General features: G+C 39.9%; 39 protein-coding genes and 1 pseudogene (2 of these 40 only partly in view). 5 read left to right on the top strand and 35 right to left on the bottom strand.

The genetic code is table 11. The annotated features are described in order from the left end of the window. Nucleotides 1-733, top strand: the 3' portion of a protein-coding gene (treF, locus tag DHW03_RS03220; protein ID WP_109924287.1) for an alpha,alpha-trehalase TreF. 854 nt of this gene lie to the left of the window's left edge; the window shows 733 of its 1587 coding nt (coding positions 855-1587); the start codon falls outside the window, past its left edge; it ends in the stop codon at nucleotides 731-733. A 1682-nt stretch (nucleotides 734-2415) separates the two neighbouring features. Here the strand turns inward: treF and DHW03_RS19665 are convergent. The 8 genes and pseudogenes from DHW03_RS19665 to DHW03_RS03180 form a co-directional block, all read right to left on the bottom strand. Beyond that, nucleotides 2416-2934 (bottom strand): hypothetical protein, encoded by a 519-nt coding sequence (locus DHW03_RS19665; protein WP_394340901.1) that lies wholly within the window; start codon nucleotides 2932-2934, stop codon nucleotides 2416-2418. A gap of 30 nt (nucleotides 2935-2964) precedes the next feature. Next, a pseudogene (locus DHW03_RS03210) lies at nucleotides 2965-4452 on the bottom strand (glycoside hydrolase family 65 protein); the annotation flags it as partial. Nucleotides 4453-4561: 109 nt separating this feature from the next. Next, nucleotides 4562-6070, bottom strand: a complete 1509-nt coding sequence (locus tag DHW03_RS03205) for a RagB/SusD family nutrient uptake outer membrane protein (RefSeq protein WP_109924284.1) — start codon at nucleotides 6068-6070, stop codon at nucleotides 4562-4564. Nucleotides 6071-6087: 17 nt separating this feature from the next. Then, nucleotides 6088-9105 (bottom strand): SusC/RagA family TonB-linked outer membrane protein, encoded by a 3018-nt coding sequence (locus DHW03_RS03200; RefSeq protein ID WP_240618459.1) that lies wholly within the window; start codon nucleotides 9103-9105, stop codon nucleotides 6088-6090. Between the two features lie 99 nt (nucleotides 9106-9204). Further along, complete coding sequence (locus tag DHW03_RS03195) at nucleotides 9205-10134, bottom strand: carbohydrate kinase family protein (RefSeq protein ID WP_165825348.1); 930 nt, start codon at nucleotides 10132-10134, stop codon at nucleotides 9205-9207. A 1-nt stretch (nucleotide 10135) separates the two neighbouring features. Further along, complete coding sequence (locus DHW03_RS03190) at nucleotides 10136-11329, bottom strand: glycoside hydrolase 100 family protein (protein WP_109924282.1); 1194 nt, start codon at nucleotides 11327-11329, stop codon at nucleotides 10136-10138. After that, nucleotides 11329-12678, bottom strand: coding sequence for an MFS transporter (locus DHW03_RS03185; protein WP_109924281.1), 1350 nt, complete (start codon nucleotides 12676-12678; stop codon nucleotides 11329-11331). The genes DHW03_RS03190 and DHW03_RS03185 overlap by 1 nt, the downstream gene beginning before the upstream one ends. Before the next feature lie 7 nt (nucleotides 12679-12685). Next, a complete protein-coding gene (locus DHW03_RS03180) occupies nucleotides 12686-14434 on the bottom strand; it encodes a glycoside hydrolase family 13 protein (RefSeq protein ID WP_109924280.1) in 1749 nt (582 codons plus the stop codon). 254 nt (nucleotides 14435-14688) lie between these two features. On the opposite strand from DHW03_RS03180, the gene DHW03_RS03175 reads away from it, so the two are divergent. After that, nucleotides 14689-15687, top strand: coding sequence for a LacI family DNA-binding transcriptional regulator (locus DHW03_RS03175; protein ID WP_109924279.1), 999 nt, complete (start codon nucleotides 14689-14691; stop codon nucleotides 15685-15687). A 53-nt stretch (nucleotides 15688-15740) separates the two neighbouring features. Here DHW03_RS03175 and DHW03_RS03170 read toward each other — a convergent pair whose 3' ends face one another. The 17 genes from DHW03_RS03170 to DHW03_RS03090 all read right to left on the bottom strand — a co-directional run bounded on the left by DHW03_RS03170 (nucleotide 15741) and on the right by DHW03_RS03090 (nucleotide 38306). Continuing rightward, a complete protein-coding gene (locus DHW03_RS03170; protein WP_109924278.1) occupies nucleotides 15741-17225 on the bottom strand; it encodes an ArnT family glycosyltransferase in 1485 nt (494 codons plus the stop codon). 199 nt (nucleotides 17226-17424) lie between these two features. Further along, nucleotides 17425-18636 (bottom strand): DUF3570 domain-containing protein, encoded by a 1212-nt coding sequence (locus tag DHW03_RS03165; protein WP_109924277.1) that lies wholly within the window; start codon nucleotides 18634-18636, stop codon nucleotides 17425-17427. Between the two features lie 13 nt (nucleotides 18637-18649). Further along, a complete protein-coding gene (locus DHW03_RS03160; protein WP_109924276.1) occupies nucleotides 18650-18880 on the bottom strand; it encodes a DUF4266 domain-containing protein in 231 nt (76 codons plus the stop codon). Between the two features lies 1 nt (nucleotide 18881). After that, complete coding sequence (locus DHW03_RS03155) at nucleotides 18882-19814, bottom strand: FAD:protein FMN transferase (RefSeq protein WP_109924275.1); 933 nt, start codon at nucleotides 19812-19814, stop codon at nucleotides 18882-18884. Between the two features lie 7 nt (nucleotides 19815-19821). Next, nucleotides 19822-20250 (bottom strand): thioredoxin family protein, encoded by a 429-nt coding sequence (locus DHW03_RS03150; RefSeq protein ID WP_109924274.1) that lies wholly within the window; start codon nucleotides 20248-20250, stop codon nucleotides 19822-19824. 6 nt (nucleotides 20251-20256) lie between these two features. Further along, nucleotides 20257-20682 (bottom strand): QcrA and Rieske domain-containing protein, encoded by a 426-nt coding sequence (locus DHW03_RS03145; RefSeq protein ID WP_109924273.1) that lies wholly within the window; start codon nucleotides 20680-20682, stop codon nucleotides 20257-20259. A 1060-nt stretch (nucleotides 20683-21742) separates the two neighbouring features. Beyond that, nucleotides 21743-22873, bottom strand: a complete 1131-nt coding sequence (locus tag DHW03_RS03140) for an efflux RND transporter periplasmic adaptor subunit (RefSeq protein ID WP_109924994.1) — start codon at nucleotides 22871-22873, stop codon at nucleotides 21743-21745. A 71-nt stretch (nucleotides 22874-22944) separates the two neighbouring features. Continuing rightward, nucleotides 22945-27297, bottom strand: coding sequence for a CusA/CzcA family heavy metal efflux RND transporter (locus tag DHW03_RS03135; protein WP_109924272.1), 4353 nt, complete (start codon nucleotides 27295-27297; stop codon nucleotides 22945-22947). A 72-nt stretch (nucleotides 27298-27369) separates the two neighbouring features. Then, nucleotides 27370-27756, bottom strand: a complete 387-nt coding sequence (locus DHW03_RS03130) for a hypothetical protein (RefSeq protein ID WP_109924271.1) — start codon at nucleotides 27754-27756, stop codon at nucleotides 27370-27372. A 39-nt stretch (nucleotides 27757-27795) separates the two neighbouring features. Further along, nucleotides 27796-28464 carry a cytochrome b/b6 domain-containing protein gene (locus DHW03_RS03125; protein WP_109924270.1) on the bottom strand — a complete coding sequence of 223 codons (669 nt, stop codon included), beginning with the start codon at nucleotides 28462-28464 and terminating at the stop codon, nucleotides 27796-27798. A gap of 1 nt (nucleotide 28465) precedes the next feature. Next, nucleotides 28466-29728, bottom strand: a complete 1263-nt coding sequence (locus DHW03_RS03120) for a PorY family sensor histidine kinase (protein WP_240618458.1) — start codon at nucleotides 29726-29728, stop codon at nucleotides 28466-28468. Next, nucleotides 29725-30402: a response regulator transcription factor gene (locus DHW03_RS03115; protein WP_109924269.1), complete on the bottom strand. Its 678-nt coding sequence runs from the start codon at nucleotides 30400-30402 to the stop codon at nucleotides 29725-29727. The genes DHW03_RS03120 and DHW03_RS03115 overlap by 4 nt, the downstream gene beginning before the upstream one ends. 220 nt (nucleotides 30403-30622) lie before the next feature. Beyond that, a complete protein-coding gene (locus tag DHW03_RS03110; protein WP_109924268.1) occupies nucleotides 30623-31468 on the bottom strand; it encodes a PRC-barrel domain-containing protein in 846 nt (281 codons plus the stop codon). Between the two features lie 268 nt (nucleotides 31469-31736). Then, nucleotides 31737-32780, bottom strand: a complete 1044-nt coding sequence (locus tag DHW03_RS03105) for an NAD(P)-dependent alcohol dehydrogenase (RefSeq protein ID WP_109924267.1) — start codon at nucleotides 32778-32780, stop codon at nucleotides 31737-31739. A gap of 149 nt (nucleotides 32781-32929) precedes the next feature. Further along, nucleotides 32930-35083: a GH92 family glycosyl hydrolase gene (locus tag DHW03_RS03100; protein WP_109924266.1), complete on the bottom strand. Its 2154-nt coding sequence runs from the start codon at nucleotides 35081-35083 to the stop codon at nucleotides 32930-32932. A gap of 444 nt (nucleotides 35084-35527) precedes the next feature. Beyond that, complete coding sequence (locus DHW03_RS03095; RefSeq protein ID WP_109924265.1) at nucleotides 35528-35884, bottom strand: response regulator; 357 nt, start codon at nucleotides 35882-35884, stop codon at nucleotides 35528-35530. A gap of 61 nt (nucleotides 35885-35945) precedes the next feature. Further along, nucleotides 35946-38306: a hybrid sensor histidine kinase/response regulator gene (locus DHW03_RS03090; protein WP_109924264.1), complete on the bottom strand. Its 2361-nt coding sequence runs from the start codon at nucleotides 38304-38306 to the stop codon at nucleotides 35946-35948. 285 nt (nucleotides 38307-38591) lie between these two features. Here DHW03_RS03090 and DHW03_RS03085 point away from each other — a divergent pair, with 285 nt between their 5' ends. The 3 genes from DHW03_RS03085 (at nucleotide 38592) to araA (ending at nucleotide 43143) form a co-directional block, all read left to right on the top strand. Continuing rightward, the gene (locus DHW03_RS03085) at nucleotides 38592-40292 is read left to right on the top strand and encodes a ribulokinase (protein ID WP_109924263.1); all 1701 of its coding nucleotides are present in this window, start codon (nucleotides 38592-38594) and stop codon (nucleotides 40290-40292) included. Then, nucleotides 40289-40990 carry an L-ribulose-5-phosphate 4-epimerase gene (locus DHW03_RS03080; RefSeq protein ID WP_109924262.1) on the top strand — a complete coding sequence of 234 codons (702 nt, stop codon included), beginning with the start codon at nucleotides 40289-40291 and terminating at the stop codon, nucleotides 40988-40990. The genes DHW03_RS03085 and DHW03_RS03080 overlap by 4 nt, the downstream gene beginning before the upstream one ends. A 662-nt stretch (nucleotides 40991-41652) precedes the next feature. Beyond that, nucleotides 41653-43143 (top strand): L-arabinose isomerase, encoded by a 1491-nt coding sequence (gene araA, locus DHW03_RS03075; RefSeq protein WP_109924261.1) that lies wholly within the window; start codon nucleotides 41653-41655, stop codon nucleotides 43141-43143. Between the two features lie 89 nt (nucleotides 43144-43232). On the opposite strand, the gene DHW03_RS03070 is transcribed toward araA, so the two are convergent. From DHW03_RS03070 to DHW03_RS03025, 10 genes are all read right to left on the bottom strand, one after another. Further along, nucleotides 43233-44249 (bottom strand): zinc-binding alcohol dehydrogenase family protein, encoded by a 1017-nt coding sequence (locus DHW03_RS03070; RefSeq protein ID WP_109924260.1) that lies wholly within the window; start codon nucleotides 44247-44249, stop codon nucleotides 43233-43235. 128 nt (nucleotides 44250-44377) lie between these two features. Continuing rightward, nucleotides 44378-45166: an SDR family oxidoreductase gene (locus DHW03_RS03065; RefSeq protein ID WP_109924259.1), complete on the bottom strand. Its 789-nt coding sequence runs from the start codon at nucleotides 45164-45166 to the stop codon at nucleotides 44378-44380. A 33-nt stretch (nucleotides 45167-45199) separates the two neighbouring features. Beyond that, nucleotides 45200-47602 carry a DUF5703 domain-containing protein gene (locus DHW03_RS03060; RefSeq protein ID WP_240618457.1) on the bottom strand — a complete coding sequence of 801 codons (2403 nt, stop codon included), beginning with the start codon at nucleotides 47600-47602 and terminating at the stop codon, nucleotides 45200-45202. A gap of 22 nt (nucleotides 47603-47624) precedes the next feature. Then, complete coding sequence (locus DHW03_RS03055) at nucleotides 47625-49652, bottom strand: aceric acid hydrolase (protein ID WP_109924991.1); 2028 nt, start codon at nucleotides 49650-49652, stop codon at nucleotides 47625-47627. Nucleotides 49653-49666: 14 nt separating this feature from the next. Further along, complete coding sequence (locus tag DHW03_RS03050) at nucleotides 49667-53077, bottom strand: glycosyl hydrolase (RefSeq protein ID WP_109924258.1); 3411 nt, start codon at nucleotides 53075-53077, stop codon at nucleotides 49667-49669. A 37-nt stretch (nucleotides 53078-53114) separates the two neighbouring features. Further along, nucleotides 53115-54404: an L-fucose:H+ symporter permease gene (gene fucP, locus DHW03_RS03045; protein WP_109924257.1), complete on the bottom strand. Its 1290-nt coding sequence runs from the start codon at nucleotides 54402-54404 to the stop codon at nucleotides 53115-53117. Between the two features lie 82 nt (nucleotides 54405-54486). Beyond that, on the bottom strand, nucleotides 54487-54930 hold the full coding sequence (locus tag DHW03_RS03040; RefSeq protein WP_109924256.1) for a MaoC/PaaZ C-terminal domain-containing protein: 444 nt from the start codon (nucleotides 54928-54930) through the stop codon (nucleotides 54487-54489). 20 nt (nucleotides 54931-54950) lie between these two features. After that, the gene (locus DHW03_RS03035; protein WP_109924255.1) at nucleotides 54951-56018 is read right to left on the bottom strand and encodes a Gfo/Idh/MocA family protein; all 1068 of its coding nucleotides are present in this window, start codon (nucleotides 56016-56018) and stop codon (nucleotides 54951-54953) included. Nucleotides 56019-56080: 62 nt separating this feature from the next. After that, on the bottom strand, nucleotides 56081-57313 hold the full coding sequence (locus tag DHW03_RS03030) for an extracellular solute-binding protein (protein WP_109924254.1): 1233 nt from the start codon (nucleotides 57311-57313) through the stop codon (nucleotides 56081-56083). Beyond that, nucleotides 57306-57671: the 3' portion of a CaiB/BaiF CoA transferase family protein gene (locus DHW03_RS03025; RefSeq protein WP_109924253.1), read on the bottom strand. Its footprint extends 798 nt past the window's final position; only the last 366 of its 1164 coding nucleotides appear in the window; its start codon lies off the right edge, out of view — the gene reads right to left on this strand; it ends in the stop codon at nucleotides 57306-57308. The genes DHW03_RS03030 and DHW03_RS03025 overlap by 8 nt, the downstream gene beginning before the upstream one ends.

The raw sequence follows: 57671 nt of genomic DNA, 5'->3' as shown, positions 1-57671 counted from the left end.
GGCGAAATTAACAAAGCAACAACCATCTGTTTTTCTTCGTAATGTACGCTCGGCGGCCGAATCTGGCTGGGATTTTAGCAGCAGATGGTTTGCTGATGGAAAAAGCTTTAACCAGATTATCACAACCGACCTATTGCCTGTTGATTTGAATACCCTACTTTATAATTTGGAACTCGCTATTGCTGAAGCCAATACACAAAAGGGCGATGCAGCAAAAGCACAGCTATTTACCGCAAAGGCCAATAAAAGAAAGGCCGCCATTTTGAAATACTTTTGGAATCAACAAGAGATTTTTTTTACCGACTACAATTGGAAAACCAAACGTCAATCTGCACAACTTACCTTAGCTTCATCTTTCCCGTTATATTTTAATATCGCTACAGAAAAACAGGCAAAGGCCGTATCAGATAAAATCAAGAAAGATTTCTTGAAAAAAGGAGGCTTAATCTCGACATTAACCACCACCAAAGAACAATGGGATGCACCAAATGCTTGGGCGCCTTTGCAATATATAAGTATTCAAGGGCTATACAATTATCGTTATAAGGAATTGGCAGATGATATTTCCGATCGCTGGGTGAATCAAAACATTGCGGTGTTTAAAGAAACTGGAAAATTGATGGAGAAATATAACGTGGTAGAAACCGATAGTAAAGGTGGCGGCGGCGAATATCCTTTGCAGGATGGATTTGGTTGGACAAACGGTGTACTTTTAAAGCTATTGAAAAAGTAATTTAAACGCAATTGAATTAGATGCACCGCCATTTCGAGCATAGCGCAGAAGTCTTTTAAAGATATTTTGGTTCATTTTTCAAATGATCCCATTATTTCGCTACGCTCAGTTGAGAGTACGGATTATCGACAGGTGAAATTGAAGGTAGTGGAGAAATCATTGAACTGTGGTGGATTAAAAATCCACAGCTCTAGGGTCGAGAAAAAATTTCTCGACCAACCCTAGGGTGATTTTACTGTTAATTTCAAAGATCCCATTATTTCGCTACGCTCCAGTTGAGCGTACGGATTATCGACAGGTGAAATCGAAGATAGTGGAGAAATCATTGAACTTAGGTGGATTAAAAATCCACAACTCTAGGGTCGAGAAAAAATTTCTCGACCAGCCCTAGTTTTGCGATGGAGGTTCTTGCACTTACCAACGTGTAATAAACCCGGGCGGTACGGAAATCCTTTTACCAAATCCCTTTTTCAGGGATTTAAGGTAAAAGATTGAAGAGAGCACGGGACTGCCGGAACCGATTAGTAGGCACCTGCTTTCCAATTAAAAAACAATAAAAAGTATTATTAGCTATTTTCGATACCAGTTAAGCAGAAGATTCAAGCAATTTTAATTGCTATCAAGGTGCTGAAATAAATTCAGCATGACGAACGAGTTTTAAAAGATTTTCAAAATGCATCGCTATTTCGACGATAGCGGATGCGCTCCAGTTGAGCGGACGGATTATCGACACGTCATATTGAAGGTAGTGGAGAAATCATTGAACTTTGTTTGGTGGATTAAAAATCCACAGCTCTAGGGTCGAGAAAAAATTTCTCGACCAACCCCAGGTTGATTTTACTCTTAATTTCAAAGATCACTTTATTTCGCCTCGCTCAGTTGAGCGGATGGATTATCGAAACGTCATATCGAAGGTAGTGGAGAAATCATTGGACTTAGGTGGAATAAAAATCCACAGATCGAGCTAGGGTCGAGAAAACATTTCTCGACCAACCGTAGTTTTGCGATGGCGGTTCTTGCACTTACCAAAGTGTAATAAACCCGGGCGGTACGGAAATCCTTTTACCAAATCCCTTTTTCAGGGATTTAAGGTAAAAGATTGAAGAGAGCACGGGACTGCCGGAACCGATTAGTAGGCACCTGCTTTCCAATTAAAAAACAATAAAAAGTATTATTACCTATTTTCGATACCAGTTAAGCAGAAGATTCAAGCAATTTTAATTGCTATCAAGGTGCTGAAATAAATTCAGCATGACGAACGAGTTTTAAAAGATTTTCAAAATGCATCGCTATTTCGACGATAGCGGATGCGCTCCAGTTGAGCGTACGGATTATCGGCACGTCATATTGAAGGTAGTTGAGAAATCATTGAACTTAGGTGGATTAAAAATCCACAGCTCTAGGGTCGAGAAAAAATTTCTCGACCAACCCCAGGTTGGTTTTGCTCCTAATTTCAAAGATCCCTTTATTTCGCTACGCTCAGCTGAGAGGATGAATTATCGACAGGTGATATCGAAGGTAGTAGAGAAATCATTGAGCTGTGGTGGATTAAAAATCCACAGCTATGGGGTCGAGAAAAAATTTCTCGACCAACCCTAGGTTGGTTTTAATCCAATTTTCATTTAAGCTTGTCGAAACATCTTTCCTAGGATTTCGACAAGCTTTTTTTTAATTACGAATTACTAATTTTTATTGGTGAGGAGGATCGTTTTATGCTCTACACCAACACCAGTAATTTTTAACGATTTCCACTTTGATGGCAAAACACTCGGAACTTGAACAATGCCTTTGGCTGTGATGTCAATTCCTCCAAATCCCATCAATACGCTTTGTAAAACTCCTCCGGCTCCGGTAGCGAAGTATGGATTCGTACCCCCCTTGGTTTCGGCAATTACCCTAAATGGTGGATTCAAATTTGGTTGATAAGCTTCGTTAAAATATTGGTAAGCCTTATTTGCATTTCCTGTTCTTGCATACAAAAGCGCAAAAATTGCATGCGTCATCGCTGGTGTTCCTTCATCCGGAATTCTGGTTTCGTAGTATGCTAAATCTTTAACAATCTGATTTTTATCGGTAGTAGATTTGAGTGGGTAAGCGAGTAAGTTCACATCCGCTTGTTTAATACCTTCACCTTTGTAAGTGGCATGCTCTTTGGTGACGCCGTCGGGAAAGCTTAAAATGGGGATATTTTTTTCTACCAATGCCCAATCTTTATTTTGCGGTAAGCCTAAAATGGCGGCTGCCGAATTTGCGTTTTTTAAATTCAATTTCGCAGCAGCATTGGTAAAGGCATTATTATCAACATTTTCTGCCCATTCGTCGGCCGCTACCACGTTCTTTATGTCATACTGATTGTTTCCATTTCTCTCTACCCTACTGGCCCAAAAATCTGCGGTTGCTGATAGCATTGGCCAACCTTTCTCTTTGAGCCAAACCTGATCTTGGGTTACACAATAGTAATTCCAAGCGGCTAAAGCTACATCGGCAGATATGTGATGCTCAAATGGTCCGCTCAACGCCCAAACTGGTGTTTCTTCTACTCCACTATCTGCACTTTCCCAAGGGTACATTGCACCTTTAAATCCATGAGAAAATGCATTTCTTTTAGCGGCTTCTAAGCGTTCAAATCTGTATTCAATTAAAGATTTTGCAATGTCAGGATGAAGAACAAGTAAAGCCGGGAACATCCAAATGTCGGTATCCCAAAATACATGTCCGTTATATCCCAAACCCGATAAGCCCATTGGCGAAAGTGAATAAGCAGTTCCTGCACGAGAGAAAGATGTGAGGTGATACAACATGCTGTGCACATCTTGTTGTGCTTGTGGATCTCCATCTATCAAAATATCCGATTTCCATAATTCATCCCAAGCGGCATTGTGGTATTTAAGCAAGCGATCGTGCCCTTCTAACTTGGCAAAAATAGTCATTCTTTCGGCTTCATTCAATGGATCAGCATGTTGAGCGGAACTGATTGTGCTGCCGATGATGGAATAAGTATAGCTTTCGCCAGCTTTTAAGTTTTTGCTAAACTTCATTAAATGACTATTGTTATCCCACATTTCGTGGATGATTTTTGGTTCGCTAGCATGTGGCTCTGTAAACAAAAAACTATTTGATGCACAAAGTTGTAATTTACCTGTCGGGCTTTTGGCTGTTGAGGTAAGCAAACTTAAAGTTACATGCGGTCGATCGATTTCATTGTAATAATTTTCTACGTCACGCAGCGCATCTGGGGTTTCCATCACACTGGCAGCACTCAACTTTAAATCCTCGTTCGCGGTAACTGTCACATCCATTAATACCGTGTAGGGCAAATGCCGAAGCGCATAATAGGTGTATTTAATATTGGCTTTTTTACCGAAAGTTAATTGCGAGGTAAAGGCGGCGTGCTTCATATCCAATTGTTGTTGCATATTGCTGGTGTTTTGCTCATCCAATCTTCGCCCATCAATTTCCATGTACATATTAAGTAGATTGAAGCCATTTAAAAAATTACTCACCCGCCCGCGACCATAAGTATCAAAAGTGCCTGCCAACACAACATTTTTTACTTTAAAGGGCTGTGGAGATGAAACAATACCAATCATCCCATTGGCGGTAGTGATCCCAAAATACTTGTTAGGGTCTATTTTTTGAGCGTTTAGTATCCAAGGATCCTGAGCATTTGAATGGAATGTAGAGAGTAATAGCAGTAGTACAAATATGTTTTTTTTCATAGATACATCATTTATGAAGGAAGTGTAGCAAACAAAAGGCTGAATTGCGATTAAATTATAGGATAAATAATCGCAATATCAGCCTTAAATAATCTGGCTTTATTAACTGTTAGTAGCCAGGGTTTTGTTGAAGATTAGGGTTACCCAGTTGATTGTCTGGAATTGGAAAAACTAAATATTTCGCTGTGCTTGCTGGTTTTTCTTGCCAAGCATCAAGGAATTTTCCAAAACGAATTAAATCTTGTCTTCTAAAGCTTTCCCAGTACAATTCACGTCCGCGTTCGTCTAATAAAATATCTAATGTTAAACTACCCAAAGCAGAAGCACCTCTAACGGTTCTCAATGAATTTACAATTGTTAATGCTGGAGCCGATTGGCTGGTTCTTAATTGGGCTTCGGCCTTCATTAACAACACATCCGAATAACGGAAATAAACCCAATCGTTATCTGGTTTCTTAGAACCGGTATTTGCATAATCAATAGGATATTTTATTACACGGATACCTGCAACTTCCAAGTGATTTGGATCGCGTTCAATGATGGCCACTTCTGGTGTAAAAGCTAATGGATTACCCTTTCTATCTTTCAATGCTACACCATTTTGATCAAATTGTTGGCCTACAAGGAAACCAACTCTTATGCCCGAGACATTTGTTTGACCGGTATAGGCACTACCTCTTCTTTTATCAGTCGCTTCGAATTTGTTATAAAAGTTAGACAATGAGGAGAAACCATTGTAGCCATTTGGATTTTGATTGTAATGTAAGGTACATTTCCATTGACCATCTAAATCACTTCCTGATGAACCAGCTATGTTTTGTGCTGTGAAGATATTTTCTTGAGAAAGCACATTATTTGTTGGCGCAAAATTATCGAAATAGTTGGCATTTAACACATATCCACCTGTAGCAATCTCATCAGCTAATGTAATTACTTTTGCCATATCTGCAGCATCGAAGGTTGGTGCAGCACGATTTAAAAAAGCACCTTTATTTAAATAAACCTTCATTAACAGCACTTTAGCTGCATTTTTGTTTGCCAAGTTTGCTGGTCCATTTGGTAAATCTGGGATTATGGCATTTAATTCAGCAATTAAATATGCAATCTCATCGGCTGCATTTCTAACTCTTGATGGTTTAGTAACATCTTCACCTGCATCTCTATAAGGAACCTGACCCCATCCATCTAGAATAGAAAACTGAGCAAAGGCACGTAAAAAACGGGCTTGTGCAGCCTGTGCTGGGGTTGGATTCGCGCCCAACACGCTGGTTGCTACATAGGAAATACTATTCAAGTCTCTAAAAACATCAGAGATTCTTGAATGATCAGGTGCCCATTTATGCAAGTGCAATGAGCGCCATGCACCATTATCGTCCCAATCGCCTGCACGGGTAGGCACAATAAGCTCATCAGATGTAACTTCTTGCAAAGCCGACCAATTCCATGGTGCTTGGTAGGGACCAATCATCGCCGCATAAGTTGCGCCCAATAAACTCGACACATTTCCACCACCAACACCTGAATTGCTTACCTGACCGTTTAAGTTTTCATCTAGCTTGGTACAAGCCGAAAAACTTAAGGCCACCACAGCTAATCCAATTATATATTTATTTTTCATGTCCGTATTTTTTAAAATTAAAGAGAAAAATTAACGCCAAAATTGAAGGTTCTTGCAGTAGGATACGCTGTATAGTCTATCCCTGCTGATGGCACCCCACTTACACTTTTGTTTACATTCACCTCTGGGTCAAAACCTGTGTAATTCGTGATTACGAATAAATTTTGACCATTCACATAAATGTTAAGTGATTTGATGGCCTTGCCAACGTTTCCAAAATTATAGTTCAACGTCGCATTTGCCAATTTCAAATAATCACCTTTCTCTATGTATCTTGATGAAGCTGCGATTGGATTTGCAAGCGATTCTGCAACTGGCAAACTTACCAATGCTGAAGAAATGTTTCTGGTACCTAAGTTAGAAATTGCCAAAACAGAGTTTGCAGTATTGTTGTAGATGCTTTGTCCGAAGGCACCATTAAAGTTCGCCGTGAACGATAGTTTTTTGTATCTGAAGTTAGTACTCAAACCCATAATTACTTTAGGATTTGGATTGCCCACATAATAGTTTGTGAAACCATCATCTGTATAAATTGAGAAACCATTTGCATCTAAGCCTTTATACTCTCTTGTCACCATCGCAAATAATGGAAGTCCATTTTGAATAACCTCAGTTGTTACACCACTTAAACCTTGTCCGTTTAAGGCACCTGTTTTAATTAAGCCCGAAATGTTTTGAACTTTGTTTTTAATAAAGGTAGCATTACCACCTAGTGACCAAGAAATGTCCTTAGTTTCTAAAATATTCCCGTTCAGGGTCAATTCTAAACCCTTATTGATGATTTGGCCTGGTAAGTTTACCCAAGTTGGCACATTTCCACCAACAGCTGGTACAAATGAAATTTGTGGGAACAACAAATCATTGGTTTTCTTGTAGAAATAATCAATTGATCCAGTAAGCTTGGTTTTTAAAAATCCGAAATCTACTCCAATATTCGATTGCTCGTCTGATTGCCATTTTAGATTTGGATTGGCGTTATTGATGGCAACTAAAGTTGGTGCACCGTTCGAGTTTCCAAAATCATAGCGTTGTTGCGCAGAGCCGGATGGGAAATCTTGATTACCCGTTTTTCCATAGCCTACGCGAAGTTTAAGTTGATCTACCCATTCTGTGTTGGCCATGAAACTTTCTTTTTTAATGTCCCAAGCAGCAGCAAATGAAGGGAAGTAACCATAACGATTAGATTTACCAAATTTGGTAGAACCATCCGCCCTAAATGTGGCTGTTAAAATGTACTTGCTGTCGTAATTAAAAATTGCCCTTGCAAAATAAGATTGCAGTTCGGTTGTTGGGTTGTTAAAAGCCGAGAAAGTACGGTTTGCAGGTGCTGTTGTTTGAAAGGCATCTGTATAATCTGCATCAATATTACCGAAACCAGTTGCTGTATTTACGGTTCCTTTATTCATAAAATTGGAATACTCGTAACCGATGATGGCATTTAAGTTAAGATTACCAACAATTTTTTTGTTGAAGTTTAAGGTATTGGTAAACTGTTGTGTTACCAACTCAGTATTGGAATAACTGGCATAGCCACCCAAGAAAGTACCATCTGGTTGAATCCCTTGCAGGTTTAAAGTGCTACGGGTTGATGCTCTTCTGATCCCTGTGCTATAATTTACGCTGGCCAACATACGATACTCCAACCAAGGTGTAATTTTATAATAAGGTGATACGCTTCCTAAAATGGTCGAAACTTTTGCTTTATCATTATTTGCAGCCAAAGCAGCAAGCGGATTAATGGTTGTTGAACCATAATCAATAAACAGGCTACCGTCTGAATTATAAAAAGATTGGGTTGGATTCCACGATAACGCCTGACTAATCAAACTACCTGTAAAACCCGCATCCGTTGTAATTGGTGCAATCTGTTCTAAGTATTGGTTGCTAATCATGTTCACATCCAGACCTAACTTTTTGCTTTCCAAAAATTTGAAGTTTCCATTAAAACCTGCACTGTATTTCTTAAAATCAGTTGTTTTGATGATACCTTGTTGATCTTGGTATCCAAGTGAAGCACGAAATGTGTTTCCATTTGTACCACCGCTTATGCCCACAGAATAGTTTTGGTTATAGGCTGTTCTAGTGATTGCGTCTAACGCATCTACACTGGAACCGAAATTTCCGTTTGTTAAGCCGTATTTCGCAAGTGCTGCACGGTACTCATCGCCAGAAAGTACATCTACTCTTCTTGCGATATTGCTCACTCCTGCCGATGCACTGAAATCGATCTTGGTATCTCCAGATTTACCCCTTTTAGTGGTGATTAAAACCACACCGTAAGCCGCACGCGATCCATAAATTGCGGTTGCAGATGCATCTTTTAAAATCTCCATTGCTTCAATGTCTGCTGGATTGATGAAATTCAGCGGGTTTCCATCGGGTGCGGTTCCAATACCTGCACTTGCTGACGGTCTTGCCGATCTTCCGTCTAAAGCAACTCCATCCACAACGTAAAGCGGTTGCCCTGTTCCTGTGATGGCAGAGTTACCCCTGATTCTCACTGTAGAAGCACCCCCTGGTTGTCCGCTATTATTAATCATTTGAACACCAGCAACTTTACCCTGAATTAACTGATCAGGTGCGTTAAGCGGTCCTTTGTTAAAATCCTTTGCCGATACTGTTGTTGCTGCTCCTGTTAAATCACTCTTTCTTACTGAAGCATAACCCACAACCACTACCGCATCTAAGTTATTGAGTGAGGCCAGTGTAATGTTTACCACAGTTTGGTTATTAACACTTACGGTTTGGGTTTCAAAACCTACAAAGCTTACAATTAGCTTTGAAGTTGTGGAAGGCACGCTAATTTGATATTTACCCTCAGCATCACTTTGGGTTTTGGCACTTGTTCCTGATACCTGTATCGTGGCACCAACTAAAGGCAATTTATCGTTATCTAAAATCACCCCTCTTACAACGCTTTGTGCAAAAGCCGCTGTGCTTAAAAAGATCATAAAGAAACTCAACAAGGCAAGTTTCTTAAATGCATACAATTTCTGTTTTCTAGGTAAAACAGACCAATTACTTGGTAGAGTCATATTCATAATGGTTTTATTTTAATTGGTTAGAAAAATTAATTTGTTTGTGTTTTTGTCCTCAATTTCAAGGTGGTTGATAGTTGTTGCTCATTTTCTTCGTTAATAATTCGTTAATAGTTTAATTTTATATAAGGGATTTGGTTTTTCAATTTTCATTTTGGCGACTTCAAGGGCTCTAACGACGCATTTGTCAATTGATTTTTCTTGGATGAAGGCAGATAAAAACCCCGACCAGAATGCATCGCCAGCTCCTGTAACGCCTACCGCTTTTTCTACGGCCAATGCTTGCTCATGTTTCCAGGCTTCGCTTTTGGTTTTGTACCACACGCCGTCTTTTCCGCAGGTTAGGCAGATTACCTCTGCCTGTAATGAATTTAGCCATTCAATAGATTGTTCAATGGATAATGGCGCTCCAACAAAGCGTTGCAAATCATCTACACTAATTTTCAGTAAAGGTGCTAGCGCCATCACTTCATTAAAAATCACTTTCCCATCATCGGTATGCCATATAGATGGAGCAAAATTCCAATCTATAGATATGAATTTGCCCATATCTCTAGCTTTCTGGAAGGCCGTTAAAATGCTGCCTCTAGCGGGTTCTTTGCTTAATGCAAATGCGGTTGAGTGAATAATTGTAGCACCTTCGATGGCTTGGTCATCCACTTGTTTTATGTCTAAATCGGCGCTTCTGTAGGGGATAAAATCTGGCGTGTGTTCATTTTTTGCCACTAAAACAATGCTGGTTTGTCGATCAGTGGAAAGATTGATATAAGTGTTTGCGATGCCTACCGTTTGCAGTTCGTTTATTAAAAAGGTACCTAAGTTATCATTTCCAACGGATGCAACCAATTCAGCATCAACGCCCAGCCATTTCAAATTGGCGCACAAATTTGCAGAGCTTCCACCTTGATTAGTCGAGAATTGTGCGGCAAAAGCAAGCGATTCGATATTTTGATCTGATATGATATCAACCAACAACTCTCCCACTACCAAAACCTTTTTCCCAGAAATCGTTCCTTTTGGATTCATTTTATCCTTCATTAAAATTGAAAAGTTTACTAAAGTTATTTCCCGCTAGTGCATGTTCAGCAATGATTGCCCCCGCGGCACTCCAAGTACAATTGGGTACGCCGCAAGGATTTAAAGTATTGCCTTGCAAGCATTCATTAAATAAATCGGCTTTGCCATTGGCCTCATGTAAAGCGGTTAATAGCTTCTTTGCAAAGTCCGTTTCATGGTTTAGGGCTAATGCCGCCACCAGCCAACCATTCCATACAGGCCACAAGCCGCCGTTGTGGAAATAGCCAGGCTTATTTCTAAATGTATAGGCATAATTGTTTCTTAGTTCATTCATGTCCGTATCATTTTTTTCAATCGTTGGATAAAACGACGGCAATATTGCTTTACTCACTTGATGCCTTTGCTTCATGTATTCAATCACCGAATAATTCTGCTCCGAATCGCCTATCCCCATTAAAAGACAAAAGGTATTGGCCTGTAAATCAAAGTAATTGTAAATACGAGATGGATTAAAGCCCATCAACCAAAAGGCTTTCGACGCGTTGCTCATTTGGTGAATTAAGTTTGGCGCATAGGCATTGGGTTGTCCTTCTGTTTTCCAATAATTTGCCTGTACAACGGAAGTAATTCTTGCCGCCTTATCAATCCATAAAGGGTTAGGCGATAATTTTGTTGCCAACTTTAAAGCCCAAATTCGAAGCAATTGATCAAACAAGACGTAACCATGCTGAAGGTATTCATCGGCCCAATCGCCACTTTGAGGGACATAAATCAAATGCTTCCCGTTAAACTCCCAAGTATCAAGAACCGCAAAACACCGCTCTATTTCATCTTGATATTTTACCCAAAGACTTCTATCCTCAGTTAATATAGAATAAGCACTTAAGCCGATAACCGCCCATGATGGATTATCTGCACGACCCGATGTACCGCCATAGCTCACTGTTCCATCTTGCGGCGAAACATTAGAAGGCATACAACCATCGCCTTTTTGATGATTGAACAGTGTTTCCAAGGTAGCCTTAGCCGTTTTGATCAGGTTTTCATCGCCACTGAGCAATGCCGCTATGCTGGTAATCACCCCGTCTCTGATCCAAACGCGTTTATAGTTATCGTGTTCTTGCACGGCTGCAACAAATCCTGAAGGAGTTGTGGCCTGATGCAAAAGACTTAGCGCTTGATTATAAGATTGTTTATTGACCATTATACTACTTCTGCGCTATCTTTTTTATTAATTAAAAGCACCATAAACCCTGCTATGGCGATTAAACTTCCTGCAAAAATGATTGCATTTTCAGGGTTATGACCCAAAAGGTATTTATATACATATTTAAATGTAATCGTTTCCAAAAGCATCGGAATTACGATAAACATGTTCAAAATCCCCATGAAAATTCCTGTCTTTGCTTTCGGGATACTGCCTGCGAGCATGGCATAGGGTGTTCCCATCATACTTGCCCAGGCAATGCCTAAGCCGATAATCGGAATAACCAATAAAGCAGGATTGTTAATGAATGGCAGCAGTGCCAAACATGCGCCACCGAAGATTAAGCTAACCAGATGTACTTTCTGTGCGGTTATTTTTCTTGCAAAAAAAGCAAGTGGAAAGGCCACCAAAAAGGTAACCACGTTATAACCCCCATTAACAGTTCCGGTGAGCAGTTGCGCTGAAGCAAAGCCATCAGATGTGCTATCCGTAGTATTGTACAAGGTTTTGGCTAAGCAAAGTGTGATAAATTGCCAATACACAAACATGGCATACCAGTTGAAAAGATAAACCACCCCAAGTTTCCTCATGGTAGATGGCATGACTTTAAAAGCCTCGAAAATATCTTTGAAAACAATTCCAATTCCGCCTTTTTCGGCTTTTATTTTTACAATTTCTTCTTTCGATAATGGAGCTTCTTTCGTTTTTAAACAACTGAACATAATTGAGCCAATAGAAACCACGCCACCTATAAAAAATGCGGCGTAGGTAGTATAAGGAATATTGTTCCCACTTCTGGAATGAATGCTGATTAGGCCAGCGGCAATTAAAATACCAGGGGTTAAATTGGCTAAGGTAATACCCAAACCCGTAAAAAAACTTTGTGTTAAAAAACCGAGCGAGTGCTGTTCTGAGGGCAATTTATCACTAACGAAAGCCCGATAAGGTTCCATGGTGATGTTATTACCAGCATCCAAAATCCACAGAATACCAGCTGCCATCCAAATGGAACTGCTATAAGGCATTAAGAAAAGACAAATGCTACAAATGATTGCGCCGATTAAGAAATAGGGTCTCCTTCTTCCAAATTTACTGGTTGTTTTATCGCTCATGGCACCAATAATTGGCTGAATAATTAAACCGGTCATAGGTCCGGCTAAGTTTAACAGTGGAATTTGATCGGCATTTGCGCCCAAATAAGAATAAATTGGCGTCATGTTGGTTTGTTGCAAACCAAAACTGTACTGAATACCGAAGAAACCCAGATTCATGGCAATGATTGAACCGAAATTCAACTTGATGGCTGATGATACTTGATCAACTTTGTTTGCGGGTGCAGCAATCATCTTCTAATTAATTAAGTTTAAAAATTAACGCTTGCCACGGTTTAAGCTGAACCGAATTTTTACTTGTAAAAGAATTGCCTGCATAATTATTAAGCATCATCTTCGCTTTTGAAACATTTATACTGCTATCAATTGGATAGGTTAAATTTTTTGTAGAGAAATTAAGCAACACCAAAACCTCCGCTTTTTCCTCTGTTCTGGTGTAGCAATACACATCTGGATTTTCGATATCGTAAACTTTGTAGTCGCCATAAATTAAAACGGGCGATGATTTTCTCAGTGTAACAATCTGTTTAAAATAAGAAAGCTCACTATTTGGGTCATTTTCTTCAATCGCAACATTTACCTTTTGATAATTCGGATTCACGCTGATCCAAGGCTGCCCTGTGGTAAAACCAGCGTTCGCGCTAGCATCCCATTGAAAAGGTGTGCGTGCATTGTCTCTTGAGAAGCGCTTTTGCTTTTCCATAAAGACCTGCATGTCTTCACCTTTTACCTCTGCGCTTTTATAAGCATTAATCGTTGCAATGTCTCGGTAACCTGATATATCATTAAATTTTACGTTGGACATGCCAAGTTCATCTCCATTGTAATAAAATGGCGTACCTCGCATGGTCATAATTAACGTGGTTAACAATTTCGAAGCATAAGATCTAAATTCAGGCTCATCATTTCCGAATTTACTTACCATTCTAGGTACATCGTGGTTGGCTAAAAAAATGGCCAACCAACCCTGATCAGCAAAAGCATCATCCCACTTGGTAAAGGTTTTTTTTAAGTCGGTAAGTTTGTAGCCTTTAATATCATTGCCAATATCCATAACTTCAAAATGATAGGCCATGTTTAATTCCTTACGGTCGGCATCTACAAGATCATGTGCATCGGCTAAAGTACTTCCCGCGCCTTCTGCAACCGTCATCACATCATATCTGCTGATCACCTTCTGGTTCATTTCCTTTAAATAGCTGTGCAAGTTTGGTCCCATCCCATAATACTTGATGATGTTCTTTTCATAGCCTTCAGGATATTTTTTCCAAGTGGTGTCTTTTGAAACGTATTGAAAAGCATCCATCCTCAAACCATCAATGCCTTTATCCAACCAAAATTTCATCATATCGTAAATCTCATTGCGCAATTTTTCATTCTCCCAATTCAAATCGGGTTGTTTTTGAGAAAAGTAGTGCAAGTAATAAGATTTTGTATTGGGTTCGTATTTCCAGGCATCGCTGTTTACATCGAAAAAGCTGTACCGAGGCGTCGGCGTGCCTTTTTCTTCTGGCCACCAATGGTAGTAATTCCTATACGGACTTGTACGCGATGTTTTCGCTTGCTTAAACCAGTTGTGTTCATCGCTACTGTGGTTTAATACCATATCCAATACCAGCTTAATTTTGCGCTTGTGCAAGCCTGCTAGCAGCTCATCAAAATCTTGCATGGTTCCAAACTCCTGCATAATGTTGCGGTAATCGCTAATGTCGTAACCATTGTCATCATTGGGAGAAGAAAAAATTGGATTTAACCATACTGCGCTGATACCCAAGCTTTCCAGATAGTCGAGTTTAGAAATTATGCCTTTCAAATCACCTACCCCATCGCCATCACTATCTTTAAAACTCCTTGGATAGAGCTGGTAAACCACCGCTTCCTTCCACCAGGTCGGCCGTTTCACTTCGCTATTTTTAACACCCTGCTGCGCCAGACTCGGCAAAGCCCAAAATAGCAGGCAGATAAAAACAAGACGAATACAATTTCTCATAAATTCGATTTTACTAATAGACGAGTCAATACGCTAAGACATCAATCTAAACAATAATTAATATTTGGTTAAACTGCAGAATGATCCTCATCAAAGTATTTGACTAAAACCTCATTCGTTGTTGTAAATTAAAGATAGGATTTTAATCAATTTAAAATTACAACATGTGTCGATTTAATACCGCAAACGTTTGCGGAAACATTTGCGGAAATGTTTGCTGTGGAAAACTTATATTTGATTAACCAAATGATGTTATGAGACAAAACGCAACCTTAAAAAAAATTGCTGAGCGACTGAGCCTAAGTATATCAACCGTTTCCAGGGCATTGAAAGATCACCCAGACATTTCAGCCGAAACAAAGAAAAAGGTAACCGAACTTGCAGATTTGTTAGAGTATGACCCCAATCCCTATGCGGTAAATCTCCGTACACATAGCAGTAAGGAATTTGCGGTGGTTGTGCCAAGCTTATCAAATTTTTTCTATCACTCTTTCATTCGATCTATTGAAGAGGAAGCTCAAACCTTAGGCTACTCTGTAATCATATATCGCTCGGCAAATGATCCAAAAATTGAGCAAAATATTTTAAAGAGTTGCAGACATAAACGGGTATCGGGTATTTTTATAGCCATTACAACCGAAACAATGGATATGGAACCTTTTTTAAAATTGGATGTACATGGCATCCCCGTTATTTTCTTCGACAAAGTCCCGCAATACGAATCTTGCAATAAAATTTGTGTGGGCGACGATCACGCGGCGAGCCTGGCTGCTGAAGAAATATTGAAAAGGGGAACTGAGAATGTATTGGGAATTTTTGGCCATTTGAATATGTCAATCACGAAAAGCCGCTTAGAAAAGTTTATTTCGGTGCTTAGCCAGGCTAACGATCACATCAACCTGAACGTTGTCCATGCCAGCAGTGCCGATGAAGCTGAACAACTTACACTTTCTTTGATACCAAACTATAAAAAAAAGAATTTCGTCATTTTTTGCATGAGCGACGAGATCTTGTCTGGTACAATGAAAGCCGTTCAAAGAAAGGGTTTAAGTGCTCCGAAAGATTTGGGTATAATTGCCATTAGCGACGGTATGATTCCGAAACTTTTTTATCCTGAAATTACCTATGCCGAAACCAGTGGTTACAATTTAGGTAAATTGGCTTACGATAGAATGATGAAATGTATTGCTGGAAGTTCTTTCGCACAAACCATCATCGATGAATCCAAACTTGTTACAGGCGGTTCAATGTAAAACTGCCATCAGCTTAAACTAACGGAAATACGACAGCTGATCATTATGCTTATTTATTTCCTGATTGGCGGACGATAATTCGAGCATAGGTAAACGTAAAACTTCCTGATAGGCTTGCCATTTCTTTTAATAATGATTAAGGGCAATTGTTGTACAGAACTAAAATAATTCTTTAATTTTTCGGCATCTGGATTGTTCATTGCCATATCTTTAAACCTCGGATCAGAATCAACATAAATCGCACTTTGGCCAGCCAAATGGCTTAAGTCAGTACCTAAAAAATCGAATTCTAAAGCGGGCTCTCCAATAACATTCTGTGCGTAAACAAAATCTTTGCTGTAGAGATTGAGCTCAGCGGAGGTTTTATAATTATCATCAGAGAACACAAAATTTGCTTGGTGTTGCTTTTGTACGCTGAGTACCTGTTTTGAAAGATCTTCCCAACCCACCCAAGTATCATCTGACTTTATGTGCACAGGGTAAAAAACAACTTCAATAATTAACGCTAAGTGTACAACAAGCGCCACTATCATTTGCCACTTAAACCACTTTTCACTCAAATAGGCATTAACCCACAGTATTCCAGTAATGTAAGCGGGCATCATCCAATTAATTTTTACCCAATAGATGGGAGAAATGATTAAGAACAAACCAAAAATGGGGAGAAAAAAACTTAAGAGAAATAAATCGTTGGCGGGGATTTCGGCAACTTTCTTTCCATATTTTCTAGCTAGCTTGTAAAGCCCGAAAAAGAGAGCAATAAAAAGTATGGGCATTAAAAGAGCGAGTTGGTGCCCCAACAAACCAAAAATGAATTTGGGTTTTATTGAAAATGCTGTGATTTGCCCCACACGCTGAGAACCTTGAAAGGCAAAGGAGGCAAAATTGTGTTGAATGTTCCAAATAATGACCGGAGCTGAAAATATAACCATAGTTAGGCAAGTAAGCCAAGGCCATACCGTCGCCAATTTTTTACGATGCGATGCGGATAGGATTAAAAATAAAAGGAGGCCAAATGGTAAGAAAACAGCGGTGTACTTGCTATCGAAAGCCAGCCCCATGGCCATGCCGGCAACAATCCACCACACTCTTTTATTAGTAGTAATTGCCTTATACGAGAACAAAAGCGATAATGTCCAAAAGAAAAGTAAAGGGGTATCGGGCGTAGAAACCAGCGATAAAATACTAACCATCAGGGTCGACAACAATAGCATGGTTGAACGAGCCGCCTGGGCTTTTGGATAGAAAGATAAAGCAAGCTTGTAAAAAAGGATAACCGTACCAATGGTTAAGATAGAATCTGCAAGTTTTATGGCGATGACATTTGAACCGAGCGCCCAGGTAAACAGGCGCAAAAGCATCGCAATTGCTGGAGGGTGATCAAAATAAGAAAGCGCAGGATGTTGGCTGTAGAGATAATAATAAGCATCTTGTGGCATTGGCCCCATCAAAAATATAGATGCAATTCTAACTAGAACGATGGTCACTAAAGCATAAAGCAAAAAGCGCTTTTGTGATACCCTTTTTTCAATTTCCATACGATGAGCTTAGTTTGATGTATTTCAAAAGGTTTAAGCAAATCTAGGATAACATTCTGAAGACATTTAGAAGATAAATCTTTCTGCGATAAAAAGGGAAAATCATCAGAAACCTCTTTTGCCAAACCAAGCCATTTTACGTGCTTGCAGGAACATATAAGAGGTTTCCGACAATTTTCTTTATGATTCTTTGAAGAAATTATTTAAACTTCAAGTTCAAGGAAACGATATTGGAAACTAAGCTGGTAGAGCGAGAATAGTGGCCATAACGCAATTCCAGCATATTTAATCGCTGCCAACCAAATACGCCTTTAGGTGGCGCAAACCGAATACCCGCGCCATAAAAATCGCTTGTTAGTGTAGATAAATCGTAATCGCTCGTAAAGTATTGTGCAGATGGCGCGTGTTGCCCATAAGCTGCAAAATACCTTGTGCCTATTTGGTTGTTGTAACGATAGAATGGGCTAATCGAAAAGAACGCATTCAATTTAACGGGTACCTCGAGTTCGGCGGTGTGCGCTCTGATTCCCCAATTATCCATATAATACCTGTAGAAAGTACGAATAACGAAACGATCGTTTAAAAAGTAATTCATTCTCAAACCTATCGGAAGTTTATATCGCTTATCTGGCAAAGTTTCCGAACGTAGGGATCCATCTGTAAAATAATCTCGCTGGTATTTGGTTGCAAGTAAACCTTTTTGGTAGGATGGCTCTACGATTAACGCCGCTTGGAACTTCTCATTAATTACTTGTGATATCGAAAAAGATGCACTAAATGAATTTCTTGGCGCTGTATCATATTGCCCATGTCCCCTGCCCTCATTTCCCGTTCGCAACTCTACGGGTAGAATAACGGTCCACTGATCTAAAAAAGCCTGAAGCTTAAAGTCGAATTGGGTGTTTTTATCTTTCGATAAACGCGTTAAATTAAATGCTGCTCCTAGCGATTGATAATCAAATTCTGTAGAATAAGAACCAGTGAAACCAAATGAATTTCCAGTTTCTTCATTAGAGTGTGTCCAATTTAAAGAAGGATAAATACGTGTGTCAGCAGATGATGCCGAAGAAATTGTACTAGGATCGATTTTGTCTGATGATGCTGATGTATAATGATCTACACCCAATTCAAATACAAATGTATTTTTTTTGCCTTTTTTATTAAACTTCGACATTTGCAGATCGATGGTGTTCGCGAAATCGCTCAGATTTTCTGTGCCAATACCACCCGTTACGGCAGAATTGTTCCCATTTTGGTGGTAATATGCCGAAACTAGGTTAACCTCATCAACTTTTAACTTTCTTGACTGATATTTGCTGCTATCTGTTTTTGCAGGTTCTGGTCTGCTCTGTGCATAAGTGCTTAATATACCGAAATATAAAAAGAGCACATGAAGATAAATTTTTCTCATTTTCTAATCTGAATTAATTACAGCCGCAACCACCGCCACTTTTTCCACCATTGGCTCCAGAAGCACCTTCACGGTATAGCTGAAAGCTCTGTTCAAATTTCTGTGACTTTCTGGCAGAAAGAATCATATCTGAATCGTTGATCTTATTTTTTTGATAAGCTTTGACACTGCTGCATGCTGTTAACATGCAACTTAAAATGCATGTGGTGAGCATAGCGCACAAAAATGTTTTTGAAATTTTCATATTATATCACATTAATATTGTTTGAGGTATGTACATGATCCTGATCGTCTATAACGATGCAGGCCACTTGTTTTATTTGATTAACCAGGTCTAAACCTACTTTTACACCCATCACTACAACGGGTGTGGCGAGTGCATCAGCAAGTTCTGCGCTCGGGCAGATGATACTTACACTTTTAATTCCACTTACGGGCAAGCCAGTTTTAGGATCTATGGTATGCGAATATCGCTTTCCATTAATGGTAACGTATTTTTCATAACTCCCAGAGGTGGCAATGGCCATATCGCCGATTTTCAGCGCAGAAAATGGTCTGTCGGTTTGATCAGGGTCGGCAATACCAACCGTCCACGCACGCCCATTGGCTTGCGTTCCCCAGGTGATGAGGTCTCCGGCAGCATTCACAATTCCGCTTTTAATGCCTAGCTTTTGGAGGGTGGCTTTTGCCCGATCTGCTGCATAGCCCTTTCCTATTCCACCAAAGCCTATCCTCATGCCCTTGTTTTTTAAAAAAACAGTCGATTTCTTCTTATTTAAAATTACATTTCGGTAATCGATTAAGCCAACAGACGCTAGCGCAGTTTCTTCATCGGGAAGGCTTGTCATGTTTTGATCAAAGTTCCAAAGGCGTTTATCTATAGAACCATAAGTAATGTCGAATGCGCCATCCGTAATTTCAGAGATCCTGATGGAACGTTCAATTAGGTTAATCACTTCTTCATCTACCTTGACCGCTCGCAAACCCGCATGCTCGTTAATCAGGCTGGTTTGGCTCAGTTCATTAAAGGTGGTGAGTAGATTTTCTATTCTGCTCACTTCTGCTATCGCCTGATCTATCGCCTCATTTCCATCTTGCTGATTTTCAGCAATTACTGTAAATTCAAAGCGATTCCCCATGAGTTTTAGTATTCGGTTTACAGAAAGGAGCTTCGGCATGGGGATCTTATTTTTTCAGTATCGCCACTTCATTAACAAAGGCTTGTGCCGTTTCATTTGGAAATCCATCCCAAGTTTTAAGCACTTTGCCATTCTCATCAACCAAAACGGTATATGGGAAATGTCCATCCTTATTGTACAGCTCTGCTAAAGATTCATTTAACTTAATCTGTTCTTTGCTCAGCTGATTTTTCTTTTGTCTCGGAAAGTCGGCTCTAACCAAAATAAGATTTGATGCGGCATATTTTTCAAAGCTTTCTGATTCTAGAATCTCTGAACGTAGGCGGATGCAGGGTCCGCACCAATCAGAACCTGAAAAATTAATTAAAATTTGTTTGTGTTTAGCTTTTGCTTCTTTTTGGGCTTCTGAAAAGTTTCCCATCCAAGTTAATGGAATTGCGAAAAAGCTTAATAGGGAGATAAGAAGTAATTTCATAGTATTTTAAGAGAAAACTTTTAAAGTTGTACCTGTAAGTTGTGTGTTGTACACGGTTAATGAACGTGAGGCTGGTCCGTTAGTTACTGCACCATTCTCTCCAAACGTAGCGCCATGATTTGGACAGAAAAAACGACTGTTGGCTGATTGGTAAGTTAAGGTATAACTCTCGTGTGTACAAGAACGCTGAACAGCAATATAGGTACCTGCATTTGTTCTTGCAACGATTACGCCGTTTGAAACCAACGACCCTCCATTGGTTAGCAATGCTGCGTTAGCCGCTAAGGATAAATCGAGCGTGAAATTTACACCTGTAGGTCCGGTTGTATCAGTTGTGTTGGTACTTTCGGTTTTCTTACAACCGATGCAGTTTATTAAGGCGAAAGCAGCGGCACTCATGCCAATGCTCTTTAGGAAATCTTTTCTGTCCATATTTTTTTATAGTTAAAATCAGCAATGCAATTAAATATACAAATCGATTCCTAATGGATAACCACCAAGTAACGAGAAGCTTAAATTTGAAAAAAAGAGTAAAAATTTTATCTATAAAAAGGCTTTATTTGTCCATCCGCTATTGATCATTCTATCCTGGGATGGTGGACAAAGAAATAATCTCATGTAACAAAAATATGGATAAAGTCTGAAGACATTCTGAAGATTTTATTTTTTTTTGTTAAATATTTGTTAATTATGGCTTAGTGCGTTCGTAAGCGAAATAGTTTTGGTTGAGTTTGGGGACTTAACTTGGGTGGATTAAAAATCCACAGATCTGCGGTCGAGAAAACATTTCTCGACCAACCGAACGATTTTATTCTTTTTTGTTAAATATTTGTTCATTATGGCTTTGTGCGTTCGTACGCGAAATAGTTTTGGTTGAGTTTGGGGGCGTAACTTGGGTGGATTACAAATCCACAGTTCTGCGGTCGAGAAAACATTTCTCGACCAACCGAAAGATTTTATTCTTTTTTGTTAAATATTTATTCATTATGGCTTTGTGCGTTCGTACGCGAAATAGTTTTGGTTGAGTTTGGGGGCGTAACTTGGGTGGATTACAAATCCACGGTTCTGCGGTCGAGAAAACATTTCTCGACCAACCGAAAGATTTTATTCTTTTTTGATAAATATTTGTTCATTATGGTTTTGTGCGTTCGTACGCGAAATAGTTTTGGTTGAGTTTGGGGACTTAACTTGGGTGGATTAAAAATCCACGGCTCTGCGGTCGAGAAAACATTTCTCGACCAACCGAAGAACTTTTCAAAGGATTTCTCCACTACGGTCGAAAGGACGATTATTGAATCTTTCCTTTGCCTTAGTTCGTGTCATCAGGAATCAATAAAATCGTTCCAACAAGGGTACGTGCGGACACGGACCTTGGCGGTGACCCTAGCGGTGATAATCTAACTGAGTTCAAGGATTTCTCCAATACGGCCGAAATGAAGGTAACTGAATCGGTTAGCTCGACTCGAACGTAGCGAGGCGGGATTAAAACCAGCTATTCATCTGCCTTATTTTTCAATTTCATCAATAAAGTGTAGGCACCTCTAATTACAATCGTCCTCTCTTTCAACACTTCTGGATTTTTTATTTCAATTCTTCCAGACTCAATTTTGCCGGTTTGAACCTCGGTCATCTTAAACTTTGATTGGCTAAGTGCAACAAAAACAAACTGTTTTCCTTCAAAATCAACGAGCGCTTCTTCAGGTAGCGTAGATGATCTGGTGTTAGATACTTCAATTTCTGCATTCATGTATAGACCAGGGATCAAAGCCTTATCGTAATTTTCGAAATGACAATGTACTTCGGCCAAATGATCGGCAGTTAGGTCTTTGCTGATTAAGATAATTTCGCAATCATACTTCTTATCCGGTGCATTATTGCTGTATGCTTTCAGTTTCTGGCCGATGGCTAGGCTCGGTAAATCCTTTTCGAAAACGCGTAAATTAAGATGAATGTCCGTAGGATTTACCAATTCAAAAAGCACATCAGATGGATTTACATATTTACCAATATTAACGTTAACCTTTGATACAAAACCCGTTATAGGGGAATATAAATTTATGCGTCGTGATATGTTTCGCTCGGTAAGTTTGGATGCAACAATATTAATTAAACTTAATTTTTCTGCTAAAGCTCCTAAACTGATGCGCAGGGTTTTGTATTCGGCTTCTGCCTGTTGGAAAACTTTATTACTGCTGGCTTGACTTTGATTAAGTTCCTTTTGACGAAGGTATTCGCGTTGAGCAAATTCGAGTTTAGCTTTTATGGTTAAATAATCTTGTTGCATTTGGATGTACTGCTGATCTTCCATTTCTGCTATGGCTTCGCCTTTGTTTACATGCATGCCCGGCAATAGCTTGGTTGAACGCAGATAACCACCTAGAGGCATACTAATCGATACCATATTTTGAGGTGGTACATCAATATTGCCGTTTACCCTGATTAAGCCCGATATGTTTTGGTCTTCGATGGTTCCGGTTTGTATAGCAGCATTTTTTAATTGTTTGCTGTTCAATAAAACCACATCAGCTTCTGTGCTGGTGTTTTCTGCGGCTTCGGGGGCGGGTTTTTGCTGTCCGCATGCCGTTAACAATAATATAGCGAGGATTGAAATGATATTTTTCATCTGTGTTGAGTTTTTTATAAATAAGGAAATCATCCTTTGTGTGTAGGTAATCTCTTTAAACCGCTTGAATATCATTGTTTACCTGCGGTTAAATAATTTAATTGTATTACCGACTGATTTAAGCTCTTAATTAAATCGAGGTAATTGCTTCTGATGGTAATCGCCTGACCAACAAGCATTCCCCATTCTAAGTAATTAATGGCTCCGTTAAAAAATTGCTTGTTCGCCGTACCGATAATCAAATCTGCGTTTTTAAGCACCGTTTTTTCATACTGATCCACATTTTCGAGTCCGTAACGGTATTGCTGTTTAGCAGTTTCCAACTGAAGTTCCAGCTGTTGTTTCTGCTGTTGAAAATTAGATACCACCACATCTTCATTAATTTTAGCTGCAGATACTCTGGCCCTTTGTGCTGAACTAAAAATCGGGATACCAATGCCGATCTGTCCGGCCTGAAACCGCTTATCTCCTGTGTAAAAACGATCATCGGCCCCAGTTCCCCTCATCGTGGTATTGAAATAGCCGAGGGTAAGTTCTGGAAGCAATTTTGATTGTTCAACTTTGGTAAGCGCCTTACTCACCAACTGCTGATTTTCATAGAGTTTCAAGGCCTCATTTCCATCTACATTAATGATATTTAAAGCTTGTGGCAATTGCTTTTTTTCTATTTTACCTTCTGGATATAATCTACTTGTGCTGTTTAATAGTACTTGAAACTGAAGCGATATTGTTTCCATTTCCTGACGAAGTTGACTAAGTTGAAAGGCTACGGTGGCTTTTTGTGTTTCTGCCGTTGCTTTTTCCATGATGTCGCTTTCGCCAACTTTGAAACGGATTTTTGCTTTTTCTAGAAATTGGTTGTAGAGGGAATCACTTTTCAGGATCAGTTTTTCTTTCTCTTTTAGGTATAAAAAATGATCAAACACTTCAGCTATTGCTTTTTTAAGCTCGGCGGCTTTTAGTGTTGCATTTAAACTTGCCTGTTGCGCTTCCAAGCTTAGTAAATCTTTTTGTTTGCGATAAACGGACGGAAAGCTGAAAGATTGAGAAATGCCCAATCGATTATCGGTATAGGCACTGTTGAGTTGCCCTACTTCGCCAGTAATGTTCGTCATTGGCAGTATGGCAGAGGTCTTAATCAATTGCTGCTGGTATTTAACTAATAACGCCTGATTTTTAATCAACAGGTTGTTTTTCATGGCTGTATCTATCGCCGCCGAAAGTGAGATGGGTTGTTGAGCGTTTACTTGATGCATTGAAAATAAAAGCATAAAACCAATTACAACGAATTTCTTTTTACCTAACGATAATGTAATGCCCTTTTCAAACAAGATATAAAGAACAGGCAATACAAAGAGCGTTAAAAATGTGGCCACCATAAGTCCCCCAATTACGACGGTAGCCAAAGGGCGTTGCACTTCTGCGCCAGCCCCATTGCTTAAAGCCATGGGTAGAAATCCGAGCGAGGCGACAAAGGCAGTCATCATAACCGGCCTTAATCTTAGGCTCGTTCCTTTAAGCACAATTTCTCTTAAATTGGTCATTCCTTCTTTTTTAAGTCTGTTAAATTCGGCAATAAGAACAATTCCGTTTAATACGGCTACGCCAAAAAGGGCAATAAAACCCACCCCCGCGCTAATGCTAAATGGCATGCCACGCAAGGCAAGAAAGAAAATACCGCCAATGGCAGAAAGCGGAATAGCCGAATAAATCAACAAACCTTGTTTAACTGAACCGAAAGCAAAAAACAACAGTATAAATATAAGCACCAATGAAACGGGTACGGCCACCATTAATCTTTTCTTTGCTGCGTTCAAATTCTCAAATGCCCCGCCGTAAGTAACATAATAGCCCGGTGGGAATTTAATCTTGGCATTTACCTTTTCTTGTAGCTCATTTACAATGGTTTGCACGTCGCGCCCCCTCACATTAAAACCAACCACCATTCGCCGCTTGGCATCTTCACGTTGGATTTGGTTGGGACCGTTTTTAATTTCGACACTAGCCAATTGAGACAAGGGAATTTGTGCCCCTGATGGTGTTGGTATCAGTAGGTTCTGAATGTCGGTAAGGTTTTTACGCTGTTCTCCATCAAGCCGCACCACCAGCTCGAATCTTTTTTCCCCTTCAAATATCAATCCTGCGCTTTGACCTGCAAAAGCCGTATTTACAATTCTATTCACATCGCTAATGTCCAGATTATATTGAGCAATTAATGCTCGGTTGTACGCAATAACTACTTGTGGCATTCCGGTTACGGGTTCAATAAATAGATCTTGTGCGCCATCAACGGTAGAAATTACGGCGCCCAGTTGTTTGGCAAATATGGCGAGGGTATCGAGGTTTTCGCCAAATATTTTGCATACTACATCTTGCCTTGCACCAGTCATTAACTCATTAAAACGCATTTGTACCGGATACTGAAAGCCTGCTGTAATTCCTGGAACGGCTTCCAATGCTTTGCCCATCTTTTCAGAAAGTTCGTTAAATGTTTTGGCTGAAGTCCATTCTTTTTTATCCTTCAAAATCACCATCATATCGCTGGCTTCCATCGGCATAGGGTCTGTAGGTACTTCGCCACTTCCAATTTTGGTCACTACTTTTTCTACCTCCGGAAATTGAGTTTTTAAAATATGGGCGGCTTTTTGTGTACTTTCTACAGTGGTTGAAATGCTGCTGCCTGTAAGCACTCTGGTATCTACTGCAAAATCTCCTTCTTCCAATGCAGGGATAAATTCGCCGCCAAGGAAGGTTAGCGTAATTACGGCAAGTACAAATAAGGACAATACGGTTAATAAAACCGTTTTCGGGAAAGCTATGACTTTCGATAGCGTTTTATGATAGGCATTTTCGAGTTTAGCCATCATCCGATCAGAAAGATTAGGCTGGTGTTTGATTTTTTTACTCAAAAAAAGCGCACTCATCATTGGGATGTAGGTTAATGAAAGAATAAATGCACCCAACAGTGCGAAGGCAACCGTTTGGGCCATAGGCTTAAACATTTTACCCTCAATACCCTGTAATGTAAAAATTGGAAGATAAACAATGAGTATAATAATTTGCCCAAATACTGCACTATTCATCATTTTGCCAGCAGATTGCTCTACCTGTCCGTCCATTTCGCTTTGAGAAATGTTGTTGATCGAAGCAAATTTCTTGTGATGAGCAAGCTGATGCATTACAGCTTCTACAATAATCACCGCACCATCTACAATGAGCCCAAAATCTAGTGCGCCTAGGCTCATCAGGTTTCCACTAACGCCAAATGCATTCATCATGATTACTGCAAATAGCATCGCTAGAGGGATGATTGATGTTACGATAAGTCCTGCTCTGAAATTCCCCAAAAAAAGCACTAAAACAAATACTACGATTAATGCACCCTCTAGGAGGTTTTTTTCTACTGTACCAATGGCATTATTTACCATTTTAGTCCTATCCAAAAAAGGCTCGATGATTACGCCCTTGGGTAGGGTTTTTTGAATTTGTGCAATCCTTTCTTTAACGTTTTTAATTACCTCGCTGCTATTGGCGCCTTTTAGCATCATCACCACCGCCCCAGAAACTTCCCCCTGATCGTTATAGCACATGGCTCCGTATCGGGTGGCATAACCCAATTTAACTTCTGCCACATCGCGAACAAATAGTGGACGATTATTTGGCGTTTTGATTGCGATGTTGCCAATATCTTCTACGGTTGAAACCAATCCTTCTGTCCGAATGAAGAGTACCGCAGGGCCTTTTTCTATATAAGCACCCCCTGTATTTTGATTGTTCCGATCGATGGAACTGAAAACATCATTTATGGTAATGCCGAAAGAAGCGAGTTTATTTGGATTGATGGCAATTTCATATTGTTTAAGCTTGCCTCCAAAGCTACTCACCTCTGCAACGCCTTTAACGCCAAGCAATTGTCGTCTTACAATCCAATCTTGGATGGTTCTGAGGTCTGTTTCCTTATATTTATGTTCATAGCCCTTATCAGGTCGGACTACATATTGATAAATTTCGCCTAATCCTGTTGATACTGGTCCAAGTTCTGGCGTACCAATTCCCTGCGGAATTTGTGTTTGCACTTGCTGAAGGCGCTCGGCCACTTGTTGCCTGGCCCAGTAAATATCAGTATCATCACTAAAAACTATGGTCACCAAAGAAAGTCCGAAGCGTGAGAAACTTCTGATTTCCAGCATGCCTGGTATGTTGCTGTTGGCTTGTTCTATGGGAAAGGTAACCAACCTTTCTATATCGGTTGCACCAAACGATGGTGCTATGGTGATTACTTGTACTTGGTTATTGGTAATATCTGGAACTGCATCTATAGGCAGTTTTTTAATTTCGTAAATTCCGTATCCAATCAGTGCGAAAATAAATAACCCAATAATGAGTTTATTACGCACCGAAAATTCTATTATCCTGTTGAGCATGACATCTTAAATATTTTGTTAAAAACCATGAAAATTTTTCTCATACCTATCAGATGGATAGCGTATAAGTGCTTAACAGGATTTTGGCGGTTGCCAGATGGCGCCTGTTGTGGAGGCGATTTCAGAAATGAGATAAAAACCCAATTTAGGTTGTCGCAATTCGCGACCCAAATCTCTAGGGATAAGACTTTGACCAATTTCTACGCGAAGTGGTTTTTCTCCGTGCCCTTGTGCAGCGCAGGTTTTGAATGGCAGTTTCATATCCTGCTCATAATCACTATCATGCACTTCACCGCTAAAATAGTGTATGCCCAGAAATGCCCAGAGGGATAAGTCTCGCTGCTTTTCTTTATGCACCAGATAATGCCCAATTAAGGTTGGCAGTTTTAAAATCTGTGAAATCTCTGTAGATGAAAACAGATAGCAGCATAATAAAAGTACAGCAGTTCTTTTGAGCATGGCTAATTATCTAGTGTATTTTCAAGCTAATGTGCAATTTTAATTCTCTCCACCGTTAATCATATCCGAAACAATTCCTTTACCGTCTTTCCTTTCAGCAAGATATACGCCTGCAAGGTGGAGAACGATAAAACCTAAAATGAAATACATGCAGAAACCATGGAATTCTTTTATGCTGTGGTTGATGTCTCTAGGGATGCCTGTATTGTCTTCGAAGGCCAGTAGCAAGCCGGTAACCACCATAATTAATAGTAAAACATAAAACACAACATAAAGTCCCTTTACCACCAATTCGTGCTTTGCTGCCTCGCGCTCCTTTTTTAAGATGAAGTAGGCTTGATAAGCTTTTTTAAGTTTAGGAATGAGCCTTTGATGCGAAGGTAAAAAAAATTCGGCAAGTGCCCTAAAAATAAAAAGTGCAGCCAATGCGTAGCCGAAGTAAATGTGTATGCCCCACACCTGATCTTCAAGGCCATGGGTTACCGAACCTGCCTGTTGATCGGTTACCGCAACGCCAGCATTCATTAACTCACCTTTAACAAAACTTCGTTGTGCACGATCGAAAAGCGTTGAGTTTATCAGTACGGTGAGTAATGATCCGGAAATGATGATAAAATTGATCCAATGCCAAAAACGGGTGGATGCCGCGTATCGCTTGCCAGGTTTTGTTGATCCAATATCTTGTTTATTCGGTGCTATAATGGCCATATCAAATTAATTTAGGATTAAATAGGATGGTAAAGGTGTGCAAATCGTGCTCATAAGAATAATTTAGCTGGTAATGCTGCCGATTGCAAATCTGTTTAAGGATGGACAGGCCAAGTCCTGTACCTTCGGAAGTGTTATCTTTATAAAAGCGATCGAAAATTTTCTCTGGATCGAGTGCCTTATTGTGACCCGTATTGGCAAAAACAAGTTTGTCTACATCCAAGCTAATCTCAATTTTTCCGCCATCATAGTTATGCCTAATCACGTTGCTGAAAAGATTGTTGATGAGAATATCTAACAGTTGGCGACTGGTCGAAATGCTTACATCCTCTAACTTGGTTTCTAAAGTTATGTTCCGTTCGGTGATAAGTTCTTGAAAATAGGTTGCTTTTTCTTCGATGAGTAATTTGAGGTTGGCCTCTTCGGTATCTTGCAACAAATTATTATCGATTTTTACCAAAAGCAACAGCGACTGATTAAGTTTGGTTAAGCGTGAGGTGGCTTTATACAATTCTACCAAAGTTTCGCCATCTTCCTTACCTAAAACGTTAGACTGTAACATATTATCCAACTTGGAATTGATTACCGCCAAAGGGGTCATCATTTCGTGCGAGGCATTTTCGGTAAATAATTTAATCTCGTTATAGTCTGATTTCACCTTTCCAGAAAGCTCTACTAAAACCTCATTAAGTTGCCTAAATTCTTCAACAGGCATCTCTACAGATTTGTATGGTTCCTCATGGTTGATGTTAAAAGCGGTAATGTTATTTAGAAGTTGAGAAAAGGGCGACCATATTTTTTTGAGTAAAATCCGATTGATGAGCAAAACGATCGCGAAAAGCAACATCACCGGAATTAAGATGATGAGACAAATGTTTTTTATCTGCTCTTGTCTTTCAAATTTTGAGGCGATTACCAAAATTTGGTAGGGTTGTCCTACCAGAGCCAGTTCAGTTTTCAGGTATCTGGCGGTTTCTCTGCGGTGCTTTACCGGGTTATAAAAAAGGGTATCGGCATAGCTACTGGAAGGGGTAACTTTTGGTATTTTTTTATATTGAACAACCAGGTCTTCAAATTCATGTGGTTGGTAAAATTTTCCTTCAGCCGAATATTCTTTCACCTCCATAATTTCTTCAACCAAATCATGGTCAATTTGCTGATCGAGGTAATAAGCCAGCATTTGGTAAAAAAGGAATCCAATCACCAGCAAGCCAAAAAGGCTAACAATGATTAGAATTCTATTGTATTTGCTAAAGAGCTTCATGCTTCCGTGAATTTATAACCGATGCCATAAACGGATTGAAAATAATCGCGGCTCCCTGCATCTGTGAGTTTTTTTCTGATGTTCTTGATGTGGGTGTAAATGAAGTCAAAGCTATCTACCATATCCGAATCGTCTCCCCAAATGTGTTCTACTGCCGCAGATTTAGAAATTACTTTGCCTTTGTTGGAAACAAAATACAGTAACAAATCAAATTCCTTTTTGGTCATATAAACAAGTTTACCGTTTACGAGTACCTCTTTTGCATCTAAATCTATTCTGATTTCATGAAACTCTATATGTCGCTCGCCATGAGCGCTTTTACGACGTACAATGGCTAAAATTCTGGCATTTAATTCGGAGAGATGGAAGGGTTTAATTAAATAATCATCTGCACCCAAACTTAATCCTTCTATTTTTTGATCGATGGAGTTTCTGGCTGAGATGATGATTACCCCTTCTGTTCTGTTCATCCTTTTGAGGTAATTTAAAATCTGGAGTCCTTCACCATCAGGGAGTGTTAAATCTAACAAAATGCAATCGTACTGATAAGCATTTAGTCTTTCGAGGGCCTGCGCATAAGTTGAAGCCATACTGCAAATATTTCCTTCACCGGTTAGGTATTGGGCAATACTGCGTTGTAAAACAAGCTCATCTTCGATGATTAGGATTTTCATGGTAGGCAAATATGGTTAAAGATACTGAAGACATTTTGAAGTTTAAGTAAAATCAGAATGCTGAATTACGCTGTTGTATCTTTTGAACATGGGGGATTTGCCAAAAGCAGTAATTGGAAAACAAGAAAGGGACATCCATCTGCTGAATGCCCCTTTTTTGGAATCAATATCTTCTTGATTATCTTTGGCTTATATTAGAAAACTAAGCCCTCAAGTTAATTTAGAAATTGGAAGTTGATTGATGATGTAATCTGATCCCTTCGCCAATTACCTCTACAAAACGATCGTCTAATTGATCCATGGTTTTCCATTCAACTCCCCTTTCGCCAGATTCTGCATAGATCACACCAATTTTCTCACTCTGATTCAAAATTCTATAAGTACCATTTTCTTGTGGTTCAATCACGAATATCCCCTCACCGGTTTGTACATCAAATGCTTCAAAGTTATCTGTTGCATGATGTTGATTTTCGGCTTGATGTGATACGCTCTCTCCTGACCGTTCGATAAGTTCGTGGATGGTATTTTCTTCTTCCTCACGCGTGTTTAGTGAAGCATCCTGAGGGCTTGTGATGGATTGTGCTTCGTGGGTTCTTGATCCTAAATGGCCTCTATCGAAATGATGGTGGTTATAAAATTCTGATGAATCCATTTCTGCAATTTCTTCTTCAATACGCAGTGCCGCGGGGCTTCCAATTGCCGATCTGATTTTCATTTCTGTATCTCTGGTAACTTCGCCAATAATATATTGTGGCATCGCTGCAAACTGGTCTTTGTGCATGGCGGGAATTACTACCCGCTTTTTATCTCCATCAAGTGTGGTAATACCAATTGGTAAAAGAATGGCTTTTTCTTCACCATTCGGCACACTTTCATCCAAATCTACAATAAGGTATCGGATGGCATTTTGCTCTGGATCGAACAATAAATCTCTTACTTTGCCCACTGTCGCGTCACTTTCATCTACAATGGTCCAACCTGTAATGTCTGTTTCGCCGTCAATAATTTTGTAGTCTGTGTTGGATAACTCTTCTAGGTTGATGTACTCAATATTACCTTTATTCATAATTTCAAATTTAAGGGACTTACTGTATCGCCCTTATTTCAAACACGAGGTAAACCAAATGGTTTTTATTTCTTGAACTGAATAGCTGGAGAGGAGTTGATGACCCTGATACAATTTGAGCCGCATGAAAAACATGAATCAAATTCAGTTTAACGAACATCGTTTTTTTAACGAATGGTACTTTGCCAAACCTTAATTGATGTTTGGAAATTGCATAAAAAAGGCCAGTAAATCAGAAACTTACTGGCCTTTCCAATCAGAATTGCTTTTACAAGGTTGCCATATCAATTACAAATCTGTAACGTACATCGCCTTTTTCCATACGTTCGTAGGCGGTATGAATATCTTTCATATAAATCATTTCAATGTCTGACACGATATTATTTTCGGCACAGAAATCAAGCATTTCCTGAGTTTCGGCTATACCGCCAATTCCTGATCCTGCTAAACTTTTTCTGCCACCCAATAAGCTAAATGCAGCAATTTCTGCTGGTTTTGGTGGAACGCCTACGCAGATATGTGTTCCATTGGTTCTAAGCAATGAAAGGTACATATTAAAATCGTGCTCTGCTGAAACGGTATCCAAGATGAAATCGAATGTTCCGGTTGCTGCTTTAATTTGCTCAGGATCTGTGGTTACAACAAAATGATGAGCACCTAATTTTTTAGCGTCTTCTTCTTTCTTAGGTGAGGTACTTAAAACCGTAACTTCAGCACCAAAGGCAACTCCGAATTTAACCGCCATGTGCCCTAGGCCACCAAGTCCTAAAACAGCAAGTTTATGCCCTTTACCAACCTTCCAATGTCTTAATGGAGAGTAAGTTGTAATTCCAGCGCAAAGTAGTGGGGCTACGGCTGCTAAATTTAATTTATCAGAAACATGCAATACAAATTCTTCTCTTACTACGATAGAATCTGAATATCCACCATAAGTTGGGGTTTTGCCGTCTCTCTCTAAACCGTTGTAAGTTTGTGTATTGCCTTCTAAGCAGTATTGCTCTAAATCTTGCTTACAGTTTTCGCAAACCTGACAAGAATCTACCATACAGCCTGTTCCTGCAAGGTCGCCTACTTTGAATTTCTTAACGTGATCGCCTACTTTAATTACACGACCAACAATTTCGTGGCCGGGTACCATAGGGAAGATACCTGGAAACCAATCGTTTTTAATTTGGTGTAAATCTGAATGGCAAACGCCACAGAATAATATTTCGAATTGAACGTCGTGTGGTCCAACTTCGCGACGTTCAAAATTCCAAGGTGCTAAATCTGTACCTGGGTTTTGAGCCGCATATCCTTTTGTTGCAATCATGATATAATTTTTAGTTAATTGTTCTTTAACAAAGATAATCGCGTTTTGTTAAACAAATATTAAACAATTAAAAGTTTGACTTTTAGAATTCAATTTAATTACTTGAAGTCTTATACATCTAATCTTGAAGGTTATCGCGCTGGGCTCGGTTACTTGGTCAAAATTTCAATCTTACCTCCATTTATAAAAAGATCATTTGGTACAAAATAGCCTGTATTGGTTTTCCCGTTTACCCTAATTTCCGTAATGCCTCTGCCCTTGCCTGGTTTTGTTATCGTGATTAACTTTCCTGAACTTGTTTTCCACTTCACTTCATCAAAAAGTGGTGCGGTAACTAAATATTCGGGATCGGTTGCCGAAAAAGGATATAAACCTAAAGCGCTGAATACATACCAAGAAGACATTTCGCCTGCATCGTCCATTCCAGATAAAGCTAAGCCATCATCTCCTATTCCGTATAAATTATTTAAAATATAATCGAGTATTTCTTGCGATTTCTCTGGCTTACCGATAAACGTGTACGCAAATGGCGCTTCATGATCGGGTTGATTGCCTTGGCAGTATTGCCCAATCATGGTCTCTACATTTCTGGCAATATAATTTGGATTCCATGGTAGGGTAAACAAGGAATCGAGTTTGGATTCAAATCCTTGTGGCCCGCCATATAATTCAATTAGTCCTTTCATATCATGCGGTGCATAAAATGATACCTGCCAAGCATTGGCTTCGCGATACATGTACTCATAATAAGGGTATTGTGGATTAAATGGCTTTATCCAATCGCCATTTTCTAAGCGACCACGCATAAAACGGGTGGCGGGATCAAACATGTTTTTATAGTTCTTGGATCTGGCCATCAGGATTCTGTAATTGGCTGTATCACCCAATTTTTTCGCAAGCTGCGCAAGTGAATAATCATCATAGGAATATTCCAACGTTTTGGATACGCCCGCCTTTGCCTTGGTTTCTACATGTGGGTTTTTTACATCAGGATCAGAAATATAGCCTTTAGCAATGTACTCCGAAATAAAAGGCCGTGCACCACCAGATACATTTGCATTGCGCAGTAGAATTTGGTAAGTAGCTTTGATGTCAAAGTCATCAATTCCCCTCAAATACGCACCCGCTATTGATGATGCGCCATGATCGCCATGAAAAAAAGTCGGAATGAAGCCTGTTTTATCGCCTACATCTTTCATCGACTTGATCACATCTAAAGTTACATTCGGGGTAAGCAGACCTAACAGAACATCCTTATTGCGATAGGTATCCCACAATGATGGTTCAGTATAGTAATTAAATTCTGCTTTAACCACGTTGCGCTTGGCATCTCTAAACTCTCCGTTTACATCGCTACGCAAAGCTGGCCACAGGAATGAGCGGTAAAGGCTAGAATACAACATTACTTTTTGCTTATCGGTGCCCCCTTTAACCTGAATGGCGGAAAGCAATGATTCCCACTGGGTTGTGGCCTCGCTTTTGATCTCGTTAAAAGTTTTATTGCCTATTTCCTTTTCTAAATTTTGTTTTGCGTTTTCTACACTTACGAAGGATAGGCCAATTTTCAGTTCAACAGGTGCTGTGCTTCCATTTGCCAAATGGATGATGGCATAGCCAGTACGTTTGGTTGGATCTACCTGGTCCAGCTTTTCGATGGTTCCATTTACAGTGGCATAGAAATATATATTTTCACCTCCCTGAAAGCCCTTTACCGCCGATTTGCCAACTTGTTCGATATTCCAAGTTGATACTCTGCTGTTTGCTTTTCCTAAATCAAATAGAATTTGCTTGTTGTTATTATCTTTAAATTCATATTTGTGATAGCCACACCTAAGGGTTGAGGTTAAGCTCACATTCACATTGTAATCTTCTAAATAAACCTGATAGAAACCGGGTGCGGAACGCTCATTTTTATGCGAAAATTTCGAACCGAACTTTTCCTTCGGATGAGAAAGTGGTAAAATGGGGATGTTACAGAGGTTCCAGTGGCCTTTGTTCGTATGCGCGAAACCGTAAATCATATCATCTTCGTATTCATACCCCGCTCCAGATCCGTACTCGGTAATGGGACTGAGCTGCACCATAGCGTTTGGTAAGGAACTGCCTGGAAAGGTTAATCCTGCCCATGATCTCCAACCCTTGGGCAATTCATAGCCTAATATTTTAGGATCAGTTAATGGCGCTGTACCAATAAAGGTGTTGACGTACTTGGTAAGTGTGGTTTTGGATTGACTTTTACTCGCCTTGCTGTTAATCAGCATCATCAGCACAGTAGCAAAAATGAGTTTGGTTAGGTTTCTCATGATTCTTGTAAATCGATTTAGTGTGTACACAAATGTATAAATTAAAATTAATCATGATTGTATTGTTTTTTTTACGGTGTGAATTGTAAATTCCTGTTCCATTGGCTTTTTTCATCCCGAACGAAACCAATTTTTCTTTAAATAACGGTACGTGGGGACACGTACCATGGCGGTTGAAAAAATTGTATTTTGAACCACATGAGACACAAAAGGGCACAAAAGTAGCGATACGAATTTCTCTGCCTTGGTTCCTTTGCCTTGGTTCGTGTCTTGAAGAACTAATCGAATGCTTCTTTAACTCGACGGAACGTTGGGGACACGTACCATGGCGATTGAGGTGGTTTACAAATCTGTATTAATGAGCCTGATGCCTTGAACATCCCCTACTCACAAATGGACAGTCCTCCAGTCGAGAAAACAATTTTCGACTAGCGCATCACAAAATTAAGCGCAAAGAAAATCATCAACCTGTTTGATTAATTCATCCGCATTAAACGGCTTTTTAATTAGCGCGTCTGGTGTACAAGCTGGTCCTTCATCATCAATATCGCTTGCTGAAACCATGATGATGGGAATGCTTTCGAAAACTTCCTTACTTTTTAGGTAGTTACAAACTACACTTCCTTCAATCCCGCCCGAAAAATCATTCAACATGATTAAATCTGGCTTAAAATCGTTAAGGACTTCTTCCAAATTTCCAATATGTAAAGTGCCCTTAATTTGATAGTTGCGATGTTTAAAAATGTTGGGCACTAAGGTATGCACCTCATGGTCGTCATCAATAACTAGGATTTTCTTCATTAGATAGGGAGAGTTATTAAGCTTAAATTACCAAAATGATGTTAGATTCCAAACCTGCGCATTAGGAAGCCCCAAAAATCGATTTAATTTTACTGTATAGCATATCTTGCTCAACGGGTTTATTCATGTAATCGTTTGCGCCTAAATCAAAAATTCGATCTTTAGTATTTTTGGTAATATCTGCCGTAATTACAATAATGGGTACTTCTGCATAATCTTCACCCACTGTACCTGTGCGTATGGCATTAATGGCTTCGTAACCATCCATCACAGGCATTTGTAAGTCCATTAGTATCACATCAACGGTTCGTTTTTGCATCATTTCCAGGCATTCGGCACCATCATTTGCAATGCTTACCGTGGTATCTTCCCAATCGCTTAACATCATTTCAATCACCATCTGATTCATCGGATTATCTTCAACAATTAAAATGTGCTTGCCACGTAACGTTTTCTCTTCAATTACAGCGGGAACAAGATCAGGTAGATTGGGAACGACCTGATAATCCAGCGTGATCTCGCAAGTGGTACCCTCATTTACCACACTTCTTAAATCTATTTTGCCTTGGTGAAGATCAACCAAAGCTTTTACAATACTCAGTCCGATTCCAAAACCACCAAACTTACGTTTGTTATCTAAAGTGGTTTGATTAAACAGTTCAAATACCGAATCTAGCTTCTGTTTCGGAATCCCGACACCGGTATCAGTAATCAAAATACTAAGCCTAAGCATGTCATTTTCGAATTTCGAGTTGGCCTCGAAACTTACTAAGCCCTTTGATGTAAATTTAATGGCATTACCCAAGATATTATAAATTAATTGCTCCAAGCGCATAGGGTCGCCAATTACAACCGTATGTTGACTTATTGAATTGTGGTATTCAAATTTTAAGCCTTTATCTTCTATCTGTTTGCTTAGGCCCGATCTTAGTTTCTCGAAAATCTCAGTTGGTTTAAATTCAGAGTTTTCAAGTTCCAATTCCCCCTTTTCTATTTTGGAGAAGTCGAGTATATCGTTAACCGACGAGATTAAACCATGCGAGGCATAGCGGATCACCTCACAATTTGCCCGCACTTTTGGGTCGTTGCTTTCATTTTCCATCATGCTGGCCAATCCCAAAATCGCGTTGAGAGGCGTTCTCAGCTCATGACTCATGTTAGAAAGAAAGTAAGATTTGATGTCGTTCATCTCCTCCGATTTCTGAAGCGCTAGGGCTTGCAGTCCTTCTTGTTCCGTTTTCAGGAGGCGAATGCGATTGGCCATTGAAAGCGACAGCGCAATAATTTCTAATCCAATTCCGGGTTTGGTAATGTTTTCTGTAGAGAAACTTTCACCAGGAATTAAGCCGAAATTCTTCAAAATGGCCAAAATAATGCACAGAAAAAGTATAAGTATGCCGTAAAAATAAAACCGATCTATTTTTTGCTTGCGCACCATCATGGTTGCAATGGTGAAAAAAATGAGCAATATGCCTATAAGAGTAAGCAAGTTGATTATGGGGTATGAATATTTTAAAAATGATGGAAAAATCACAATCGCCACCAAAACACAACCTAGCAACACGTATAGTGGTTTAAAACACTTATGTATAAAGGGGTTATTGACTTTGATTTCCAAAATCATCTCACTGTATTTGCCGAAGAAATAACAACTAAATATGGCTGAAATAATTACTGCATGTAAACTAAACCAAGAATTGCTGGTATTGATATATTGGTGATAAAAGCCATCTAAAGCAAACTGACAAAGCCCCACAACAATTACATATACAGAATAGTACAAAAAGGAAATTTCTTTCAAAGCGAAGTAAAAAAAGAAATAGGTAATGGCAATAACGAGCAGGATGCCATAGAAAATACCCATTACCAATTGATCATGATAAGTAATTTCTAAAAGCCTTTGCTGGCTAATCAATATCAAAGGAAGGGAATTTTTCTCCCCATCATTTTTAATTTCAATGTAAGCCTGTTTGGTTTCACCTGGCGCAAGTTCTATTTTGAAAAAGGTTTTTCTAAAATCAACACTTCTCTTGGCAAAGTCGAGATTATCGCCACTTTGTTGAACTTCAATTTTACCTAATGCATCGATAAGGTATAAATTAACATTATTGGTTACCGGCTCTGCGGTTTGCGTGTAATACAGCAGCGGAACTTTTAAATTGTTTTTGAGCTCGAATTTTAACCAATAGGTATGGTGCGTAAAGCCAAGGTTTCCAAACCTGCCCTTAAGCGGCACGAACTTTAATTTTAACGGATTGCCTTTTATTTGCTCGATGGAATAATCGTGCAAACCGACATTTGCCAAAGTCGAATATTCGAGTATGGAAATTTCATCTGGCAAATGATTTTGCTCAAATACAAACTGAGCCTTTGCCGATATAAAACAGCAAAGAAATAAGATAAATAAGGATAGATTTTTCAAGCAAGCACCAATAAACTTCTACATCAATTCAATCTTCATACTGTGCAAGGCCTTTTCAACAAATTAGAAGACATAAGGCCTTCATAACTACTAAACATTGAACAAGTAAAATTGGTGATGATGGACAATTATAGAAAATAAGTTTTTAATAACAAATACATTTTGAATAATATCAAAGCTGTTACAATGGCTCCTAAAACGTATTTATACGCTATGCAAGATTAAAAATTTTAAAAATTTCTTATTTCAAAAAAATAAACGTTAATTAGACATTTATTTAGGATTATGAGCACAGCAAACTATGTAATTGGGGTAGATTACGGAACCGATTCTGTTCGGTCGGTTTTGGTAGATACGGCTAATGGTCAGGAAATTTCGTCATCCGTTTTCCTCTATCCGCGATGGCAAAAAGGTTTATATTGTATTCCTTCTCAAAATCAATTCAGGCAACATCCATTAGATTATATTGAAGGCTTAGAACACACGATTAAAGATTGTATAGCCAAAGCCGGTGGCCAATCAATTGCCCATCTGGTTAAAGGTATTTCTGTCGATACAACAGGCTCAAGTCCCGTAGCGGTAGATGCAAGTGGTAGGCCATTGGCTTTAACACCTGGTTTTGAGGAAAATCCGAATGCCATGTTTGTACTTTGGAAAGACCATACCTCTGTAAAAGAAGCAGCAGAAATTAACGAGCATGCCACCAAATTCAAAACCAATTATTTAAAATATGTAGGTGGAATTTATTCATCAGAATGGTTTTGGGCAAAATTGCTACATGTTTTAAGGGAAGACCAGTCGGTTAAAAACCAAGTCAGCTCCTGGGTAGAACATTGCGATTGGATTCCTTTCTTATTGTGTGGAGAAACCGACATCGCAAAAATGAAAAGGAGCCGTTGTGCTGCCGGACATAAAGCCCTATGGGCAGAAGAATTTGATGGTTTACCGCCAGAGGATTTCTTCTCTAGCCTCGATCCTAATTTAACAGGCTTCAGATCAAAATTATTTACCGAAACCTACACTTCTGATGTTGCCGCTGGAAAATTAAGTGCCGAATGGGCTGCAAAATTGGGCTTAACTACCGATGTACTTATCGGAGTTGGTGCTTTCGACGCACATATGGGGGCCGTAGGTGGTCAGATAGAGCCTTACTACCTGAGTAAAGTAATGGGAACCAGCACCTGCGATATTTTGGTGGCACCCAACCAAGCAATGGAGGGTAAACTGGTTAGTGGAATCTGCGGACAGGTTAACGGATCGGTAATTCCGGGTATGGCGGGTTTAGAGGCAGGCCAATCTGCCTTTGGCGATGTATATGCCTGGTTTAAAAACCTTATCAGTTGGCCATTAAATCATTTATTAACCGAATCTGATTTGATTAGCGAAACAACAGCCATTGCTTTAAAAGCTGAACTCGAATCTAAAATAATTGCCAATTTGAGCAAACAAGCCGAAGCTTTGGGCGATGGCGACTATGCCGAACTGGCGATAGACTGGTTAAACGGCAGAAGAACGCCCGATGCCAACCAAGAACTCAAAGGCGCTATTACGGGCCTAGGCTTGGGCACAGATGCGCCACGTTTTTTCCGCGCATTAGCAGCAGCAACCTGTTTTGGGGCCAAAAGCATTGTCGATCGATTTGAAGATCAGGGCGTTCCGGTAAAAGGGATTATTGGTATTGGTGGCGTAGCCAAAAAATCACCTTACATTATGCAAATGATGTCCAATGTTTTAGAAATGCCCATCAAAATTCATCGTTTCGAACACACCTGTGCGCTTGGGGCGGCCATGTTTGCGGCAGTAGTTGCAGGCATTTATCCCAATGTAGAAATGGCCATGGCTGCCATGGGTACGGGTTTCGAAAAAGAATACCAACCCAATATCAAAAAACAAAAAATGTATCGAATGCACTACCAGCAGTATTTGGGCTTGGGCCGGTATTTAGAAAAATACAATAAGAAAGATGTAAAACCTTATTTATCATGAGCATCTATCAAGACATAAAAGAGCAGGCTTACCGGGCCAACATGCAACTGCCTAAACTCAATTTGGTGCTTTTCACTTTTGGCAATGTAAGCGCAGCCAATCGGGAAAAGGGTGTTTTTGCCATTAAACCCAGCGGTGTACCTTACGAAGAGTTGAGCGCAGAAAAAATGGTTGTCGTAGATTTTGATGGCAATACTGTAGAGGGCGATTTGCGCCCATCATCAGACACCCAAACGCACGCCGTGTTGTATAAAAATTGGGAAGGCATTCAAGGCATTGTTCATACCCATTCTACTTTCGCTACCGCTTGGGCGCAAGCACAAAGGGCCATTCCAATTTTCGGAACCACCCATGCAGACCATTTAACGGTAGATGTTCCTTGCGCAGCACCCATGGAAGACGATATGATTAAGGGCAATTACGAATACGAAACGGGCTTTCAAATCATCAACCATTTTAAGCAATTGGGCTTGAGCCATCAAGAAGTAGAAATGATTTTAGTAGGCAACCACGCTCCTTTTACTTGGGGTAAAACAGCAGACAAAGCGGTTTACAACAGTGCTGTTTTAGAGAGCATAGCACAAATGGCCGTTTTAACCCAACAAATTAACCCACATGCCCCAAAATTAAAACCATCGTTAATAGAAAAACATTACGAACGAAAACACGGTACTGGGGCATATTATGGGCAGAAATAGGCCTTACATGGAATCTGCTTTCCAAAAAATTGAATTGAATGTTTGTTTTAAAAATTAGGAAAGCAAAACCTGTACTGCTTGTGTTACGATAGTCCCGCCATTGGTTGCAATCTTTTTAGCGAAGGGTTTTGCAAACATTAAAGATTGGGCAGCTAAAAAGGATTTCCACCCTGTCGGGTTTAAGATAGCAAGGTAGGCCGAAGTAATTTAAACGTGATTGAACGGAAAGCCCCAATTTTTCATTGGGCTTGGAGGTAAAGCAGGACTACCGAAACCGATGGAATACGGAACCTGCTTTCCAAAAAATTGAATTGAAAGTTTGTTTTAGAAATTAAGAAAGCAAAACCTGTGCTGCTTGGGTGGCGATAGTCCCGCCATTGGTTGCAATCTTTTTAGCGAAGGGTTTTGCAAACATTAAAGATTGGGCAGCTAAAAATGATTTCCACCCTGTCGGGTTTAAGATAGCAAGGTAGGCCGAAGTAATTTAAACGTGATTGAACGGAAAGCCCCAATTTTTCATTGGGCTTGGAGGTAAAGCAGGACTACCGCAACCGATGGAATACGGAACCTGCTTTCCAAAAAATTGAATTGATTTGAATTTATAAAAAAGTTATATAACTCATTGATAGTAAAAGGAAATAAACAAATTAATAAGAGCAACAATGATTGATTTAAAAAAATTACAGGTTTGGTTTGTTACCGGTACGCAACATTTGTATGGCGAAGAAACCTTGAAACAAGTTGCAGCACATGCAGAGGAGGTGGCGAATTCTTTAAATAGCGATAAAGGGATCTCCATTACGGTGGTTTTTAAACCCATTGTAAAAACTACGGAAGAAATTTACGAAACCTTGCAACAAGCGAATGTTGATAAAAATTGTATTGGCGTAATCACTTGGATGCACACCTTTTCTCCAGCTAAAATGTGGATTAGGGGCCTAAACATTCTGCAAAAACCGCTGCTACATTTACACACGCAATTTAACCGCGATATTCCCTGGAATACCATTGATATGGATTTCATGAATTTAAACCAGAGCGCACATGGCGATCGGGAGTTTGGTTTCATGGTTTCGAGAATGCGAAAAGACCGAAAAGTGGTGGTTGGCCATTGGCAGGATGAAGAAGTGATTGCTCAAGTAGATACCTGGTGCAGGGCTGCCGCAGGCTGGAACGACTGGCAAGGTGCAAAATTTGCTCGTTTTGGCGATAATATGCGCTATGTTGCGGTTACAGACGGCGATAAAGTTGAGGCGGAAATGAAATTTGGCTTCTCGGTAAATACCTATGGCATTGGCGATTTAGTTGCCATAATTAATGGCATTAGTAATGAAGAGGTTAAGAATTTAACCGATGAATATGAGGCTACTTATGAAATGGCTGCCGATTTAAAAGCTGGTGGAGCAAAATATCAATCGGTTTATGATGCTGCTAAAATAGAGCTGGGCTTGCGAAAATTCTTGGTTGATGGGAATTTTAAAGGTTTCTCTGACACGTTTGAAGACTTACATGGCATGATTCAATTACCCGGAATTGCTGCACAGCGTTTAATGGCCGATGGTTATGGTTTTGCGGGTGAAGGCGATTGGAAAACCGCCGCCTTGGTGCGTGCTTGTAAAGTTATGGGTGCTGGTTTGGCGGGTGGTAATGCTTTTATGGAAGATTACACCTATCATTTTGATCCATCAAACTCGATGGTTTTAGGCTCGCACATGCTCGAAGTTGATGCATCCTTGGCTAAAGGTAAAGCAAGCTTAGAGGTACATCCACTCGGAATTGGTGGCAAGGCAGATCCAGCTCGTTTGGTTTTTAATGTGAGCGGCGGAGACGCCTTAAATGCTTCGCTGATTGATATGGGAAATCGTTTCCGCTTATTGGTTAACGAAGTGAAAGCAGTTGAGGCGGAGCATGATTTGCCGAACTTGCCTGTTGCCAGAGTATTGTGGAAACCCCTGCCCGACATGAAAACGGGTTGTGCAGCATGGATTTATGCTGGTGGTGCGCACCATACGGCTTACAGCCAGAATTTAACCACCGAACATCTACTGGATTTCGCCAATATTGCGGGTTTAGAATATGTTAACATTGGTGCTGAAACTAAAATTAATCAGTTTAGAAATGAACTGCATTGGAATGACGTTTTTTACAAATAGATCATCACATCCCCAATATACCGTAAAATGCCGATATTTTTGATCGGCATTTTTTTTGGGTTTATAATACCCAACTGAAAGCCAACACGTTAATTGATGCTGACCATGGCTTTAATCACACCATTTTTGGGGTCTAACCAACTTTCAAATTCCGTTTTAACATCCTCAAAATTAACCTGATGTGTGATGTAGTTGGTGGGATTAACCAAACCATTTTTCATGCTGGCAATTACGTGCTCAAAGTCTTGTGTAGTCGCATTTCTGCTGCTCATTAACGTAGCTTCGCGTTTATGAAATTCGGGGTGATTGAAAATTAAATCGCCTTTTTGCAAGCCAATGAGCACAAAACGGGCACCATGAGCCATATAATTTATGGCGTTGTTTATGGCCTTTTGGTTTCCGGTTGCATCAATTACAACGGTTGGCATATCTCCGCCGGTAATGGCAATCAATTGTGCTACAACATCATCTGACAACGCATTTATCGTGTGCGCTACACCTAAGTTTTCTTTGCAAAACATCAATCGTCCGTCGTTAATATCCATAGCAATCACCTTCGCTCCTGCTATTCTTGCAAACTCCATTGTGCCAAGGCCTATTGGTCCGGCGCCAATAACCAAAACAAATTCGCCTTCTTGTATTGCTGCCCGCCTTACACCATGTGCGCCAATGGCTAATGGCTCAACAAGGGCAAGTTCATCATAGCTTAAGCCCTCGCCGTGCAGGAGTGTTTTTGAGGGCACTTGCAGGTATTCGCTCATGCCTCCATCTACATGTACGCCACACACTTGCATATTAACGCAACAGTTTGGCTTATCCATTCTGCATGCAATACAAACGCCACAATTAAAATAAGGGATAAAGGTAACCGCTTCTCCTATTTTGAAGTCTGCGCCGCAATCTACTTCCACCAAGTCGCCCGATAGCTCGTGGCCTAAAATCCTAGGATAATTGAAAAAAGGTTGGGTGCCTTCAAATGCATGAAGATCGGTACCGCAAATGCCAACTCGCTTAATTTTTATAATGGCATGGCCTGTTTTCAGTTTAGGCTTTTCCGTTTCTGAATACTCAAAAGTTCCGGGCGTTGTACAGGTTAGGGTTTTCATGGTGAATGAGTAATTGAATGAGTGAGTGAAGGAATGAGGGAATGAAGGAATGAATGAGGGAAGGAATGATTGAATGAATGAATAAGGGAATGAGTGAGTAATTGAATTAGTGAATGAGTGAATGAGTATTAAGCGTTGGCTAAGGCTCTGTCTAGGTGAACGTAACCGCCATCTACATGAATAATTTGTCCGGTGGTATGGCTGGATTTGTTCGACATTAAAAAGGCTGCCATGTTTGCAATTTCTTCTGCTGTAGTCATTCTATTTTCCAGTGGAATTTTAGAGGTAATTTCTTTCAGTTTTTCTTGGGCATCTGCTAAGGTTTCTATCCAAGTTTCGTAGGCAGGAGTCCAACATTCGGCTACCATAATGGCGTTCACACGGATTCCGTATTTTAGAAGTTCTACAGCCCATTCTCTGGTGAGCGCATTTCTACCTCCGTTTGCAGCTGCATAAGCTGAAGTGTTGCCTTGGCCGGTTTCGCCTGTTTTAGATGTAATGTTTACAATTGCCCCTTTGCTTTTAATCAATTCGGGTAAAGCATAGTGCGCCATCAAATAGTAATGCACCACGTTTTTATGTAAAGAAGACATGAAATCGGCATAATTTCCGTTTTCGAGTCCTACGCCATCATTTACGCCTGCGTTGTTTACCAAACCATCTATCCGACCGAATTGAGTGATAATGGCTTTGATTACGCTTTCGCAATCTTCTGGCTTGGATAGTTCTGCTACAAATTGAAAGGCCTTTCCGCCAGCCTCGGTTATCTCATCCACAACAATTTGATTATCGGATGCTTTTCTGCCTACAATGGCCACGTTTGCTTGTTCATTGGCAAATACCTGCGCCATCGCTTTCCCAATCCCTTTTGCGCCACCTGTTATAACAATTACTTTATTTTTAAGCTGTAAATCCATATTTCTAATGTTTTAAAGTCAAATTTTCTGGGTTTATTTCAATACATAAATCACATCAACCTCTCTTGCCTGTGGCGTTACTTTTAAATTTTCTATTTTACCATTGATTAGGGTGCCTTCTACTGTAGTTTGGTATGGCGCATGAAGTTTAAAATGTACATTCCATGTTTTTGGCCAAGCTGGGAAGAGATAAATGTCCTTTCCATCGCATTGCATCAACATTTCTTGCAAACCAATCATACCCGATCCGCCCCAGTTGTGGTCGGGGGTCCAATCGAATCCTGGCCCCCAGAAAGCAGGAAATCTTCTGCCAGAATCTTTCAGTTTTGCTTTTGTTAAATTGGCCGCTTCGTTGGTTAAACCCAGTCGTGCAGCAAAAATATTATCCTGTTTCCAGCCCACGTGGCTCCTAAATTTAAGCACATCCAAATCATACTTGAATGTGTTGATTGCGGTATCTAAATTTGATTTTCCAATTCCATACAGACCCCAAGGGAAAACTGGATACAGTTGTGGGCTCTCGGTATTGTTGATTCGTTCCCATGTTTTTGCTGGCGAAATGGTTGTTTTTCCATCAAAATTTCTAAAACTAATTGGTGGGATGGTACTTAACATGTTCTGCCAATTCTTTCTTTGATTATCTGTAGCAGATTTTAGTTCCAATAATCGTTGCAAAACACTTTTAAGGCCTGCGATGGTGGATGTAGAATTGTAAGCCATTTTATAGGTTTCTGCCCCAGAGCCTGGATACAAAACCAAATGTCCATTTGCATCCAAAGCTTTGCTTCCCCTGTGCTTGGCTAAATAGGTATAGTGTTCTTTAAAAAAGGTTAAACTGCTTTCAATCAATGGCATATATTGTTGGATGTTGTTCCCATTGAAGCGCTCTGTTTCTAAGATCATCATACAAAACTCCAATACCGTATCCCACTCGTATTCTAACCAAGCATTGTATTCCATGCCTTTGTCGAAATTAGCCGGACGTTTCCAGCTGTATTCTGCTGGATTGGGCAAACCGAAATTTTCAATTTGTTCTGTGAAACTTGCCCCATCGTGCCCCCAGGCATTTTTCGTTCTGGTTTCGGCATTTTTTAAAAGATTGAGATAGAAATCAAATTGAGGTTTCATCATTTCGAAATCTCCACTTTTAAGCATCGGCCAATACACCAAACGTTGATTTTGAGCAGTGTGCGTACCTCCGCCCCAATTTCTAAAATCGGGGGTGTATTTTAGTGTCGTATCGGTTAAAACAGGATCGAAGGTGAATAAGCCACCATTAAATTTTGTGGGCCATGCACCAAATGCATTGCAGCCGAGCATATATCGAAAAAGCTGATAGTTTTTACCCGCCTGATTGGCAATCGAATCATTGGAATTGATGTAGATAAAACTTCTTTCCCAATACGCATTCCACCAAGTTTTGCTGGCCTTAAATGATTCTTCATAACCTTCTTTCGCTTTTTTTTCTACATCCAACAAGCCTGTTTTCCATTCCTCTAAAGTAGAATTTGCAGTGTAAAGTGAAATGGTAATTCGATTGTTCAGCGATGCTTGCTTACTTTTCAAACTCCAACGCTGAAAGGGCGTATTCAAATACTGGCCAGAAGATTTGACCCCAGCAGTCATATTTTCACCCTGTATAGACCCACCGAAAATTAAGTTTTTCAAGGGGTTATAAAGTGTTGATTTGTAACCTTCTAAGCCTTGTTGCTTCACCACGACGTCGAAAACTGTTTGTTCTTTATTCTGATGATAGAATTCTATTTTATCTGCTTTGTAGTTTATTTCATCTTGAAAAGTTTTTAGGATGCCTTGTGGTGCCCATTTATATGAATTTTGATTATTTTCCTTTCCCTTAATCACCCTATCTTCAAACCTCCAACTTTCGTAACTTACTTCGGTTTTGATTTTTTTATTTGCTTTAACTTCCAGATTGATAACGGCTTTAAAAACATCTACCCAAATGTTTACTTGAGTTGTTAAATTGCCCGTACTGCCTGTAATTTTCGCATAACCATCTTTTAAAATCAGCTCTTGCTTAAATGATTTACCAACAAAAGGGTTTGGACTTAAATGGAGTTTTATTCTGCCCAATTTGAGCAGTGTATTGTTTTCGTCAAATGTGCCGCTTCGGGATAGGTAGAAATAAATCTCTCCTTTTTCTACCCAAAGATTCAAGCCCAAGTCACCCCCACCAAGGGGCATAGACGCTCCAGAATTTGTGCTTTCACTTAACCAGGTTATGTTATTGTTTAACAGTTCTTTCTGTTGTGAAAAAGCCGTCGAGATGATTCCAACAATACCAATCAAAATGAGCATGATTTTTTTAGGTACTGTGCACATATTGGCCAATTGCCAAAGATTACGACAGAGGCTTAAGCCCTTCGCCTCCAAGCTTCTATCCGATCTATCTATAACAATGAAATTCTTGTTCATCTTTCTCCCCATTATCCTTTTTCTATCTGCTTAACGGCAACCATACCGACATTTCCGAGTGCCCTCTATTGCCCCAGGCGAAGTAAGGAATCAGCTTAATTTCTGTAGTTGAATTGCCTTTGCTCACTTGCCTGTAAAGTGAATTTCCCCAAACCTTCTCATCAGTTATTTTTGCATCGCCTACCAAACTCATCATTTGCGCACCATCAATTGTGATATTTTCGGGCTTAAATTTGATAGATTCTGGAATGTAGGCACTAAAAATACTCCTCCCTGGCAAATCAGATGATTCAAGACAATAGACCACTGGCCCTCTTTTAACAGCAACTTGGTTTCTGTTTTCCTCTACCAAAGGATTCGATTCAATCAATTGCGCTTCCATAGGCAAATCGAGTTCTACCACATCCCCCGCTTTCCAAACGCGGTTTACTTCTGCATAGGTAGCTGAAACGGCATCAACATTCATCAATTTCCCATTTACCTTAATTTTCGCATCGTGTGTCCATCCGGGTATGCGAAAAAACATAGAATAGGCTTTATTAGCAGTTGATTTAATATAGATTTTAATCGACCCATCCCAAGGATAGTTTGTGATTTCTTCGAGGCTAATCTTCGAACCATCGGCCAATTGGGTATTTAAGGTATTCCCTCCGTATAAATTAAACCACAAACCCTTTTCTGAGGTGCTATACGCATAATCGCTCACTTCAGCAATGGTACGCACTACATTTGGTGGGCAACAATTGGATAGTGAAATATATGGAACGCGATCTTTGGACCAGCGTTGTTTAAAAGGTAATTCATCGCTTTGCGCTAATGGATTGGTGTATAAAAAGTTTTTGCCATTTAGGCTGATGCCCGATAATACACTGTTGTGCAATGCCAGTTCCATTACATCGGCATATTTAGCATCTCCTGTAACTTGTAGCATCCGCCAGTTCCACAGTACGTTACCGATGTTTGCACAAGTTTCGTTATGAGCGGTGAAATTGGGCAATTGGTAATCTCGACCAAAAGCCTGATGTATTTTTTGAACCTCATTCGGATTATACGAGGTACCATCTGGCGAGGTACCATCATACAAAGCGCCTAAACCACCGGTTACATACATTTTGTGATTGTTTACGTCATTCCACATCAGATTTAAGGTGTTTAGTAGGCTATCTTTTCCAGTTTCAGCATATAAATCGGCTACGCCTGCATACAGGTAACTTGCCCTAACTGCATGCCCCATTGCGCTGGTTTGTTGCAAAAATGGAATTCGGTCTTGGTTGTCGTCGGTACCATCATCTATTTTGCCTTTTATGGCGATTAGATGCTTAGCCAGCTCCAAATATCTGGGCGCTTTTGTGGTGCGGTACATTTCAATCACCCCCATGTAATGAGATGGACAAATGGCGTTTCTTGCCAAAGTTGGCGATGCCGTTTTATAAAAATTGTATAAATATTCGGTGGCTTTTTTAGCGACGTTTAACAAAGTGGTTTTGCCTGTAGCTCGATAGTGAACACATGCAGCTGTCATTAAATGTCCAATATTGTAAGCTTCAAAGCTTAAGCGATCTTGGAACTGATTGTTTGTACCTGTTTTACGTTGTTCAATCATCGCTTTGGTGTAAATATAGCCGTCTGCCCGCTGCGATTTCGCAATTACGGAAATCGCTTGATCCATCATTGCATTTAATTTAGGGTTTTTTGTTGAGGCATACAGGCTTGCCATCGCCTCTAGCGTTTTATAGTAGTCTCCATCATGGAAAGATGGGCCTGAATGTGAACCTGTATCTAAACCAGCGGCGATTTCAAAATTTTTAAAGGCATGACTTATCTTTGGATCGTTGTAGATGGCCCACATATTGGGTACCATTGTTTCTGTAGCCACTTTAAAACGATCTGCCCAAAAGCCATTTGTCCAAGTAACATCTGTCATATTTAAACTTTTCAATTTTGCATATGGACTGTTTATATTGTTGGTTAGCGCAGCTTCTTGTGCATTTGCACAGAGGCACAATAACAAAATACCAGAAACGAGCGCTAAAAACCTAAATCTTATCATTAAATATTCCATCATTATTTATCTTCCATTTGAAGGGTTACAGGTCCGAGCAAGCCTGCTGAATTTAAAGGTTTATCTGCCAAACGAAACGGAGCAGTAGTATTGGTAATACGCTTATCTACAGGCAATTTACTATCTCCAATTAAACGGTTTGCCCAAGTATTAACCACTTGGATGTCAACCGTATTATCGCCTAATCTTAGGGCCTTCGAAATCTCGGTTTTAAATGGAGCAGTCCAAAGCGTACCGCAATCTATTCCATTAATTTTTATTTGAGCGATGTTTGAAAACGAACCCAAATCTAACCAAACCTGTTGCTGTAAATCTCCCTGATAGATGAAGTTTTTGCTATAAGTAGCTGTGCCAGAATAGTATTTGATGGCATCATTTGCACTAGCCATCCAATCTGTTAAGGTGTTGAACTCCTGTGCCTTTGCAGGGCCGCCATATTCTGGATTAAATTGGACCTTCCAATTGGCAGAAAGGTTCTGAAGGCTTATAAATCCTTTGAATGGGGAAATTTCGGCGCTTTGTTTTAAATTGGTATCCTTTTCAAAAACGACAAAAATAGATCCATTCGCTGGAAACTGATAATTTAAAAAGGTTCTCCCATTTGCGCTTTCCCACCATTCAACCTGAATTTCTTTGTTGGTAACCATGTCAAAAATCTGCGGAATTTTGTGGGTTACTCTGAATGATAAATGCAAGTTTCTGGCTTGATTTTGCTGATTTGAGATGAAATAAATTTCTTTCGAGCCCGTGCTTCGATGCGTGTATGCAACGGCTTTGGATATGGGCAGCGGTACATCTGTGATGGGTATAATGTCTAATATTTCGATATCCTTCGCAAGTCCTAACAAATTAAAGGTTTCGCTTTGATAAGGGGCTTGTATGATCTTACCTAAGCCCAGTTTTGTAACTTGATTAGGTTTGGCTTTATCAATCCATATTTGGTTAATCAATTCATTAAACTCATTATCATTAACCTTTTGCATACCAATTTGATAAAGAGGTTTTTCAGCTACTATAATTGTTGCCCCAGCTTTTACTAAGTCGAACAATTTATTAACCACTTGGTAGCTCATATATTGGTAATTGGGATTCATTTTCATCTCTCCTGGGATGACCAATATTTTGTAAGAAGCGCCACTTTCAAAAACAACCGATCCATTTTTTACAGTTGCCGTACTCAACACATCTGGATTAAAGCTATCATAGGCATAACCACGTAGCGGGTTTACCCAGTTTTCTGGCGCTGCCATATTCGCCGCGTGAGAAACTCCAGATGGTACCGTAGTCATGGGTTGGCCCAGATTAGCTAATCGCTTTCGCTCTGCGGCCACTACATCGGCACCAAAAAGGCCGGGTAAGGTAGATACTAAGCGATCTGGCAATATGGAACGACGAGGGAGTTCTTCACCTGTAAAAACGGCTATATCTACCACAGGATGACCCTGTTGTAATAAATTTTGTGTGCGTGTGGCATAGTCAATCCACGCTTTACCAGCTGTCCACCAAGTTTGATCGCGTTGAAAATACAACCCTACTCCATCCAAGGTCATGCCCGGTTTTCGATCCATCCAAGGGTTATGGGTAAAAACGTGGTAAACCAATTTGTTAATACCCAATGCGTAATTACGATCTTGGAGCGTTTTCATGTTTCCTGGGCTTTCATTCCAATCCATACGAACGGTGGTAAAGGCTTCGGCCTGAATGATGTTTTTACCGTAAATGTGTGCACCAGAGATGGCATCGAGCATGTCGTTCGGTTTATCATGCGTTGGACTATTGAGCCAAAACTCGCCCATTGGCACATCAACAGTTTTATAATGCATTAAACCATCGCTCAACATGGTTGGTGCAATGCTCTCTGCCGTAAAGCTTACCCCTTTTTCTTTAGCTAAGGCTGCTAATGTTTTATAAAATTTATCGACAACCAATTCTGAAATGGTTTTCCGTACGTCGTACAAAAAGTTTTCGGAAACAGATGCACTCTGAACAGGTAGGCCTGTCATAATGGGCAAATAAGGTATCAAGTCGTATCCACGGCGTTTTAGAAATTCTGCTTTAAAATTTTCAGACCAATTTTGACTTCCACACTCCCAACTGTCAACGTGAAAGGTATTTAAAATTTTCGATGCGATTTCTGGTCCTGCATGTTTTAAAGCCTCGCCGTACCAACTGCTAAATTGCAGTTTCACGGCTTCTGGATTAAATTTATCGCATTCCAAGCCTATTCCACCACCACCTGTGGCGTTGGTTTGTCCTGTGGAGGTATGTCCAATCCGTAAAATTGTCCAATTGCCTGAAGGTACTTTCCAATCTAAGCTTCCATCGGCCCTTAACTTATTGCTTAGGTTGATGATTCTATTTAAGGGCACACATAGGCTTTCGGGAATCTGATCTTGTGTTGTTCGTTTACTGATACGCCAAATGGAGCCGTTTTTGCCTTCAAATTGGTTAACTTGTGCTTCTGATGATAGTTCGAGGTTCATCAGTTTTAAGGAAGGTTTCCATTTTGCTGCATCCAAGTCCTCCGAACCCGGTTCTGAACCAGATTTATCGTAAATGAAACGAAAAAACTTTGCTGTTGTGGGAACTATGCTGTGCGTAACATCCTGATCGGTATCTTGCCAGCCGTGTCTCGGTGGTTCTAGCCGCCCAATGGATTTGAAACTTTTCCCATCCTCACTCACTTCAATGTTTAAACGTTGAGCCTGATAGTTATTTCCGTTAATTTTAATCCGAACCGAACGGCAAGTAAATGGTTTATCAAACTCGTATTGAACGTAACAAGGTTCATTTGAGCCAAAGCTTTGTTTGTTTTCTGGCTTAATTAAACCACTGGCATCAGCGCCGTTACTGGCGGTTACCTTGGGAACAACTGTTCTGGTGGATTGATTTGAGCCGATCGGCGATGGGTAAGCGTAAACGGCAATGTCTTTGTAATATCCTTCTTTTTGTTCAGGTTGAGGTAGGATTATCTTCGCAACTGATTTACTTAGGGTTAATTTAGATGAAACGACCTTTTGCATGGATAATTCGGGTGTAATCCATGGACCACCTGCTAAGGCAAAACCATCGCTAACGTGCATACCCAATTTCAAATCTAATCTTTTGGCTTCTTGCATGGCAAATTTTACCATGTCCCACCATTGTGGAGATAGCTGATTGGAGGGATTTGAATATAATGGCGGGTTGGATGCGGAACTCCCTTTGATGGACATTAGGTATGCCCCACCAATTCCGTTGGTTTTCATGGCTTCTAAATCTGCCGTGATGCCAGCCTTTGAAACTCCCGCTTGCACCCAATACCAAAACACCCAGGGCTTGGCTTGGTCGCTTTGTTGGGCAACCGCAAAGTTTGCAGAGCAGATGCTCAACAACAACACAAGAGGCATTATTTTGGTCAGACTAAATTTCATTTCAATTATTTAAATTCCTAAATCATGATCTCCCAGCTCAATTCGCAGTTTGTTTGTGCGCAATTTTATAGCCTCGCAAACCGAAATACAGGATAATTAAAAAACACACTAATGGAATACTATAACCAATTTGTACGTTATCGTTGTTAAAATCAATAACGGCACCCATGGTTAGCGGAACAATTGAGCCCCCAATAATCGACATAATAAGCCATGATGAGCCTGGTTTGGTGTCATCACCGATGCCTTCGATGCCCAAAGCAAATATGGTTGGAAACATAATCGACATAAAGAAACCCAAACCGCCCAAGGCGTAAACCACAATAGCACCATGACTTAAAATGGCAATTAAACACAAAACGATTGAAACGCAAGCGTAAATGGATAAGAGCTTGGGCGATTTTACATATTGCAATAAGGCTGTACCCACAAAACGGCCTACGGTAAACAGGATTCCGTAGATAAATAGGTAAATTCCTGCTGTTTTTTCATCGAATCCTGCACCTTGTTGGGCTGCCCGGATAAAGGAACTCGTTACACAAACCTGTGCACCTACATAAAAAAACTGAGCCACCACTGCCCACCTTAAATGCTTGTGTTTCAGCGAGCCTAAAAAGCTGCCTTTCGCTTCTCCATCAATGCTTTTTGTTTTAATCTCCGGAAATTTAATGAAACAAAAAGCAATCGCTATGCATACCAAAACTGAACCTAAAATGATGTATGGTGTTTTTACAGATGAAGCTTCGGTTAAACGAAGGGCCTCAGTCATGTTGGTCAGTTCATCTTTCGTGTAGGTTTTGCCCGAAAGGATATAATGCGTGCCCACGTAGCCTGCTACGGCGGCAGCTAAGCCGTTGAACGATGCTGCGAGGTTTAACCTGCTCGCTGCCCTCTTAGGATCTCCAAGCACGGCCGCGTATGGGTTTGCTGAAGTTTCTAGGGTTGCCAATCCGCATCCAATAATGAAAAGCGCAATCAAAAACGTTAAATAAGACAAGTTGTTGGCGGCTGGCACAAACAAAAATGCTCCGCATGCAAAAACCAATAAACCCACAATCATGGTGGTTTTATATCCCCATTTTTTGAGAATAATTCCGGCTGGTATAGCCATTACAAAATAGGCGAAGAAAATTGAGGTATCAATCAACATGGATTCGAGATTACTTAAATTAAATGCCTTACGTAAGTGTGGAATTAAGCTCGAATCGAGGTTGTGTGCCATCCCCCATAAGAAGAACAGACTAATCACAAAAATGAAGGGCAATAAATACTTCCTACCTGATGGATTTTCATCGGCAGTTGTAATTTCGGGTTGATTGTGGTTCATATATTTGGTTTTATTTGGTTAGTTTAAATCTATCGTGTATTTGCTTCGCTATTCCCTTGAAAGAAAGTTTCGTTAGAAGTGGCTATTTCTTCTTTTTGACAACCAAGAGATGATCGCATACCAAAACAACTTCTCCATGCTGATTGATTATTTCGACATGTTCGGTTACGGTACCATATTCTGGTCGCTTGCTTTCTCCTTTCTCTGAAATTGAAATTTCGGAGTGAATGGTATCGCCAATAAAAACAGGTTTTAAAAAACGCAGCTTATCGTAGCCTTTAGACATGGCTTCTGGATTAATCTCCGAGGCGGTTAATCCAATCCCGACGCTAAAAATCATCGTTCCATGGGCAATCCGCTGTTTAAATGGCTGTGTAGCACACCATTCGGCATCCATGTGGTGTGGAAAGAAATCGCCTGTGTGACCTGCATGAATAATAAAATCCGTTTCGGTAATGGTACGGCCTAGGGTTATGCGTTTTTCCTGTAATTGGTAATCTTCGAAAAATGTTGATTTAAAGTACATGGTAATAATTTTATTTTTGCCTATTTAACTTTTACACCTCCAATATCGCTAGATTGATAGGCACTTTCGACAACAGCCATCGTTTGAATGACATCGTCAACACTTGTGTTTAAAACATCGGTAGAACCTTCATTGTAGCACATTAAATTCGCCATTGTTCCAATAAAAGCCTCTGGAAACCACGATCCTTCAAGTTTTGCGGTAATCCATTCTGGTGCTTTACCTTCTTCAACCACGCAATATTCAAAAACGTCGGGTACGCCATGAGGGTAATCCATTAGCAAACCTATTTTAGCCACTATAGCACCTTTTGTACCTTCCCATTTAATATAGCTTTCTTGATGTTTAGATCCGAAATCATGGTCGTGATTGGTATTGATTACCGCGTGCATGGTATCTCCATAATCAAATAATATCGTTGATCGTGATGAGGATAAGTTTTTAGCGGGATGTTTTAACGTTTTTGCCAATACGGATATTGGATTACCCAAAGATGAGCGAATTAAATCCACATAATGAATGCTGTGGTATTGAATCTCTAAACGCGGATGAACAATTACATGCGGAAAAATTTCCCATGGCGTTTTTATGGTCACGCGGACTTCCATATCGTATAATTCACCAATTAAACCTGCATCAATCAAAAACTTAGCAGCACTTACAAAAGGCGCATATCGCAATTGAAAGTTAACAGCAGCCTTAAAATTTCGTTCTTTACACAAATCCAGAATGGCTTGTGCTTGCTCAAAATCATCGCCCATTGGCTTCTGAATTAAAACCGCGCTCCCACTAGGCAATTGCTTTAAGGTTTCAATGTACTGTTCTGGCATAATCGTTAAATCGTAAACGGTATTTGCGGGTGCACTTACAACGGCTTCTGCTAGCGTATCGTAAACATGCTCAATCCCAAACCGATCGGCTAATTTTTGAGCCCTTTCTTTCGTCCTATTTACAATTCCATGCACGGTAAAGCCAGCAATTTTGTAAGCCGGCAAATGCGCATCGGCTACAATACCGCCCGCGCCAATAATGATGATGGGCTGTGTGGTTTTTGGTAACCCAGGTTTATATTTTATATCAATACTCATTTTTAAATCTTAATATTTAGTTGCTTCCAATTGCTGTCGATAATCGATTTAAAAGAACCAAATTAAACTAACTTATTAATTTTCGCCTGCGCCATTTGCGCAATCTCTTCAATCTCCTGATCGCTGTTAATGGCACTTAAAACCATTTCATCAATAACGGCTGCCATTGAAGCCCAGTTTTGCTTTTGAGGCAACATTTTAGCAACTGCGTGTAAACTTTCCAACTTATTGTAATATGGAATGATTGAATTGATTTCTGCATCATTCCAAGTGGAGATTCTACAGCCTATCCCGCCTTCTAAAGTGAGCAACTTATCGTTATCTGCATGGATTGCAAAGCGAAGAAAGTCATAGGCAAGGTCTTTATGTTTACTACCCTTGGCAATGGTGTAGAGCCAATATACATTCAATGATGCGGAGCTTTGATCGGCATTTGATGGTAAAACATCCACATCAATTTTACCTTTTACTTTTGAATTTTTATCTACCTCGCACATCGCGGCAAAACCGAACCAATTAACCATCATTGCGGCCTCACCATTCATAAAAGCCAGTCCAGCGCCTACAGAATCAAACTGTGCCGAAGCAGGATGCACCGCATTTTTATCGTTCACCATGCTTCTATAAAATGTTAAGCCTTCTATTGAGGCTGGAGTATCGACGTTCACATTGCCTGATTTATCCAACAGATCTCCGCCCCTCGTCCACAGTTGAAGGCAATAATCAAAAACGGTATTGTGTCCATCTGGATAGCAGGCAAAAATGCACCCGAACAAATGATCTGCCGGGCGATTGAAAAATCGAGCAATTTGGTGGAACTCTTCCCAAGTTTTTGGGATGCTTAATGCCTTTCCATATTGCTTAAAATAGCGTTCCTGCTCAACTTCACTGTCAAATAAATCTTTCCTGTAAATTAAACATTCTGGACCATCGTGGAAGGGCAGACCCACCACCTCCCAACCGAAACGCTGCAAGCTTAAAAGCGATTTGCTCCATCCTCTCGGAAAATCATCGGGCTTATTTTTATTAATGTATGGATTTAAGATTTCAAAATCCTGATTTAGATAACCTTCATAAATCCAATCGGTATTGATGTGAGCTATGTCAAAATCGCCACTAGCCATTCCCTTTTTCGTGATGGTGCGGTCGTATAATTCGTGTAAATCCATCACCACCATTTCCAATTCCAGATTACAGCCAGAAATTGCACAAAACTTGTCCCAAAATTTCTGCATAGCCGTTTCAAATGGCGCAAATTTCCGTACGGCAATCTTGAAGGTATCTTGCTTAGGCATTATCAACGGGATTTAAGGTGATGAATTCTTTAATTATACTTTGGTTATCCTGCCCTAATTTAGGAGAACCTTTTGATGAAGTTAATAATTCTCCATCAATCCGTATTGGGCAGCGGGTAGTTTTGTATTGATATCCGTCTAGCATTTCTACTTCTTGGATCATATCCAAAACTTTAAAACCATCGTGCTCCATCAATTCTTGCCAGTTTAACACATCGGCACACCAAATATCAGCAGGCTCTAAAACTGAAAGCCAAGTTGAAGTTTCTGCCGTTAAAAGATGCTCAGCCAAAATTCCTTTAATTTCATCACGTTTGTCAAATGATGCTTTTAAATCGGAATATTTTAGCAAATCTGC

It is taken from the genome of Pedobacter yonginensis (genome assembly GCF_003173595.1).
Taxonomy (GTDB): Bacteria; Bacteroidota; Bacteroidia; order Sphingobacteriales; family Sphingobacteriaceae; genus Pedobacter; species Pedobacter yonginense.
The sequence above is the reverse complement of the archived record's forward strand: the minus strand, read 5'-3'. Positions and strand labels throughout refer to the sequence as shown.

Coding starts and splice junctions, on each gene's coding strand:
- DHW03_RS03205 (WP_109924284.1), bottom strand. CDS start 6,070: ATGAAAAATAAATATATAATTGGATTAGCTGTGGTGGCCTTAAGTTTT.
- DHW03_RS03200 (WP_240618459.1), bottom strand. CDS start 9,105: ATGACTCTACCAAGTAATTGGTCTGTTTTACCTAGAAAACAGAAATTG.
- DHW03_RS03195 (WP_165825348.1), bottom strand. CDS start 10,134: ATGAATCCAAAAGGAACGATTTCTGGGAAAAAGGTTTTGGTAGTGGGA.
- DHW03_RS03190 (WP_109924282.1), bottom strand. CDS start 11,329: ATGGTCAATAAACAATCTTATAATCAAGCGCTAAGTCTTTTGCATCAG.
- DHW03_RS03185 (WP_109924281.1), bottom strand. CDS start 12,678: ATGATTGCTGCACCCGCAAACAAAGTTGATCAAGTATCATCAGCCATC.
- DHW03_RS03180 (WP_109924280.1), bottom strand. CDS start 14,434: ATGAGAAATTGTATTCGTCTTGTTTTTATCTGCCTGCTATTTTGGGCT.
- DHW03_RS03175 (WP_109924279.1), top strand. CDS start 14,689: ATGAGACAAAACGCAACCTTAAAAAAAATTGCTGAGCGACTGAGCCTA.
- DHW03_RS03170 (WP_109924278.1), bottom strand. CDS start 17,225: ATGGAAATTGAAAAAAGGGTATCACAAAAGCGCTTTTTGCTTTATGCT.
- DHW03_RS03165 (WP_109924277.1), bottom strand. CDS start 18,636: ATGAGAAAAATTTATCTTCATGTGCTCTTTTTATATTTCGGTATATTA.
- DHW03_RS03160 (WP_109924276.1), bottom strand. CDS start 18,880: ATGAAAATTTCAAAAACATTTTTGTGCGCTATGCTCACCACATGCATT.
- DHW03_RS03155 (WP_109924275.1), bottom strand. CDS start 19,814: ATGCCGAAGCTCCTTTCTGTAAACCGAATACTAAAACTCATGGGGAAT.
- DHW03_RS03150 (WP_109924274.1), bottom strand. CDS start 20,250: ATGAAATTACTTCTTATCTCCCTATTAAGCTTTTTCGCAATTCCATTA.
- DHW03_RS03145 (WP_109924273.1), bottom strand. CDS start 20,682: ATGGACAGAAAAGATTTCCTAAAGAGCATTGGCATGAGTGCCGCTGCT.
- DHW03_RS03140 (WP_109924994.1), bottom strand. CDS start 22,873: ATGAAAAATATCATTTCAATCCTCGCTATATTATTGTTAACGGCATGC.
- DHW03_RS03135 (WP_109924272.1), bottom strand. CDS start 27,297: ATGCTCAACAGGATAATAGAATTTTCGGTGCGTAATAAACTCATTATT.
- DHW03_RS03130 (WP_109924271.1), bottom strand. CDS start 27,756: ATGCTCAAAAGAACTGCTGTACTTTTATTATGCTGCTATCTGTTTTCA.
- DHW03_RS03125 (WP_109924270.1), bottom strand. CDS start 28,464: ATGGCCATTATAGCACCGAATAAACAAGATATTGGATCAACAAAACCT.
- DHW03_RS03120 (WP_240618458.1), bottom strand. CDS start 29,728: ATGAAGCTCTTTAGCAAATACAATAGAATTCTAATCATTGTTAGCCTT.
- DHW03_RS03115 (WP_109924269.1), bottom strand. CDS start 30,402: ATGAAAATCCTAATCATCGAAGATGAGCTTGTTTTACAACGCAGTATT.
- DHW03_RS03110 (WP_109924268.1), bottom strand. CDS start 31,468: ATGAATAAAGGTAATATTGAGTACATCAACCTAGAAGAGTTATCCAAC.
- DHW03_RS03105 (WP_109924267.1), bottom strand. CDS start 32,780: ATGATTGCAACAAAAGGATATGCGGCTCAAAACCCAGGTACAGATTTA.
- DHW03_RS03100 (WP_109924266.1), bottom strand. CDS start 35,083: ATGAGAAACCTAACCAAACTCATTTTTGCTACTGTGCTGATGATGCTG.
- DHW03_RS03095 (WP_109924265.1), bottom strand. CDS start 35,884: ATGAAGAAAATCCTAGTTATTGATGACGACCATGAGGTGCATACCTTA.
- DHW03_RS03085 (WP_109924263.1), top strand. CDS start 38,592: ATGAGCACAGCAAACTATGTAATTGGGGTAGATTACGGAACCGATTCT.
- DHW03_RS03080 (WP_109924262.1), top strand. CDS start 40,289: ATGAGCATCTATCAAGACATAAAAGAGCAGGCTTACCGGGCCAACATG.
- araA (WP_109924261.1), top strand. CDS start 41,653: ATGATTGATTTAAAAAAATTACAGGTTTGGTTTGTTACCGGTACGCAA.
- DHW03_RS03070 (WP_109924260.1), bottom strand. CDS start 44,249: ATGAAAACCCTAACCTGTACAACGCCCGGAACTTTTGAGTATTCAGAA.
- DHW03_RS03065 (WP_109924259.1), bottom strand. CDS start 45,166: ATGGATTTACAGCTTAAAAATAAAGTAATTGTTATAACAGGTGGCGCA.
- DHW03_RS03060 (WP_240618457.1), bottom strand. CDS start 47,602: ATGAACAAGAATTTCATTGTTATAGATAGATCGGATAGAAGCTTGGAG.
- DHW03_RS03055 (WP_109924991.1), bottom strand. CDS start 49,652: ATGATAAGATTTAGGTTTTTAGCGCTCGTTTCTGGTATTTTGTTATTG.
- DHW03_RS03050 (WP_109924258.1), bottom strand. CDS start 53,077: ATGAAATTTAGTCTGACCAAAATAATGCCTCTTGTGTTGTTGTTGAGC.
- fucP (WP_109924257.1), bottom strand. CDS start 54,404: ATGAACCACAATCAACCCGAAATTACAACTGCCGATGAAAATCCATCA.
- DHW03_RS03040 (WP_109924256.1), bottom strand. CDS start 54,930: ATGTACTTTAAATCAACATTTTTCGAAGATTACCAATTACAGGAAAAA.
- DHW03_RS03035 (WP_109924255.1), bottom strand. CDS start 56,018: ATGAGTATTGATATAAAATATAAACCTGGGTTACCAAAAACCACACAG.
- DHW03_RS03030 (WP_109924254.1), bottom strand. CDS start 57,313: ATGCCTAAGCAAGATACCTTCAAGATTGCCGTACGGAAATTTGCGCCA.